Source organism: Capnocytophaga sp. H4358, from assembly GCF_002302515.1.
GTDB classification, from domain to species: Bacteria; Bacteroidota; Bacteroidia; order Flavobacteriales; family Flavobacteriaceae; genus Capnocytophaga; species Capnocytophaga canis.
This window is the reverse complement of record NZ_CP022380.1, coordinates 770,172-826,469: the sequence shown is the minus strand read 5'-3', so window position 1 is coordinate 826,469 and position 56,298 is coordinate 770,172. Positions and strand designations below refer to the sequence as shown.

Here is a 56,298-nt window from a genome sequence, read left to right as displayed (position 1 = left end):
AAAATACAAGATGTTAATTTTTTTATAATTAACACTTTTCATTCCCTTTGAAACATAAACATTGTTATTAACTATTTTTAACTAATTTATCTCTGTACTAAGGTTAATCGGAACAAATTAATGGATAATTTCATTTTAAACATTAACAATTCAACTTTGTTAAAATTAAAACAATTCTTGAATAGAAGAGGCTTCATAGACTTTATATATTGTCTAAAATAAAAAAAAGAAATAAATTTGCACCTAGTAAAGAGATGATATATTATGCCGTTATTTGAAACTATTAATGTAAATGAGAAAACTCAGCTCTATATCTGGAAAGTTTCCGAAACATTAGAAGACCTAACTCAGGGAGTTGTTCTCAATGGAGAACATCAATCTAAGTTTGACTCATTGAAAGTTGAATCCGCAAAAAAGAATTTTATTGCCGTTCGCCGAATTCTAAAAGATTTAGGGTATTCTTCTGATGATTTGTTTTATAACCATGAAGGGAAACCATACCTAAGAGATGGGAAAACAATTTCCATAAGTCATTCGTTTGACATGGTGTGCTTGATTGTTGGAGAAAAGCCTGTGGGTGTGGACATCGAAAAAAAGCGACGAAAAATCATTGATATTTCCGAAAAATTCACACAATGGGATTATCGAAGTACTTCTTTCTCGCAGAAAAATGTTTTACAAAAACTCACGATGATTTGGTCTGCAAAAGAGGCAGGATATAAAGCCCACGGGAAGTCTGGAATTACAGCAGAACATATTTTGGTGAAAGATTTTTTCCCGAATGATTCTGAAACCAAAATCAAAATTGAAAAAACGTTCTATGATGTTTCTTTCATAAATGTTGAAGATTATGTTCTGGCATACTGCCTGTAAACAATCAATTAGAAATAAAAATCACGAATTGTTAACAATTTACAATTCGTGATTTTTCTATTTATTAGGCAGAAATAATGTCTTTTTTCATAGCACTTTTAAATTCCCCAATCGGCTTTATATTTTTGATAATTTTCGGGATTTATTGAGCGTATACCATTGTCCAACAAACGCACTTTGTAACCCAATGAAAGTGCGTCATTCACGCTATATGCCACACAAAAATCACCTGCCAACCCACAGAACGTTAGCTCCGTAATGCTTTTATCTTTCAAAAAACCGTGAAGCCCTGTATTATTACGTTTATTGTTATCAAAGAAAGCACTGTAACTATCCACCTCAGGATTCATTCCCTTACGGAAAATAGCGGCTATGCGATGTGTGTCCAAATCCTGATGTAAACTGGCTCCAAAAGTATCCTGTACGCAATGGTCTGTCCACAGTACTTGATCAATTCCATGTAAGTTAATCACTTCAAAAGGTTTTCTACCTTCATGATTGGAAGCAAAACTTTGATGGTTTTGCGGATGCCAATCTTGAGTGGCTACCACTAAATCATAGCCTTTATAAATTTCTTGATTTATGAACGGAACGATTTGATCTCCCTCTGCAACAGGCAACGTTCCTGAGGGCATAAAATCATTTTGTACATCAATGATAATAAGAGCTTTCATCTGTATAAAAAATTATCAATTAGAAAAACGAAAAATTTAATCAATGCTTATTTCGTCAACAAACAAAAATGCTAATTTACCTTTTGCTTGTTGGTGCCATTCAGGAATACTTCGTTCCGAAGTGATTTTTACTTTCACATAGCGTGTTTTTAAAGGTTCAAAACCTAAACTGTGCGTACGTATTTCTTGAATGTGTTTCGATTCTTGTGAATATTGTTCTGATGCAATTTCTTTAAAATTAACACCATCATCAGAGACTGCTACCGAACAGCTACGTGCATCATATATCCAATCGCCTGTAATGACATTCGTATTGAACGATACTTTGGAAATTTCCTTAGCTTCACCCAAATCAATTACTGCCTCTAAATCATCACCTGAAAAACCTATCCAGCGTCCTGTTCGGAAGTTATTTGTTCCTACGTTACCATCGACCAATACGGAAGCTCCTTTGTATTTGTAGGATGGATAGATGTTTGTCAACATTTTGATGGGACGTGCCGTTGCTTTATTGAATTTGAAATCCTCGGAGAAAACACGGGTTTTTCCATTTTTACGAATTCCTACCGCGCGTACTTTAGCATCTTGATTGATTTTAATAGGTTCAGTGTACTTTGTTGATTTCTCAGAAGGTTCGGAACCGTCCAAAGTATAGTAAACTGTCGCATTATCCAAAGTTGTAAAAGCTACTTGTATCGCTCCTTCACTTTCTAAAGTTGTTATATCTACCTTCAAATCAAAAATATGTGTCGCATAGTTATAGCCTTGTGCATCATAAATTTTGATAATAGAAGGTATGCGTTGTAGAAAATCGTCATAATTTTTATTTTCAGGTTGTGTCCATTGAACTTCTGCAAGTGCTGCAAAACGTGGCAAGGTCATGTACTGAACGTGTTTAAACGTTTTTATATACTCTGTCCAGGTATTAGCCTGTACTCCAAGTATTCTCTTTTGTTGCTCAGGAGTAAGTCCCTCTGGAATTGGCTCAAAACTATATACTCTTTCCACTGGCACATAACCTCCTATAGCAAGTGGTTCTTGATCAATATCTTGTGATTGATAGTAATCAAAATACATAAACGACATTGGACTCATAATTGCATCATGTCCTGTTTTCGCTGCAAATGTACCACCTTCGATACCTCTCCATGACATTACCGTAGCGTTCGGAGCAATTCCTCCTTCCAAAATCTCATCCCAACCGATAATTTTTCTACCCTTACTGGCTAAAACTCTTTCAGCAAAGGAAATTACATGACTTTGCAGATATTCCTCAGCTGTATGCTTATCATCGCCTTTTATTCCTAATTCTTTGATTTTTAACTGACAATCTTTATTCGTTTTCCACTGTACTTTTGGACATTCATCACCACCAATGTGGATATACTCCGAAGGAAAAATCTCTGTAACTTCCTCTAAAATAGTTTGGATAAATTCATATGTTTCTGGCTTCCCTACATTCAAAACATCGTCTGAAACTCCCCATTGCCCCCATACACTGTAAGGGCCTTCGTGGCAACCCAATTCTGGATATGAAGCTATCGCAGCCAACATGTGTCCTGGTAAATCAATTTCAGGAATAATAGTAATATGACGATCTTGGGCATATGCTACCAATTCTTTCAATTCATCTTGAGTATAAAATCCTCCGTGTGGAATACCATCATATTTACCTGAATTTCTACCAATTACAGTTTGTGAACGCGTAGAACCTACAACCGTAAGATTTGGATATTTTTTTGATTCCACACGCCAACCTTGGTCATCTGTTAAATGCCAATGGAACGTATTGATATTGTGCAATGCAAGCATGTCAATAAAAATTCGGATGGAATCGGTTGTGAAAAAATGACGAGCAGAATCCAGGTGGGCTCCACGATATGCAAATCGAGGTGCATCGTTGATTACCACCGCATCAAAAACTACTTTTTGTGTTTTCTCCACTGGAATTGACTTGCGAAGTGTTTGCATTCCGTAGAAAATACCCGCTGAAGAAGCTCCTTGAATGGTAATTGATTTCTGATTTACGGTGAGTTGATATGCCTCTTTATTATCAGAAGCTAAGCCTTTTGACAGTTTTATTACGTTGTCAATTTCTGCAGTTTCTTCTACTACAGAGAGAGACATTCCTGTCTGTTCCTTAACATACTCTGCTAAAAAATCGGCATTTCTCTTCAAGGCTTCATCTCCCTTAGGATAGGTGATTTTTGTTGAAGAATTGAGCAAAAAAGGTTGCTCATTAGTAGTCTTTTGAATCGAATTTGGCAGAGGAATTACATGATAATCTGCCGAAACACTTGATTCTTTGCCCATATCACAGGACACAAACATCGCTGTGATAGCTAAACTTGTAAGTACACTTTTTATTTTCATATTGGTTATAACTTTTTATACTGTTATTCCTTTAAAATATTTATTGGTTTCACAGAAATTTGAGTCAAGACAACGACACGAGTTTTTGATTTCACGGAAACCTGTTTTATAGCGTACACCCAAAACTTTGTCAAAATCAAAAAAAATTTGACAAAGTTTGATATGCTGTTGCTGTTAAATCTATTTCACGCCGTGCATCCAGCGGGTGATGAATGGTCCCATTAAAAATAGTAATACACCACAACCGATGGCAATAAAGCCTAACATGGTGAATACAGAAAGTCCTTTGTTGAGTGACTCGCTTTTAATAACGTTAGTTACTGAAATACTCGCCGACTTTTCAAATAGTTTTTCATAATCAGCCAAAGTTGCTACCTCTGTATTTACTTCGCTTCCTTTGAAGGATAAAAACTCTTGTGAGGCAGATTTAATCATTTTCTGTCTTTTCATTCCACTGTAGTTTTCAGCATCTTGCAATACTTCTTTTACAACTACGATCGATTTTGCATATTGTTTCTGCGGATTAACCTCATTCATCCGTGCAATGAAATCATTTGAAACTAATAGTTTTTCAATAGGAATAGCGTGTGTTTTCTTTTCCTCATTGTCAGCTAATCTATCTTTGAATTCATTCTCAGACAAAACAGCCTTAATATCCTTATCAATATCAGAATTTTGGAAAGCACTACTTTCAACTATTGTTTTTTCGTTTACTGTAGTAAGTTTAGAGATGTGTTTTCCTCCTTGATGTGCAATGGATGAAGACAAAAACCAAATTCCCATCATAAAAGCCACCATATGCTTAGGTGAAAGTTTCGTTACTAATGACAAACCTACTGGTGAAAGTGTTAGTTCCCCAAGTGTATGTAATAAGTATAAGAAAACCATAAATATAGCAGGTACCATTCCTAATTTAGCGTAGCTACCACCGAATTTAAGCACTAAGAAACCAAGCCCAAGCAATAGCAATCCTGTTCCAAATTTGTATGGAGCTGCTGGCTCTTTATTCAAATTAGATAGTTTTATCCATATCCAAGAGAAAACAGGAGCAAAAAGCATTATAAACAATGGATTGAATGATTGGAAGAAAGTTGTTTTAATTTCTGTACCAAAAATTTCTTTATGTACGTTACGTGCTGTAAATAAGTTAAGTGCTGAACCCGCCAACTCGAAGAATGTCCAAAATATAGTCGTAAATAAAAGTAATAAAACCACAACCCAAATACGTTGTTTGGCAACCACTTCCATTTTACTTGCTTGATATAACAAATACCCAATGATAATAGCAGCTAAACTCGCTAATAAAACATCTACAACATCGTTATATTGAATTAAAATCCACGAAATTATAATTAGAACTACAATAGTAGCATAAGGAAGCACACTATTGGGGACGAAACTTACAACATTTTTAGTTGGTTTTTCATCAGGAGCTAATCCTACTTGCTGGAAAACACTCGTTCTACTGGCGAAGAAGAATATAATGTATCCCAATAACATTCCGATACCGGCTGTTAAGAATCCATATTGCCAACCTTCATTCTCCCCAATAGCACCACAAGTTAAAGGAGCTAAGAATGCACCCATATTGATTCCCATATAAAATAAAGTGAAGGCTCCGTCACGTCTTTTGTCTCCGTCAGCATAAAAACGACCAATCATTGAAGAGATATTCGGTTTGAAGAAACCATTTCCTACCACAAGTAAAGCTAACCCGATGAAGAAAGTAGTTTGATTATTCATAAACAAAGTAAATTGTCCCGCTGCCATTAACAAAGCCCCGATAACAATTGCTTTGCGAAAACCAATAAGTTTATCAGCGAAGTATCCACCAAGTATTGGCGTGAGGTAAACTAATGCCCCATAAGCTCCGTAAATTCCGAAAGCTTTTGCATCATCAAACTGGAACCCGCCATCAATTAAGTTCGCAGTCATATAAAGGATAAGGAGTGCCCGCATACCATAGTAGCTGAAGCGTTCCCATAGTTCCACCATAAAAAGGGTAAAAAGGGCTTTAGGGTGAATTTTTCGATTCGAGAAAATAACAAACCCTACCCACAGCGCAACTCCAAGCCACGCTATTAACATCAATTGATAATCTGGATTTAACATAGTATATTTATTATTTATTATATTAATTTATTCTACCATCAAGTTCTTCTTTTGTTGCAATATTTTTTTTATTTCGGAGGTTTTGAGCACTACTATTTTGTCATCTCGCATTACTACAAGTTCTCCTTTATTTTTTATTTTCTCTTTTAACAAGCGTACATAAGAGCGTTTCAATCCCTCTTGAATTTTAATTTTCATATCCTGAAAATATGTTTCCTGTTTATTCATCGCTATACAGTTTTAAGTTGTTAAATTTAGGATAGTCTATTATTTTTAACTGTTTTTCATTACTCTCTGCAATAAGGTGAGGCTCATCATCTGAATTATCAAAAATTAATGCACTGTTTACTATAGGTAAGTAAATCTTAAAGAGATTTTGTATTCCTTTTGTGTATCTTCTTTCAATTACATGACTATCAATATAATGTCCTCCTTCCTTTACACGAGATAGTACCCTTTTCTTTGCCATAGTTACATCTTTTAACCAAAAGAAGAGCAAAGTCACGTGATAATTTTTCTTTTGAGCTGATAAAACGGTATTTCTATATGAACGAGTCGCTAATGTAGTCTCGAAAGCAAAGTTGATACCTTCATTTAGTAATTCCTTGATACGATTTAGCATTAATCTACCCGCTTGAACAGCTACTTTTTCGGGCTGAAAGGGAGAAAGACCTTTAGCTATTTCATCAGCATTTACAAACTCTTTACAATTTAGTATCTCGGGCAAAATAGTAAATGAAGCTGTTGTTTTCCCAGCTCCATTACATCCTGCTATGATATAAATTTGTTTAAGCATAAGTTATTTATCAACTTTTGTACAGTTCAAAACAAAAAAATCCATATTTTTCAATTATCAGATACCCTTGTAAAACACAGTCCTCTTTGCTTTTACAGCGTGACTGAACTTGATTCTACAAAGATTCCTTCTAATTAACTCCTTTTTCTTTTAAAGCTCGATTGAGAGACTTCAATATAGAAAGACCTATCAGCGTGGCTATTAATAATAAACCGAAGTTTACCCAAAAGAATGTAGATTTGTGTTCGTATCCGTACCACATTCCGGCAAGTACGCCCGAAAGTTTATTTCCAATGGCTGTCGACAAGAAAAATCCTCCCATCATAAGAGCAGTAATACGAGGCGGAGAAAGTTTTGACACTAATGAAAGCCCCATAGGTGAGAGGCAAAGTTCTCCCAAAGTAATAACACCATAGGCAACAACTAACCATAATGCTGAAGCTTTTACCATTCCGTTGTTAGAGGCATATACGGCAGCTACCATCACAAGGCAACTCAATGCAGAAATGAACATTCCTAATACAATTTTTGCAGGAGTAGTTGGTTCGCTTCCTCTTTTACGTAAAAACATAAATAAACCTACTACCAAAGGTGTGAAAACAATTACCCAAAATGGATTAATTGACTGAAACAACTCCGGATTATATAAAAATACTTTCTGATTAGGGTTCTCAGTTAGTTTAGCTTTTTGTTCCTCTGGAATATTTCGGAAATAGATGTCTTTTCCTATTTCTTTCTTAGGCTTATCGTTTTCATCTTTCACAATTCTATATTCCGAATCGTACATAGTTATTTCCTTGTCTTGAAAATCTTTCACTTCAACAAGATAAATACTTTCCATAGGCTTCTCTATAGAGGTTGGCACACTTCGGTCAGTATAATACTTCGCCCACGTGGTAAGTACAGTTCCATTTTGTTTGAAAACCGCCCAAAACATTAAACTTACTGCAAAGATTGCTAATAAAGCACCAATAGGTTTTTTATCGCTCTGACTGGCACGTGCATATAATGAGAAATAAAAGAAAATTACTGGAATACAAGCAAAAATGAAAGCATCTGTACTATCGCTTCCCAATATGTTTCCTGGAATTACCCAACCAATCACACCCGTTATAATAGCTGGTAAAAATACCTTTACAAGAACTGAAGTAATGGTTGTATCGCCTTCCTGTACTGGTTTTAAAACGTTTGCGTGAATGATGTGTTTTCTTCCTAAGGTAAAGATAATCAATCCTAAGAACATTCCAACACCTGCAGTTATGAATGCTTCACTCCACCCAAATTTGTTACGCATAAAGGCAGCAATGATATTACAAATAAATGCACCAATATTAATTCCCATATAGAATATATTGTATCCTGCATCTTTGTTTTCTCGGTATGGCTCTTCGGAATAAAGATTTCCTAAGAGTGTAGAAATACTTGGCTTGAAGAATCCATTACCTACGATGATTAATCCCATTGAGGTATAAAACATTGCAAGGTCTTGGAAGAGTCCTAAACCTATGTATCCCAATCCCATTAAACTTCCTCCAATGTAAATAGCTTTTACATATCCTAAAATTCTATCAGCTAAAAATCCTCCTAAAAAGGGAGTAAGATACGTAAGTGCAATGAATGTTCCAAAAATATCATAGGCATTTTTATCATCTATGGCAAGACCTCCTGTATTTTTAGGGTCAATCATATATAAAACAAAAATTCCGAGCATTAAATAATACCCAAAACGTTCCCACATTTCTGTGAAAAATAAATAAAATAGTCCCTTAGGGTGTTTTCTGTTATTCGTCATAATTCGATTTATATGTTATAATTTCTCTAAGATATAATCTGTCATCTTTTTGTAAAGTTGCAAACGGGTGTATCCGCCATAAATGCCGTGGTCTTTATCAGGATAGATCAACCAATCAAAATCTTTATTAAGATGAACTAATTGGTTAATCAGTACCATTGCATTCTGCACGTGTACGTTATCATCGGCTGTTCCATGGATGAGCAAATAGTTTCCTTTTAGTTTTTGAGCGTGTGTAATAGGGGAATTTTGGTCGTACCCTGAGGGATTTTCTTGTGGCGTTTGCATGAAACGTTCGGTATAAATGGTGTCGTAAAAACGCCATGAAGTTACAGGAGCTACTGCAATGGCTGTTTTAAAAACATCGGCTCCTTGAAAAAGGCAATTACTTGACATAAATCCCCCAAAACTCCACCCCCAAATCCCGATACGAGTTTTATCGATATAGGGTTGTTCAGCAAAAAAACGAGCTACAAAAATTTGATCTTCCACTTCGTATTTTCCAAGTTCTTTATACGTACATTTCTTAAAATCAGCACCTTTGTAACCAGTCCCACGACCATCTACGCAGACAATAATATAACCCTTTTGTGCTAATAAATAATGCCAATAATCATTAGACGAATGCCAAACGTTATTTACCTGTTGGGAACCTGGCCCTGAATACTGATACATCAAAAGCGGATATTTTTTATTAGGGTCGAAATCAGCAGGTTTTATTATCCATGCATTGAGTTTATCGCCTTTTTCGTTCGTTATTTCAGTAAACTCTTTATCAGAGAAACCAAATTGTTTGATATTGTTTTTCAGAGATTTATTGTTTAGAATTTCTTTTACTTGCTTCCCTTTTTGGCTATCGTTTAGCGTGTAAATGGGTGGCTCAGTGGCACTGGAAAATTGATTGATATACAACGAAAAATCAGGGCTAAACGTAGCCTTATTCATACCTCTTTCGGCAGAAAGCGCTTTTTTGTTTTTTCCACCTAAATCAATGCTATACACGCCTCTGTTTATCGAACCGTTTTCCGTAGATTGGTAAAAAATACGTCTACTTCGTGGGTCATAACCATAGTATTCTGTAACTTCCCAATTGCCTTTGGTAATTTGTTTTTTAAGATTACCGTTTTTATCATAATGATAAATATGGTTGAAACCGTCTTTTTCCGAAGTCCAAACAAAACTATTATCATACAAAAACGTCAAATTATCAGTAATGTCGATATAAGCCTTATCTTTTTCCTCCAGAATAGTTTTTATCAATTGATTCGAAGCGTTTATAAATTGTAATTTCAGATGATTTTGATGTCTATTCATCGTCTGAACACTCAAAATATCATTCTCTTGCGTCCATTGAATGCGTGGGATGTAATAAGCGTCCAGCGGAATTTCGACTGTATTTTTTGTTTTTACGTGGTAGATGTGTAGAGAAACTTTTGAATTATTTTCTCCTGCTTTAGGATACTTAAATACCTGTTGCTGAGGATATAATTCATTTCCATAAACATCCATTGAAAATTCAGGTACTTCCCTTTCATCAAAACGAATATACGCCAAATAATCCCCATTTTTACTCACATCGAAAGCTCGTACAAAAGAAAACTCTTCCTCATAAACCCAATCGGTAATTCCATTGATGATTTTATTTTTTGCTCCATCCAAAGTTATAGCTGTTTCACTTTTGGACTGTAAATCAAAATGATATATGTTATTTTCAGCTATAAAGAACACCGATTTTCCATCTGGAGAAAAAACAGGTTCTTGGATTTTTTTATCGCTTACTCTCTGAAGAGTTTGATTTTTAATATCATACACATAAAAGTCAGCTATGAACGAGTGTCGGTAAATGCTTTGAGTATTGGTTGCTATGAGTATTTTTGATTCACTCTTATCAAACGAATAATCGCTGATAGACTTTATCTCCAGTTGAAAATTTTTCGTATCGAAAATCGTTTTTACTTTTTTAAGAGTCGCAAAATCATACAAATCAATCTGTTGGGAGTTTGATTGGCGGTCGTAATTAAGTACCGTGTATTGATTCGTATTCTTCATCGCAGAAAGGTGAGCCATTCGCTGTGGATAAAGTACACCTTTTGCCCAAATGTCTTCCAAAGTAATGGAAGTTTGAGCGAACAGCCCAGCAAAAGATATTCCTAAAATAAATGAGGTAAGAAGAGTTTTGAGTTTCATTTACTTACGTTTTACTAAATTTGAATGGTCAATAATACTACTTTTTTTTCGTCTATTATAATTTTTTTAGTGATATTTGTAACATATAATCATTTATATTGATACAAAACATTGATTTTAAAGAATATATCTTTGTTAATAAAAAGTAAATCTTTTCACGTTTTTCGTCTATCATTAGTTTTGTTTGGAAAATATTCTCTGTTTTTCTCATAGGATTAACCTATGAAGTAGATACTCCACATCGGAAAATAATTATAAAATGGGCATACAGCTATCATATCATAGAGAACTATGCTTTCTATCAAACACCAAAGATCCAAGATTTCTACAACCTAACTTTGACCACCACAGGAAAATGATCAGATGGATACAACCCCTCCAAACGAGTTTCTAATATCTTAAAGTCAATGAGTTTCACCTTTTGTAAAAACACATAATCAATATTTTGCACTACAGGTGTTGATAAATTAAAATCATTGTAAGTCCCCAGCATAGGTGTCATATTTTTTTCAGAAGTTTGGGTATTGTATAGTTTTTGTGAGATTTTAGCAATGGCTGGATTGTTAGGGGTCATATTGAAATCTCCCATCAGTATCACTTTATTTTTTCCTGCTATCTCGCTGATTTTATGCAGTATGAGTTTGGCACTTTCTTGCTGAGCAACTTTTCCTTCATGATCAAAATGAGTGTTGAATACAAAGAATATTTTATTTTTATACTGCAATTTTACCCATGTACAAATTCTATTACAACAAGTAGCATCCCAACCTTTTGAGGGTATCATAGGCGTTTGAGAGAGCCAAAAATGACCTGTATCCAAAAGCTTGTACAGATCTTTCCTAAAAAATATAGCTGCATACTCTCCCGCTCTGTCGCCATCATCACGCCCTACACCTACTCGATGATAATCCGTGAAATGCGATTCGATAAATTCCAATTGATGATGCAATACTTCTTGCAATCCAAAAACATCAGGTTGTTGTTCTTGAATCATTTTTAATACCTTTTCCTTCCTATTTCCGTCTGTCCATGAATTAATACCATCGTGGGAATTATCATAACGAATGTTGTAGGTCATGACTTTGATTTCTTGTGCTGACGCCAACAGGGTAAAACCATAAAGCAATACTAAAAATATCTTTTTCATTGCAAAAAAACTTAAAATTTTCCCAACAAAAGTACGAGTTTTTATTCTTATATGCAAAGAAGAAATGAAGTTTTCTTGATCGGCAAATTCAACCCCAAAGTGCAACTTTTTATGCCACGAATTTATAAAATATATGAGGAACACAATAATTTTTATTGAATTTCTTTAATCTTTTTTTTGCTAATTTTCTCAAAATAAGTATCTTAGGAATATATTGTCGTATAAGTTAGTTGGTGTTTTCACTCAATCCTCGCTCCCAATAACAATACAGATTGGCAAAATAAAAATCACAACTTAATTCCTTACTAATATACTGATGTTCAGAAAATTATTTACTGTTTTTTTTAAGTGTTCACGAATACTTTGTATTTCAAATTCATTATCACTCGTAATGGGTTTTACAAAATCTTTATAAGAAAGCAAAATGTCTATCATTACTTTTGCTGAACTTTTTGTATCCTTAGTACTTAACGTCTTCATTATTAGAAATTTTGTTTTTCTTTCTATAGTAGTTAAAATTGCTCATTTATGTTCTGCTCCCAAAATTAAATCTACCTCAAAATGTTCAAAGACCTAAAAAATAAGTAATTATTTTGTCAATTAAGAACTAATATTTATATTTGTAACCTATAACTAAAAAACAGAAATAATGGCAAAAGTAAAATACACCCGATTGCAAACAAGTCTACATCCCGAAGTGATTGAGATGCTCAACAAACAAGTGAGCATGGAAGCTGAAGCGAGTTCAATTTATTTGGCGATGGCATCTTGGTGTGAGGTAAACGGATTTCCTCGAAGTGCTGAGTTTTTCTATGGACATGCCGTGGAAGAAAGAGATCATATGATGAAAATTTTCCGTTTCTTGAACGAAAATGGAGCAAGAGCATATGCTCCCGAAGTTGGAAAAGTAAAGCAAGATTTCGCTTCATTGCAGGAAGTTTACGAGAAAACGTTGGAACATGAAATTGAAGTTACGAAAGCGATTTTTGCAATTTTCAAAAAAGCACGTCAAGAAAGTGACTATGCCAGTGAAAATTTCTTGCAATGGTTCGTAGAAGAACAATTGGAAGAAGAACGCTTGGTTCACAGTATTTTGGATTTGTTTGAGTTTACAAACGAAAAAGACAGTCCATTGGCTCTTAAACTAATTGACGAACGCATTCCTTTAGGAGAGTAATGATTTTAGTAACGGGAGGAACGGGGCTCATCGGTAGCCGATTGTTATTTCATTTAACTAAAAATGAAAAATATAAAGTACGTTCTATCTATCGTTCTGAGGATTCTCTTAAAAAAAATAAAAGGATTTTTAAAAACCTGTCCGATGAAGGGGAAAAGCAATTTTCTCGTATTGAATGGGTTAAAGCAGATATAAACAACATCCCTGAATTAGAAAAGGCTTTTCAGGGTGTTGTTTTCGTATTCCACGTTGCTGGATTTATTTCATTCAAGCCTACAGATTTCGACAAACTTATCAAAATCAATGTAGAAGGTACCGCTAATATAGTAAATCTATGTATTGATTTTAAAATTAAGAAACTATGCCATGTGAGTTCCATTGCAACGATTACTTCGGTGGATGGAAAAATACTTGATGAGAACAGCGAGTGGAATCCAGAGGCGAGTAATAATGATTATGCCATCAGCAAACATGGTGGCGAAATGGAAGTTTGGAGAGGTTCACAAGAAGGTCTTAAGGTGTTGATTGTCAACCCTTCCGTAGTATTGGGAGCTTATTTTTGGGATTCAGGTTCTGGAACGTTATTTAAGCGTGTAGCTAATCGTTTCCCTTTTTTCCCCACTGGGGGTACGGGTTTCGTAGATGTAGATGATGTTGTTCGAGCGATGATAGCACTTCAGTTTTCAGAAGTTGAAAATCAACGTTTTATATTAAACGGAAGTAACCAAACCTATCAGCATGTAATGAAAACGATTGCAACACACTTAGGAGTTCTCCCACCACATAAGAAAGTAAGTCACAACGTACTTCGATTACTTGCTAGAATTGACGGATTACTCAGTTTCCTACAACTTAAGAAAAGAACACTCACTCTTCGAAATGCCGATTCTGTGAGTTTAGTTTCTTCTTATGATGGAAGTAAAGTTTCGCAATTCATAGACTTTCATTACACTGATTTTGAAGAATCTATAAAAAACATTTGTAAACAATATCCATTAATTCATAGATAATTTCTTAAAACCCTCTGTTTCAAAGGTTTTTATCTCATTATTTTCGTTGTTATAAACCAATAAAACATGCAAATTTGTGTGTTTTTCTAAGAATTTTTTGCTTTCTTCCAAACCTAATACCATAAACATTGTAGCATAACCATCGGCGTACATTGATGAGTCAGTTATCACTGTAGCACTCAACAAATTACTTTGTTTGGCAAGTCCTGTTTTCGGATTGATTGAATGCACAAATTTTTCCCCAGTAAGCGCATCTGTCCGAATTTTTCGATAGTTCCCTGAGGTTGCCAAACCTTGATTCGAAAATTGCACTGTAGCAATCAATTGATTTTCATCCGCTAAGGTAGGATTCTCAATTCCTATCGTCCATTTTTTATTTTCTACGGTGTTTTGTCCACTTAAAAACAGTTCACCGCCCACCTCAATTATGAAATTTTCAATTCTCTTTGATTTTAAAAAATCAGCAATGACATCTACCGTATAACCTTGTGCTATGGCATTAAAATCAAAAAAAATGGCAGAATGTTGCTTTTCGATGTATTTCCCATCCGTCAAACGTATTTTTTCAAATCCTACGAATTGTTTTAGACTATCTATTTGATTTTCAGTAAGATTTCTCGAATGTTTTTCTTTACCAAACCCCCAAGCATTTACCAACACACCCACCGTTGGATCGAAAGCTCCTTCACTTTGTTGCCAAATGATTTGTGAAGCTAAGAATACTTTTTCAAAATGTGGGTCAATAGTAATTCTCTCTCCTCTATTTATTTTTGATATGAGAGATTCAGGTCGGTATGTAGACATCGACAGATCAATGACCTCTAAGATAGAATCAATAGCAGGTTTTAGTGCTTCATCGCTGTGCGAAACATATTTAATAGCGTACGTACTGCCTTGTGCCTCACCTCGCACCAAATGTATTTTATCCTTTGGAGTACAGGAAAATAAAAGAAATACACAAATAGAAATAATACTGATAAAAGGTTTCATTTTGAAATAATTTTGTAAAGTGGATTCATGTAAAGCTTTTGAATGAATTTTGCACAAGTTGGTACCGAGTCGTTACACAATTTCCAGCAACCCCTTGAAATTGACTTGATAAGGCTGATTTTTATAAATAGGAAGTGTTGTATTTTCAACATTGATTAGTCCCACTCCTGCAAAATAGGTTTTTGCGTTATGTTTTTCGGCATGTTGTCGGACAATTTCCATAAAAACAGCATCATAGGCATCAGGGTTTTCACCGTAAAGGACTGCACGTACAATGATAAAATAACGTTGCTTGTTTTTATCAATACAAACAAACTGAGGGTCTTTTTTCAACTTACTATTAACCAGCAAAAATTCCCATTTTAATTCATCGCGTAGAGCTGCTCCCACGATATTCATCGCTAAATTATGTAATTCTTGCTCTGTTAGCGGAGTGGACTGCATACTTAAACGTTTTTGGCTATTTGGTTCAATCCGAAATGAATCAATTTTTCAACTGCTTTTTGAGTATCTTCAACAAATGTTTGTGTAGCTCGGTTAGCAATAATAACATTCAGTGAAACGGCTTGATGCCCTAACAACTTTGACAGTCCGTAGATGGCTGATGTTTCCATTTCTAAATTAGTCATTCGATGCCCGTTGTGGTTAAAACTGTGCAATTTATCATTCAATTGAGCATCTTGTACTTGCAATCGCAACACGCGTCCTTGTGGACCATAAAACCCAGGAGCCGTTCCTGTGATACCTTCAAAAATTTCGGAAGTTAATAATTTGTTTTTCAGCTCCTGACCACAACCTACAATATATGGACGACCTTTATTTTCACTCCATTGTGTATGCTTGATAAAAGCGTTTTCCATCTCACTTTCAGCCACTTTGTCTAAATCTCGATAGCTGTGCATCATATTATCCATTCCCAACCCGTAGGAGGATAGCACAATACTTTCCACTGGGATGTCAGCCTGTAAAGAGCCCGAAGTACCAAAACGAATGAAGTTTAATTGTGTATGCTTCTCCTTGATTTGGCGTGTCTGCAAATCAATATTGAAAAGAGCGTCCAATTCATTGATTACAATGTCGATGTTGTCAGGCCCTATTCCTGTGGAAATCACAGACAAACGTTTTCCTTTATAAGTTCCTGTATGTGTACAAAATTCTCTTTTCTGTACCTTATGTTCAATGGTATCGAAATGAGCCGAAATACGTGCCACTCGGTTTTGATCACCAACCAAAATAATGGTGGTAGCAACCTGTTCAGGGGTCAAATCAATGTGATAAATACTCCCCTTTGGAGTTAAAATAAGTTCAGATTCTTTTATCATTTTTATTCCGTTTTTTTATAGGGTTTTACTTTATTGAAAGGTTTTCCCAAAAATTAAAAACTCTCCTTTTTGTTCATCAGACGAAGATACGATATTTTTTTTAGAGTATAAAATTAACTCTCAAAAAAAATTATGCGTATTGCCCGAGTTTAGGAGATGTAATAGCAAAAAAAATCTCACACCGATTTGATTTATATTCTTTAAAATCAGTGTGAGATAATTAAAAAATGTCCGAAAAACTAATGTTGAGCAAAAACTTGATCTAAAATTTGTGTTATTCAGCAGATTAACAGCTATGTAACATCACTAAACATGGTTTTTCAGACAATTTTATATGTTGTTAGAATGGTAAATCGTCGTCTATAGCCTCTTGTTGATTCACATTGGTTTGTGCAGGTGGCACTTGCTGAGGTGCTTGTGCGTATGGTTGCCCTCCATAAGGCTGTTGGTAAGGCTCTTGCTGGTAAGGTTGTCCTTGTGGCGGATACTGCTGTGCCATTTCCATATTTTCAATACGCCAACCTTGCAATGAATTGAAATATTTTGCTTCTCCTTGTGGATTTATCCACTCCCGTCCACGTACATTGAAACTGATTCGCACCAACTGTCCCGGTTGAAATGCATCTAGTAAGCTACACTTGTCTTGGGTAAATTCAAAAACTACATGCTGAGGGTATTGTTCTTCGGTGGTGATAACGATCTCCCTCTTTTGGAATCCATTTGTTCCAAATTGTTGTATTGGTGATATTAATTTTATACGTCCTTGCAAATCCATAGTATGATATTTTTACGTTCTTAATTTTACAAAAGTAGGGAATTTATATTACAAAAATACAAAGATGCTGAGTGTTTTTTTCTAAATCTGTATGTTTTACAGATTTAAAGGTTCAGCATATAGGTCATAATCAGCTGAATCTATGATTTTTACATCGATAAATTCACCTAATTTCACATAGAATTTTTTAGCGTCAATCAGCACTTCGTTATCCACATCGGGGGAATCGTGTTCGGTACGACCTACAAAGTAATTCCCTTCCTTCCGGTCGATAAGACAACGGAATGTTTTTCCGATTTTTTCTTGATTAAGTTCCCACGAAATTTGTGATTGTAGTTCCATTATATCGTTGGCACGTTGCAATTTAACTTCCTCAGGAACATCATCTTCCAAACTATAAGCATGAGTATTTTCTTCGTGGCTATAGGTGAAACATCCTAAACGATCGAAACGCATTTCTTTTACAAATTCTTTAAGGGTTTCGAAATCCTCTTGCGTTTCTCCAGGGTATCCTACAATCAACGTTGTGCGGATAGCCATTTCTGGAAGTTTTTGTTTAAACTCTTTTAGTAACTTGGTCGTTTTTTCTTTGGTGGTGCCTCTTCGCATACTTTTGAGGATGTTATCTGAAATGTGTTGTAGCGGAATATCCAAATAATTACAAATCTTCGGTTCTTCTTTCATCACATCAATGACATCCATCGGGAAACCTGTCGGAAAGGCATAATGCAAACGAATCCACTCAATACCCTCTACTTTAACTAAGGCACGAAGTAAATCGGCTAATTTTCGTTTCTTGTAAAGGTCTAATCCGTAATAAGTTAGGTCTTGTGCAATCAGAATCAGCTCCTTCACACCTTTGGTTGCGAGTTTTTCGGCTTCCTGAACCAAATCTTCAATGGGAGTGCTACGATGGCTTCCACGCATTAGCGGAATAGCACAAAAACTACATGGGCGGTCGCAGCCTTCAGCTATTTTAAGGTAGGCATAATTCTTTGGTGTTGTAGTAAGTCGCTCACCGATAAGCTCGTGTTTGTAGTCTGCCCCCAGTACTTTCAACAAAGCAGGTAAGTCGCTAGTACCAAAATACTGATCAACATCAGGGATTTCTTTTTCCAAATCAGGTTTGTAACGTTCGCTTAAACATCCCATCACATAAACCTTGTCCACTAAACCTTCCTCTTTACGTTGCACATAATCTAAAATAGTGTTTACGCTCTCTTCTTTGGCATTATTGATGAATCCGCATGTATTGATAACCACAATATTACCTTCTTTTTCGTGTACAACTTCCTTTCCACCCGCTTTGAGTTGTCCCATCAAAACCTCACTGTCATAAACGTTTTTGGAACATCCTAATGTAACTACGTTTATGACATTTTTCTTTATTGATTTGGTTCTCATTTTTTTGATTTCCCTGTTTTATTTCGGGTGCAAAGGTATTTATTTTTTGTATTTCAATGAAAGGTTTTAATTTAGAAGGAATATAAATTATAAAAAGAAAAGATAATATTATAACTCCTTTAGAGAAAATATTATCAATTGATAAACCAGATATGGAATGAGGAATTCATTTTTTTTCTGTGAATCTTATTTTTTAAGACTTCCCACAACCAAATATTTTTTCTACTTTTGTAATTCACTAAATCACAATAAAGGTAAAAGATGAAGATCGGAATCATAGGAGCTATGGAGCTTGAAGTGAGCACATTACGAGCTAAATTAAACAATGTAAAAACAACTAAAATTGGGCGTTTTGAATTTTATGAAGGTGAACTTTACGGACTTTCGGTAGTTGTGTTGCTTTCGGGTATTGGTAAGGTAAGTGCTGCAGTGGGAACAACTTTACTCATAGAACACTTTGAACCTCAATTGATTATAAACACAGGAACAGCAGGAGGATTGGGCGACACTGTTGTTTATGACATTATCTTAGCTGCCGAAGTTCGCCATCACGATGTAGATGTAACGGCTTTTGGTTATGAAATAGGACAACAAGCACAAATGCCTCCAGCTTTTTTACCTGACAAAAAATGGTTTGATTTGGCGAAAAAAGTAGCCGAAAAACACAGTAATCAATTGCATGTGGGAATGGTCGTTAGTGGTGATTCATTCATTTCTGAACCTCAGCGACTAAAAATAATTGAAACGAATTTCCCGAAGGCAAAAGCTGTTGAAATGGAAGCTGCGGCTATTGCTCAAACCTGTTATATGATGAACATACCTTTCATTATGCTTAGAGCTATTTCGGACAAAGCGGGAGAAGGAAATGCGGTTTCCTACGAAACTTTTGTTCACGAGGCGGGAAAACTCTCGGCTGAAATCAATATTGACCTATTAAAATACTTTTCAGAGCTGCAAAATTAAATGGAAACCGTAAAAACATATACCGTTGAGGAAGCTAAGCGAAGAATGGAGCTTTTTTGTGCCTATCAGGAGCGTTATCAAGCAGAGGTAGTCGAGAAACTACGTCAGATGCGGATGATTCCATTGGCAATTGACGAAATTATGGTGTACTTGATTCAAAATAATTTTCTCAATGAAGAACGTTTTGCTAAAAGTTTTGTTCGTGGAAAATTACGTTATAAAAAATGGGGAAAGATTCGTATCAAGCGGGAATTGAAATTCAGAGGATTATCAACTTACATCATCAATTCAGCAATGGAAGAAATTGACGATGAGGAATATGAAGAAATTTTTGATTCTTTAGCCGAGAAAAAACAAGCCGAAATTAAAGAAAAAAGCGTGTACAAAGCCAAAAGAAAATTAGCTGATTATTTGCTTTATCGAGGATGGGAATCGGAATTGGTTTACAACAAGGTTCATGAACTTTATGAAGATTAAAAAGTACTTAAAAATAGGATAAACAATGGAAAGATTAGTATTTTATCGCAAAGAATCCGTGGCATTTTTTGAATCGTACGGGCTTGAAAATCATTGGGCTGTGTTTGTACAATCCATCGTAATTTTGGTATTAATTTTCACCTTAGCTTATTTGGTTGATAGGGTTTTAACTTTTGTAATGCGTAGGGTGATTCCGAAAATTGTAGGATACACGGCCAATCAATGGGATGATATTTTTATGGAAAATCGCGTATTCTCCAATTTTGCTCATTTCTTCCCAGGTATTTTAATGCAAAATTTACAAGACTTAATATCTTCATCATCAGTTCGTTGGTTTGTATCAACTTTTATTGGTGTCTATTTCATTGTGGTTACTGTTTTGTTTTTAAATGCATTGCTCAATGCCATTCAACAGCTTTTCATTCATTTAAAAGGAGTGAGTGCAATTGTCAAAATATATATCCAATTAGGAAAAGTAGTGTTATATTCTTTAGCGGGGGTTGCCATCATATCCATTTTTGCAAATAAAAATTTTATGGATATTTTAGCAGGATTGGGAGCTATGATTACCATTCTTTTAATCGTTTATAAAGATATGATTATGGGTTTTGTTGCTGGTATTCAGCTTTCGGCAAACAAGATGGTGTACGTAGGTGATTGGGTAGAACTTCCTAAAGATGGTGCAGATGGTATCGTGATAGATATAGGCTTAACTACTGTTAAAGTACAAAATTGGGATAGAACTATCACTACCATACCAACATATAAACTAACATCTGAATCCTTCACTAACTGGCGAGGAATGCAGGAATCGGATGGACGACGCATCAAACGTCATGTCAATATAGACATGGAATCTATCCATTTTCTGTCGGAAGAAGAGATAAATACTTTCCGAAAGATACGTCTTATATCTGAGTATATTGAGGATAAAATTAAAATCATCAATCAAGTAAACGCTAATGAACCAGAGCAATTTAACCAACGGCGATTGACAAATATTGGTACGTTCCGAAAGTACGTAGAGAATTATTTGCGTGAATCAGGGTATGTGAATTTAGACATGATGTTCTTAGTCAGACAGTTACAAGCTACAGAAAAGGGAGTCCCTATTGAGATTTATATGTTCTCAAAAATTAAAGAATTTATCATTTACGAAGGAATACAATCGGACATTTTTGATCATATTATAGCCATCGTGCCAACGTTTAATCTGCGATTATTTCAAGAACCAACAGGGCATAACTTCTCTGCAATAAGAGAGATTAAAAATCAAACAGCCGAATAAAATACTGCCAAATCCAAAAAAAAACTTTATTTTTCTTGCATTGTGTTTAGAAAATTTTGTACCTTTATGGGGTATTTTTAACATAGGTTCTATGCTAAGTATAGAATCTGAACTTAATATAAAAAAATATTCAAAATGAGTTACAACACAAATAATATTCGGAATGCGGTTCTTTTAGGACACGCCGGAAGCGGAAAAACATCATTGGTAGAAACAATGTTATTTGAATCGGGAGCTACCACCCGAATTGGAAATGTCGAGGAAGGAAATACGGTTTCGGATTTCCATGATATGGAAAAAGATAAAAAACACAGTATTTTCAGTTCACTGATGCATGTGCAATGGGGCGACGTAAAAATAAACTTGATTGACACCCCAGGGTTTGATGATTTTATTGGTGAAGCCATTTCAGGATTAAAAGTTGCTGACACTGCCGTAGTAGTCATCAATGCTAAAGAAGGAATTGAAGTACAAAATGAACTTCATAAAGACTATATTGATGAATTCGGAACGCCCACTCTATTTGTTATCAATCAATTAGATCATGAAAAGGCGAATTTCGACAAATCGCTTCAAGATATCAAAACTACTTTTGGTGATAAAGTCATTGAGATTCAGTTTCCTTACAATATAGATAAAGGCTTTCATAAAATAGTCGATGCCCTACGAATGGTAATGTACACTTTCGATGCCAACGGAGGGAAACCTAAAAAAGAGTCCATCCCTGCTGACGTACTCGACCGAGCAAAAGAACTTCATAATAAATTGGTTGAAGTTGCTGCCGAAGAAGAAGAAGGTCTGATGGAAAAATATTTTGATCAAGGAACTCTCAGCGAAGAAGATCTTACCAAAGGATTACAATTAGCCATGGGTAAACAAAACTTCTTCCCCGTCTTTTGTGTTTCATCTAAAGAAAATAAGGGAACAGGACGCGTGATGGGGTTCATTCGAGATATTTGTCCGTCACCTCTGCAACGTCCCGCCAGAATACTACAAAATGGCGATACTCTTGCCCCAAAAGCTGATTTACCGACTTCTATTTTCATCTACAAAACACTGAACGAAGCCCAAATCGGAGAATTGAGCTACTTTAAAGTGTACAGTGGAACACTTAAAACAGGTGACACACTCACAAACCAAATGAATGGCGAAGATGAGCGTATCAATAAAATTTTCGTCGTAAATGGAAAAAACCGCGAAGCTGTCGAGGAATTGGTTGCGGGAGATTTGGGAGTTACCATAAAACTAAAAAATTCACATACTAATAATACACTCAATTCCCAAGGACATGAAGGAGTACAAATCCGAAAAATTAAATTCCCTCAGATGAAAATACGTATGGCTGTGGTACCGCCATCAAAATCTGATTTTGAAAAACTGACCAATGCGTTACACGTTATTCAGGAGGAAGACCCTACCTTTACATTGCAATATTCACCTGAGTTGAAACAAACCATCATTCACGGACAAGGGCAAATGCATTTTGATGTGGTGAAACAACGTATAAAATCATTGTACAATATTGACATGGAGCTAATTAGACCAAAAATTCCATATCGTGAAACTATTTCAAAAACAGCAGAAGCTCAATATCGACACAAAAAACAATCAGGAGGAGCTGGACAATTCGCTGAAGTCCATTTACGTATAGAACCTTACGAAGCAGACCGACCGCTCCCTACCGATTTGAATATCAGAAAAGAAGAACTTATCGAATTGCCATGGGGCGGACACCTGCATTTTCTATGGTGCATCGTTGGAGGAAGTATAGACACTCGCTTCATTGGTGCTATCAAAAAAGGAATCATGGCAAAAATGGAAGAAGGGCCTCTCACAGGCTCATATTGCCAAAACATTCGGGTAAGCATTTTCGATGGAAAAATGCACCCAGTGGATTCCAATGACATCGCATTCCAATTGGCAGCATCAGCAGGATTTGCTGAAGCGTTCAAAAATGCTTCACCAAAAATTATGGAGCCTATTTACGAACTCGAAGTACTTTGTGACACTGTAGCTATGGGCGATGTGATGACCGATTTACAAAGTCGCAGAGCTGTAATCACAGGGATTGATAGCGTACGGCAGTATCAGCAAATCAAAGCCTTAGTACCCATTGCCGAAATGTACGGTTACTCCACTTCGTTGCGTTCCATCACTCAAGGAAAATCGAAATTCAACCGACATCTATGGGGGTATCAAGTGATGAGCCACGAAGTGCAGGAGAAATTGCTGTTATCAGGAATTAAGGAATAATTATAAAGGATTGATAAAGTAAAGTGTTTTTCGCAGGAAATAAGAGAATTACATTTACTTTTTATCTAAACTTTGTCGTACATTTGTATTCATTGAAAAAGAATATGAACATACGACAAAGTTTTTAACTTTTATGTTTTACATTGTTATTCATTTTTTATAACAAAATATTTTGTAATAATCTGAATTGAATATGAAAAAAATAATTTTAGGAATGTTGTTATTTCCTCTATGGGGAATCGCACAAGAGGTTGTTTTCACCACCCAAATAGCCGAGAAGTTAGCAAGTTTGCCTCTACATTGCATTGAAGAAGAATATCCAAACAAAACCGGACATGGCATCAATGCGGAAAAAGACGCTCGACTAACTCCCCGCGAGTTACATCCTGTTTTTTACGGTTGCTACGATTGGCATAGCTCTGTCCATGGTCATTGGATGTTGGTTAGAATTTTAGAGACAATGCCCGAAATAGCTAATCGAGAAATCATCGAAACGGTATTGGATAAATCATTTAATAAGAAAAAAATGGAAGCCGAAGCTGCTTATTTCACTACATACAAAGGAGCTACTACATTTGAACGTACCTATGGCTGGGCATGGATTCTAAAATTGGACGAGGAGTTAGCCAAAGCAAAACACCCTAAGGCAAAACAATGGCATGATAATTTGAGTCCCTTAACTCAAAAAATAAAACAACTTTGGTTAGATTTTCTTCCCAAACAAACTTATCCTAATCGTACGGGTGTACATCCTAATTCAGCATTTGCGATGGGATTTGCCATTGATTGGGCAAGAACGGTTGGCGATAAAAATTTTGAAAATCAACTTATTGAAAAGTCGAAAGCTTTTTACTTAAAAGATAAAAATATCCCTGCCTATTTAGAACCTAATGGCAGTGATTTCTTTTCACCAAGTTTGGAAACTGCCAATTTGATGCGACGTATACTACCTAAAAAAGAGTTTACAAAATGGTTAAATCAGTTTTATGACAAGCGTAGCTTAAACAACATCAAAGAATTACCAATTATCAGTGATTTGAACGATTATCAAATTGTGCATTTGGTGGGATTGTCCTTTTCGAGAGCATGGTGTATGAAAGCTATTGCTAAAGAGCTACCTCGGAATCATCGCTTGAAAAAGGAATTTGATTTATCTTCTAAAAAACTATTAAACAATGCTTTACCATTAGTTTTCCAAGGTAATTACGGAGGAAGTCATTGGTTAGCGAGTTTTGCAGTGTACGCATTGAGCGAGTTCTAAGTATAAAAAAACAGTCCCAAAAAAATTAGTAAAAACTCTTGGGACTGCTAACTCCCTTGAAAAATTACTTTTTACCTAAAAAAAGGCGTTCCAATTCATCCAACTGCTGGTCGTTCATTCCTTGTGGTTCAAAACCTGCAGCCCACGCCATCAACAGCATTTTAGCTCCTTTATTTGCAACATCCAAGTAGTCAAAGGCTCGTACCACATCTTCACCGGTAGCTAACACACCGTGTTTTTCCCAGAGAATAACATCATGGGTTTTGAGTCCTTCGATAGTAATATCGGCTAAACTCTCTGTACCAGAAAGTGCATACGGACAGCAATGTACTCCATTTGGAACGAACACCCTAATTTCAGGGCATAATTTCCACAATGAATGATTTAACTTGGCTTCATTGTAAAACAAGTCATGGTGGCTCAGTACAATAAGTTCGATAGCATGGGTATGTAACACTGTTTTATGTGTAGGTTTGTACTTTTGATTGAAACAGTGAATTTTAACATGTGAAATCAGTTCACTCGTAGGTGCAAAAGCTTCACCCTTTCCTCCCCAAATTATTGCATACGAATCAGCAGTTTCGTTAATATGCAAAATACAAGCCGTTTTGTTAATATCGTGGATTAATGATCGTAAATAACGTCCTGTTCCCGTTACAAAAATGACTTTTCCCGCCGATTCTTTGGGAAGTTGCACACATGGCACATACTTTTTCGGCGTGGAATTAATCAACTCTTCGGTGAAGTGATCTGTCAAATCTATCGAAATGTTTCCTGCATTGCGCTCTGCCCACTCACGTTGCCATAGATAACTCGCTACTTCGCTTACTTTTTTAATTTCTTTTCTAACTGACTTTGGTAACTCCTTAGTTTTCATGTATTTTATGTGTTTTTTAAAAATTATTATACATAAGTTCAACCCCACAAAGTTACAAAATATCTTTTGAATTAAAAATGATCAAGATCATAATTTTAAGCGTTGATATTTTAGAGTAAGAAGCAGTGTTCACTAATTTGTAATATCTCAACCGTTTCACGAATTAAGAGGAAACCATAAAATCATCGCTCTAAGATATTCTTTTTTACGTTTAATTCCTAACTATATACATGATAAAATGTTAGTTATGTGGTTACAAGGGAGCAGCCCTATTAAAGCATTGGCAAACCAAACATTTTATCCATATACGGATATGCTTTTGCACGATATGGGTGAAGATTTAGCAGATGGTCGTCCGGACTTTTTAGCCGATGGCAATGAATGGAAAACACGTCCGCTTTGGGGTATTGGATTACAATTTCTAGTAAATGGACATACTGAATTTCTTCACGATGGACGTGCTAAAAACGTGACTGAAGCCATTTTATGGCACGGAGGAGAAGCTAAAGATACCAAAGAAAAATTCAAACAACTCTCAAAAAAAGACCGAGAAGATTTATTGGAGTTTATAAATTCAATATAAAAACTGTTTAAAGACACCTCCTACTTTATTCTCAAATACAGTATTACCTGTTAAGTTGTGTTTACTGTTTTTGGGAATGTTTATTATAAATTTTTCTCTATATATTCCTTAAATAGTGTTCACTAACTGATTTTTCGAGATGAGTATGAAATCACAAACAAGTGCAGAGTATTAAAACACTGCACTTGTTATTTTTTGTCTGAAGCTGATTGAGACCTTTGTAAGAACCATTTTCTGGGCCAATTTAATCAAAATTATTTCTGTTTTTTTTTGCTTTTTCAATTTTGAGGTTTTGTTCTAAATAGAATAAAGTTTTTTAAGATATATTTTGTGTGTAAAAAAGTCTTTTCGAGAGCATCTTTGTATGTACTAAAAAGACAAGAGCAGTAATAGGTAGGGTTGAGAATCGCGTTTCAGAACAAAATACAGAATAATTAATAATCAATCATTTATTATCTTTATTTCTTATTTTTTATCTTGTAAAGGGAGCTCATTTAGGTAATTTGTCCCCAATACTTAGTATTCCTTTTTGAATGAGTTGTAATTGTTCCTTCTGAACCAGTTTAATTGAATTGCACATAATCAAATGTTTTTATATTTTGTAAATTATATTTTGTTGTTTGATTTTTTAAATAAGTCAAGAAAGCATCTGTTCTTGATGTTTTAACATTACTTTTTTGAGTAAAACTAAGGTAGTTTAGAACAGATTTTCTTAATTCTTTTTGAATACTCTCTTTTTCATAATTCTTTTCATAAAGATGTAAAAGAAAATATATAGCCTTTTGCAGTATCTCTTCGGCTCTGTTCAAGTCCTTAACTTCTTGATAACAATTTGCCAAATTGTAACACGAAATAGTATACACTTGTACGAAAGGCACTTTCATACGAATACAGTCTTGCAAATTATTGCTGAGTACTTCGGCTCTGTACAAGGCATTGAGATAGCTATCCAAAGCCAGTTCGTACTTTTCTTGATTGAAAAAATTATTAGCCTCTTCGGTTAGTAACTTCCAATAATTTTCTATGTGATTTATACAAATATCGCTCATATTATTTCAGATTTTGGTTAGCAAAATTCCAGTTCACTAATTCCCAGAAACCTTCCACGAATTTAGGTCTTGCATTTCGGTAATCAATATAGTAAGCGTGTTCCCATACATCAATGGTGAGAATAGGCGTTTTGTTTTCCGTAAGCGGAGTATAGGCATCTTTCATTGGCAGAATTTCTAGTTTTCCTTCTTGATTTTGAGCCAGCCAAGCCCAACCTGCACCGAATAATTTTACAGCAATGGTAGAGAATTGTTCTTTAAAATTTTCAAAACTTCCGAAATCGCGGTGGATGAGTTCGGCTATTTTTCCCGTAGGATTTTTTCCGCCATCGGGCGACAGGCAATTCCAAAAAAAGGAGTGATTCCAATGTTGAGCTGCATTGTTAAAGATGGCTACATTGTTTTCGGCGTGGCTTTTTCGGATGATGTCCACGATGTCTTTTTCCTCCCATTCGGTATCTTTTACCAATCCTGCAAGGTTGTTTACATAGGCAGCGTGATGCTTCCCGTAGTGATAGTCAAAAGTTTCTTCGGTAATAATCGGGTTTAGAGCGTTTTTATCATACGGAAGCTCTGGAAGTGTGTGATTAATTTTCATTTTACTTACAATTAAATTAGTTAGTTTATTGGTTTTTAGTTTTTTAATATTATCAGTCTCTTATTTTTTTAGATTAGCAAAAATAATAATTTAGACTTATCTAAAAAATAAAAATAGTAATTTTTTTATTTATTTTCATAATATAGTTTTTAATAAATTGTAAACCAAATATATAGAATAATTTTTAGTGAATAAAACAGCTTTACTTATTAATTTGTATTAAGTTTTTTTGTTTTATTTTTAATGGCATTTCCATGCATTCGTTATTTTCTAAATCACATTCTCAATATTCCTTTTATGTTACAGCATACCCTTCATATGTTCAAAAAATATTCCTTTGAAAAACAAATATTTACTACGGAAATAACTACTTTGTGGAAAAAAAACAGAGGAATTAATCGTTTTTTTTGGGAAAAAATTAGTACTTTTACCGAAACTAATTGTTCATAAACAATATATGTATAGTACTTATGGAAAAATATCTATTTGACCGTTTAACCTCTCCGATTTATAAATTCACAAAACAGGCGAAATCGGGAGGTATTGTTTTGGGAATCAACGTAATTCTCGCTTTATTTTTAGCAAACTCTCCATGGTCTGATTCCTATTTTCATTTTTTTGAGCATCATTTCGGATTTGTTTTTGATGGGGAACCCTACTTAAATTTTACGGTTCATCATTGGATAAACGACGGATTGATGTCTTTGTTTTTCTTTGTTGTTGGTTTGGAACTGAAACGAGAAATTGTAGCAGGTGAGTTGTCAAATCCTCGTGAAGCGATGCTACCGATTGCGGCAGCTCTGGGAGGAATGATTGTACCCGCTATCATTTATTTAGCTTTAAATCCTTCAGGAGAAGCCCATAGTGGATGGGGAATCCCGATGGCAACGGATATAGCTTTCTCATTAGCAGTGCTTTATCTTTTGGGAGATAAAATTCCATTATCATTGAAGGTGTTTTTGACAGCCTTGGCTATAGTTGATGATTTGGGAGCCGTATTGGTAATTGCATTTTTCTATACATCTGAAATATCATTCGCTAACTTAGGTTTAGGTTTTGCATTGTTATTCTTACTTTATTTAGGAAAACGCATAGGCATACGTCATGTGTTGTTCTACGCTTTGATCGGAATTGTCGTTTGGATTGCTTTCTTGCTTTCAGGTGTACACGCTACCATATCGGCTGTTTTAGTTGCTTTTATGATTCCAACCGATGTGCAGATGAAGGAAAGCGAATTTGTTCATAACATTCAAAGTTATTTAAAAAGATTCAAGCGTTTAGACCCTAATAACACGCGTCCAACATTGACAGAAAAGCAACTACATCTTTTAGAAAAAGTGAGTATTGACACCCGCAGATCAATACCTCCACTACAACGACTTGAACACGCTATGCACCCATTCGTAACCTTTGTCGTGATTCCGATTTTCGCTTTGGCAAATGCAGGAGTTTCTTTGGATATTGAGTTAAGCACACTTTTTGAAACTAATGTGGCTCTTGGTGTTGCTTTGGGCTTATTTTTCGGAAAAGTGATTGGTGTTGTAAGTTTTACCTTATTGATGGTAAAATTAGGGCTGGGAACTTTCCCTCGAGGAATGAATTTACGTAATTTGTTTGGTTTGGGACTTTTAGCTGCTATTGGGTTTACTATGTCGTTATTTGTTACCACTTTGGCATTTAAGAATCCTATGCTCATTGATCAAGCTAAAATCGGAATTTTTGCAGCATCACTGTTTGGTGGTATATGTGGATACTTAGTGTTAAATAAGAAAGAAAAAGATAAGATAGAAGTTGAAGAAGTGTAGAATAAGTCCATAATTTTTCGTTTTTATCATAAAGAAAAGGCCATCTTATAATTTAGATAGCCTTTCTTGTTTTTTACTAATTTAAAAAGGATAAACTCTCGTCTACATCTATATAGACGATAAAAAAAGTCAAATGTTACAAAAAAAATGATTTTTTTTTTGAATATTTTTTATGCTCTCATTCATTGATAAGGAGAGTAAAGAATTACGGAGTTCAAATTGTGTAAACTTTTTACCAAAAAGTTTAAAACTCCACAAATGGAAATCGTTTTTTCAGTAGAGTTATTTTTTTATGCAGTTGTTCTTGAAAAGAGATGAAAGACTTACTGTTGCTGTTAAATGGACGGTGTTGTAATCCTTTTTGGATAGCGTCAACTTCTTTCAATATAGATAGACAATCTGGAGAGAAGTAGCTTTCAGTAAAACGTTTCCAAATGTAGTCAATAGCTACATCAGATGGGTGTAACATATCATCGGCATAAAAACGATAATCCCGAAGTTCATCCATCATAATTTCGTAGGCCGGGAAATAGGAAGTATGACTACTTTTTTTGATAACAGAATGTAGAGAGCTTATTAATAGAGATTTACTAATATTATTCTCAGTGAATCCGTCTTTTAAGTGTCGCACGGGCGAAATGGTACAGATACAATGAATTTTTGGATTTATAATATTAACTAATTGAAATATAGATTGTAAGCTATTCTCTATTTCTGAGAAAGAAAGCAATCGTTTTGAAAAATGTTGTTGTGGAACCTTGTGGCAATTAGCAACTACTTTTCCCGTTTCATGCGTGTAAACCCAAGCAGTTCCGAGCGTAATAAAAATAAAATCAGATGATTGTAAAGCCTTTTGTGAGATTATTAACTGCTGGTTGGCTCGTTCCACAGCAGAATCTAATGTTGGTTGGCTCAATTCGGAATGTAGGTCAAAGCAGAGCCATTTATCATCATGAAAAAAGAAATCTTTTTCTGTAAATAATTCATTTTTAACAGATTTACGAATAACCTTTTCAATGGCCAACGGATGAAATAAAATCCCAAACGGATTAGAAACTGTTCGCATTTTGTGATAGCCTAATTTCTTAGCCATATTTAATGAAAAGCAAGAACCAAAACTGACAATTTTAGATTCAAATTGGATTTGAGCTTTATTAGGGTGGATGGGAACGATGGTTCTGAACATTCTTTTTTTGGGCAAAGATACGTTTTTTTCAAAAATAGATGATAACGAGATAAATAAACAAAAAAAAGTACGTACTTTTGCCAACCGTTTTCAGAAAAAAAATAAATATATAAGAGATGGATTTAATAGATCAATTGATGTCAGCCGTATTGATGCTGGTAACCTTTGCGATTGGTAGTTCCTTAAAATTCAAGGATTTTGAAAACATATTTACTCATGCAAAGGCTTTTACAGTAGGGTTGACTGCACAGATGGTTTTTCTACCTCTGTTAGCATTTGCAATAGCCTACTTTTCGGATTTACCTCCAGCATTAAAAGTAGGATTAATCATTGTAGCCATATGCCCTGGAGGAACTACCTCTAATTTTGTTTCCTATTTAGTTAATGCTGATACAGCTTTGGCGGTAGCTTTAACTTCAATCAACAGTTTGTTGATGTTTTTCACCATACCAACTCTTACCAACCTTGGTATTTCGATTTTTATGCACAGTTCATCTGAGTTTTCTCTATCAATGACCGAAACCTTTTGGGAAGTAAGCAAAGTCATCATCATACCCGCATTTTTAGGACTGTTGTTCAATCGCTATTATCCGAATTTAGCTCTAAAAATAAAAATCCCCTTAAAGATTATCAATACGATTTTGTTAGGATTGGTATTTATTATTAAATTTTTCGCTGATCAGGAATCAGGAGGAACAGGTATTGTGTTTGAGGAAATTCTAAGCATATTGCCCTATGCCTTAGCAATACATTTGCTTTCCATGGTACTCAGCTACATCATATCAAAAAAGACTTTTGGTATATCGAACGTACAAGCAACTACCATAGGTATTGAGGTAGGATTACAAAACACTGTACTTGCCATATATATCGCTGGATTGGTACAAAGCGTAGAAATGGCAAAACCAGCGTTAGTTTATGCCATGTTCTCCTTTTTCACAACATTAGCCTTCGCTTTCATAGTGATGGGACGAAGATATAATCAATGATAAACAACCAGATGTGTAAGGTTGTATATTTTACGTTACTTTTTAAAGATTTATTTAACCACAGTCAATCAAAAGGAGAAAGAATAATCGTTTAAAGGTTATTTTCGTACCTCAAAGATTAACTGTAATAAACAAGAAGCAGAAAAACTGACTAAAAATTGAAAAAAGTTACAAAAACAACTTTTTTTATTTTTTTAACAAAACAACTTTTTTTAATATGCTGTTTATTAAGTTCTTATGCTTTTTTGTTTATAAACAAGTTCTGTTTTTTTATTACAGAAATAAGATGAAAGAGGGTAGGGGGTTAGATGTTGTACATAAATTAAAGTATTGATTTCTTGGTGTTTTAAAAATAAAACAATACTTTTGCACCCTCAATTAACGGGAGAATTAATTAAATTATTTTATAAATTAAATTATGCCAACAATTTCACAGTTAGTACGAAAAGGAAGAACCAGAATTACCAAGAAGAGTAAATCGGTTGCTTTGGATTCGTGTCCTCAACGTAGAGGAGTGTGTACGCGTGTTTACACCACAACACCTAAAAAACCAAACTCAGCGATGCGTAAAGTTGCTCGTGTACGTTTGACAAATGGTAATGAGGTGAACGCTTACATTCCAGGAGAAGGACATAACCTCCAAGAGCACTCGATAGTATTGGTACGAGGCGGAAGGGTTAAAGATTTGCCTGGTGTTCGATACCACATCGTTCGTGGTGCGTTAGACACAGCGGGAGTAGCAGGAAGAACGCAACGTCGTTCTAAATATGGGGCTAAACGTCCAAAACCAGGACAAGCAGCAGCAGCTCCAGCAAAAGGTAAGAAAAAGTAATTAAAAATCTTTTAACTAAGAAAAAATGAGAAAAAGACAGGCTAAGAAAAGACCTCTTTTACCAGATCCGAAATTTAATGACCAATTAGTTACGCGTTTTGTAAACAATTTAATGTGGGATGGTAAAAAGTCAGTGGCTTTTAAAGTGTTCTATGATGCTCTTGATATCGTAGATCAGAAGAAAAACAACGAAGAAAAAACAGCTTTGGAAGTGTGGAAAGACGCTCTAACGAACGTAATGCCTCACGTTGAGGTACGTTCTCGCCGTGTAGGAGGGGCAACATTCCAAATTCCTATGCAAATCAGACCTGATAGAAAAGTGTCAATGGCTATGAAATGGTTGATTGGTTATGCTCGTAAAAGAAATGAGAAATCAATGGCACAAAAATTAGCTGGAGAAATTTTGTCAGCAGCAAAAGAAGAAGGTGCGGCTGTTAAGAAAAGAATGGATACGCACAAAATGGCAGAAGCAAACAAAGCATTCTCACACTTTAGATTTTAGTATATAATATGGCAAGAGATTTACAATATACAAGAAACATTGGAATTGCGGCTCACATTGACGCAGGAAAAACTACGACAACGGAGCGTATCCTATTCTATACAGGAAAGACACATAAATTAGGAGAAGTTCACGATGGAGCTTCAACAATGGACTGGATGGAGCAAGAGGCTGAGCGTGGAATCACTATCCAATCAGCTGCAACCACTTGTACGTGGAACTTCCCAACAGAAAACGGAAAACCAACAGCAGATGCCAAAGAATATCACTTCAATATCATTGATACCCCAGGTCACGTGGATTTTACCGTTGAGGTAAACCGCTCATTGCGTGTATTGGATGGTTTGGTGTTTTTGTTTAGTGCTGTTGATGGTGTTGAACCTCAATCAGAAACTAACTGGCGTTTGGCAGATAACTACAAAGTGCCACGTATTGGTTTCGTAAACAAAATGGACAGACAAGGAGCTAACTTCTTGAACGTTTGTAACCAAGTGAAAGAAATGTTAAAATCAAACGCTGTGCCTATTGTATTGCCTATAGGAGATGAGGTTGATTTTAAAGGAGTAGTTGACTTGGTAAAAAATCGTGCTATTGTTTGGCATGAGGACACACAGGGAGCTACATTTGATGTAGTAGAAATCCCTGAGGAGATGAAAGACGAAGTGCATCAATATCGCTCTCAATTGATTGAAGAGGTTGCTGCTTATGATGAAGGTCTTCTAGAAAAATATATGGAAGATGAAAATTCTATCACAGAAGAAGAAGTACATAAAGCGTTAAGAGCTGCTGTGATGGATATGGCAATCATCCCGATGGTGTGTGGTTCTTCTTTCAAAAATAAAGGTGTTCAGTTTATGTTGGATGCGGTATGTCGTTACTTACCTTCTCCTTTAGACAAAGAAGCTATTGAGGGAACGCACCCTGATACAGGAGTTGTAGCTTTAAGAAAACCATCAGTAGAAGCACCTTTTGCGGCATTAGCATTTAAGATTGCTACAGACCCTTATGTTGGTCGTTTGGCGTTCTTCCGTGCTTATTCTGGACATTTGGATGCAGGTACCTACGTATTGAACGCTCGTTCAGGAAATAAAGAACGTATTTCTCGTATCTACCAAATGCACGCTAACAAACAAAATCCAATTGAATTTATTGAAGCTGGAGATATTGGGGCAGCGGTAGGTTTTAAAGATATCAAAACAGGAGATACTCTTTGTGATGAAAAACACCCAATCGTATTAGAGTCTATGGTATTCCCAGATCCAGTGATAGGTATTGCTATTGAGCCTAAAACAAAAGCAGATGTTGATAAAATGGGTATGGCATTAGCTAAATTAGCTGAGGAGGATCCAACATTCCAAGTAAAAACTGATCAGGCTTCTGGGCAAACTATCATCTCAGGTATGGGAGAGCTTCACTTAGATATTATCGTTGACCGTTTGAAACGTGAGTTTAAAGTTGAAGTTAACCAAGGACAACCACAAGTAGAGTACAAAGAAGCTCTTACAGCGGTAGCTAACCATCGTGAGGTTTACAAAAAACAATCAGGTGGACGTGGTAAGTTTGCAGATATTGTCTTCCGCATGGAACCAGCAGATGAAGGTAAAGTAGGCTTAGAGTTTATCAACGAAATTAAAGGAGGAAATATTCCAAAAGAGTATATCCCATCTGTTGAGAAAGGATTCAAAGAGGCTATGAAAAATGGACCTTTGGCTGGATTTGAAATGGATGCAATGAAAATTACTTTGGTGGATGGTTCGTTCCACGCAGTCGATTCAGATTCATTGTCATTCGAGTTGGCAGCTAAATTAGGTTACAAAGAAGCTGCTCGAGCTGCAAAAGCGGTGTTGATGGAGCCTATTATGAAACTAGAAGTTATCACTCCAGAAGAAAATATGGGTGATATCGTAGGAGACTTGAACCGTCGTCGTGGACAAGTAAACAACATGGATGATAGAAATGGAGCAAAAGTTATCAAAGCAAGCGTTCCATTATCAGAAATGTTTGGTTACGTAACTTCATTGCGTACATTATCATCAGGTCGTGCAACATCAACAATGGAGTTTTCTCACTACGCTGAAACTCCGTCGAATATTGCAGAAGAAGTTATTAAAAAAGCAAAAGGTAACTAATTTTTAAGGAAATGAGCAGTCAAAAAATCAGAATAAAATTGAAATCTTACGATCATAGCTTAGTTGACAAATCAGCTGAGAAGATTGTAAAAACAGTAAAAGCAACAGGAGCGGTAGTAACAGGGCCAATTCCATTACCAACGCACAAAAAAATATTTACTGTATTGCGTTCTCCCCACGTGAATAAGAAATCACGTGAGCAGTTTCAGTTGAGCTCTCACAAACGTCTTTTAGACATCTATAGCTCTTCATCAAAAACTATTGACGCTTTGATGAAATTGGAATTGCCAAGTGGAGTAGAAGTTGAAATCAAAGTTTGATAACTTCTAACAAGAGCGTAATTCGAAGTTAAATAACTTCATAACTTGTCCTGAAACAGTTTGTTAGGGAAAAACGGAAAAAAATGATTCAGGGTTGAAAAGCCAAGGCATTTTTTGACCCTGAATTTTATGAATAATAGTAATTAATATTTTAAATTAAATTTATGTCTGGGTTAATTGGAAAAAAAGTAGGTATGACCAGTCTATTTGATGAGAACGGGAAAAATGTTCCTTGTACAATCATTGAGGCAGGGCCATGCGTAGTTACCCAAGTCAGAACCGTAGAGGTTGACGGGTATGAGGCTCTTCAACTTGGTTTCGATGACAAAGCAGAACATCGTGCTAACAAAGCAGAGTTAGGACATTTCAAAAAAGCAGGAGCTTCTGTTAAGAAGAAAGTTATCGAATTTCAAGGATTTGAAGGAGTGTACAAATTAGGTGACACTATCACTGTGGATCTTTTTGAAGAAGGAGAATTTGTTGACGTGACAGGTATTTCCAAAGGAAAAGGGTTCCAAGGGGTTGTTAGAAGACACGGTTTTGGAGGTGTTGGTCAATCAACACACGGTCAGCACAACCGTTTAAGAGCACCGGGTTCTATCGGAGCATCATCCTACCCGTCGCGCGTTTTCAAAGGAATGCGTATGGCAGGAAGAATGGGGGCAGAAAAAGTAACAGTACAAAACTTGAAAGTGTTGAAAGTGGTTGCTGAGAAAAATCTTTTAGTTGTTAAGGGATGTATTCCAGGTCACAAAAATGCTTACGTAACTATTCACAAATAATGGAAGTAGCAGTATTAAATAGTCAAGGAAAAGAAACAGGCAGAAAAGCGGTGCTTTCTGATTCTGTATTCGGAATAGAGCCTAATAATCATGTGATTTACTTGGATGTTAAACGCTATTTGGCAAATCAACGTCAAGGTACTCATAAGGCAAAAGAAAGAAATGAAGTAGCAGGGAGTACTCGTAAAATTAAAAAACAAAAAGGTACAGGTACGGCTCGTGCAGGAAGTGTAAAATCTCCAGTGTTTGTAGGTGGAGGACGTATTTTTGGTCCAAGACCTAAAGATTACACACAAAAATTAACCAAAAATGTAAAGCGTTTGGCTCGTCGTTCAGCTCTAAGTGCAAAGGCACAAGCTCAAGCTGTTTTGGTTCTTGAAGATTTGAATTTTGATACTCCAAAAACGAAAGAATTTACTAATATTCTGAAATCTTTGGGGTTAGAGAATAAAAAATCACTTTTTGTGTTGCCAGATACAAATAATAACGTATATTTGTCATCTCGAAATTTAAAAACATCGAGCGTTGTAACAGCTTCTGAATTAAATACTTACGATGTGGTTAATGCTGCAAACGTGGTGTTATTAGAAAGTTCTGTTGAAGTTTTAGAATCAATTTTAACAAAATAAGAAGAAATGAGCGTATTAATTAAGCCAGTAATTTCGGAAAAAGCAACAGCAAACAGCGAGTTAAAAAACTGTTACACTTTTGAAGTTTCCAAAGATGCGAATAAAATTCAAATTAAAGAAGCTATTGAGTCTGCTTATGGAGTTGAGGTTGCATCGGTTCGAACATTGAATTACGGTCCTAAGCGTAAAGTTCGCTACACAAAAACAGGTTTGCAAGTAGGAAAAACAAACACTGTTAAAAAAGCGGTAGTGCAAGTGGCAGAAGGAGGGACTATAGATTTTTATAGTAATATATAATAGTGTTTAATAAATAGACAAAAAATGTCAGTTAGAAAATTAAAACCGATTACCCCTGGGCAGCGTTTTAGAGTAGTAAACGAATTTGACACCATTACTACTGATAAGCCGGAGAAAAGCCTTTTGGTTCCGTTGAAAAAGTCCGGAGGTAGAAACAATCAAGGGAAAATGACCATGCGTTACATTGGTGGTGGTCACAAGAAAAAGTATCGTTTAGTCGATTTCAAACGTAACAAGTTTGATGTAGAAGCTAAAGTAGTTTCAATCGAATACGATCCAAACAGAACAGCGTTCATTGCGTTGGTTCAATACACCGATGATGAAAAACGTTACATCATTGCACCAGCAGGTTTAAAAGTAGACCAAACCATTGTTGCAGGTATGAGTAATGTTGCTCCAGAAATTGGAAATGCAATGCCGTTATCTCAAATTCCGTTAGGAACTGTAATCTCTTGTATAGAGTTACGTCCAGGACAAGGAGCAAACATCGCACGTTCTGCGGGAACTTTTGCTCAGTTGATGGCAAAAGATGGAAGATATGCAACTGTTAAATTGCCTTCAGGTGAAACTCGTATGATTTTGTTGACTTGTTTAGCAACAATCGGAGCTGTTTCTAACTCAGATCACCAGTTGATTGTTTCTGGTAAGGCAGGTCGCTCACGTTGGTTAGGAAGAAGACCAAGAACGAGACCAGTTGTAATGAACCCAGTTGATCACCCAATGGGTGGTGGTGAAGGTAGAGCTACCGGAGGACACCCAAGATCAAGAAAAGGTATCCCAGCTAAAGGTTACAGAACTCGTTCTAAAACCAAAGCAAGTAATAAGTATATTGTAGAACGTAGAAAAAAATAAAACACTAAGAAATGGCACGTTCATTAAAGAAAGGACCTTATGTTCACTATAGTTTGGAGAAAAAAATCCAACAGAACATTGAGTCAGGAAAAAAGACTGTTATTAAAACTTGGTCAAGAGCGTCTATGATAACTCCTGATTTTGTTGGTCAAACAATAGCAGTTCACAATGGTCGTCAGTTTGTTCCAGTTTATGTAACTGAGAATATGGTAGGACATAAGTTAGGCGAATTTTCACCAACTCGTTCGTTTAGAGGACATGCTGGTGCAAAAAATAAAGGTAAAAAATAATAGAAGGCTATGGGAGTTCGTAAAAGAGAAAAAGCAATACAAATTAAAGAAGCTAAAAAGAGCTTGGCTTTTGCAAAGTTGAATAACTGCCCTACTTCGCCACGAAAAATGCGTTTAGTAGCGGATATTATTCGTGGTCAACAAGTAGATAAAGCCCTTGCTATTTTGAAATTTAACCAAAAAGAGGCTGCCTCTCGTTTAGAGAAATTGCTTTTGTCAGCGATAGCTAACTGGCAAGCTAAAAACGAGGATGCTGATTTGGAAGATGCAGGATTATTCGTTCAAGAAGTTCGTGTGGATGGTGGTACAATGCTCAAAAGATTGAGAACAGCTCCACAGGGAAGAGCAAACAGAATTAGAAAGCGCTCAAATCACGTGACTATCGTGTTAGGAGCTAAAAATTATAACACAGAAAGCTAAGATAAACTATGGGACAAAAGACAAATCCAATCGGAAATCGCCTTGGAATTATCAGAGGATGGGAGTCTAACTGGTACGGAGGTAATGACTACGGAGACAAACTTGCTGAAGATGACAAAATCAGAAAGTATGTACAGACTCGTTTATCGAAGGCTAGTGTTTCGCGTGTAATTATTGAGAGAACCTTGAAACTTGTAACCGTTACTATCACTACGGCTCGTCCAGGAATTATCATTGGAAAGGGCGGTCAAGAGGTAGACAAGTTGAAAGAAGAATTGAAAAAAATTACGGGTGGTAAAGACATTCAGATTAACATTTTTGAAATCAAAAGACCAGAATTAGACGCTAATTTGGTTGCTGCAGGTATCGCTCGTCAAATTGAAGGGCGTGTTTCATACCGTAGAGCTATTAAAATGGCGATTGCGGCTGCAATGCGTATGAATGCCGAAGGAATTAAAGTGATGATTTCAGGTCGTTTGAATGGTGCAGAGATGGCACGTTCTGAAAGTTATAAAGAAGGAAGAATTCCGTTATCGACCTTCAGAGCTGACATAGATTACGCTCTTGATGAGGCTCACACAACCTATGGACGTATGGGAATTAAAGTGTGGATCATGAAAGGTGAAGTTTATGGAAAAAGAGAGCTTTCTCCTTTAGTGGGAATGACTAAGAAAACTACAGGAGGAACTGGAAAATCTACGACAGAAAAGCCTTCAGGGGCTCCAAAAAAAGCTCGTCGTAAAAAGTAATTTTTTAAAGAAGTAAAGAAATGTTACAGCCAAAAAGAACGAAATATCGTAGAGTACAAAAAGGCAGAATGAAAGGAGTTTCACATCGTGGAACTTTACTTTCAAACGGTACGTTTGGGATTAAATCATTAGACTCAGCTTTCATCACTTCACGCCAAATTGAGTCAGCTCGTATTGCAGCAACTCGTTTTATGAAACGTGAAGGTCAGTTATGGATTAAAATTTTCCCAGATAAACCAATCACTAAGAAGCCTTTAGAGGTACGTATGGGTAAAGGTAAAGGTGCCGTAGAATATTGGGCAGCTGTTGTGAAACCGGGAAGAATTATGTTTGAAGTAGGTGGTGTGCCTTTGTCAGTAGCCAAGGAAGCCTTGCGTCTGGCTGCACAAAAATTGCCTGTAAGAACAAAATTTGTTGTAGCAAGAGATTATCAAGATTAATTAAAGAGCAATGAAACAGTCTGAAATTAAAAAATTGACAATAGCTGAGCTACAAGAGAAGCTTGGTGAATATAAAAAATCGTATGCAGATTTGAAAATGGCTCACGCCATTCAACCAATTGAGAAACCAATTCAATTACGTCAAGTAAGAAGAACCGTTGCTCGTTTAGCGTGTGAGCTTACAAAAAGAGAATTACAATAATTCTATGCTGCCTTATGGAGAAAAGAAATTTAAGAAAAGAAAGAATAGGGGTTGTTAGTAGCAACAAAATGGAGAAAACCATCGTAGTTTCCGAAGTGAAGCGAGTGAAGCACCCTATGTATGGTAAGTTCGTGTTGCGTACAAAAAAATATGTAGCACACGATGAGAAAAATGAGTGCAACATTGGTGATACAGTGAAGATCATGGAAACACGTCCACTAAGTAAAACTAAATGTTGGAGATTAGTAGAAATCATTGAAAGAGCGAAGTAATTATGGTACAGCAAGAATCGAGATTAAAAGTAGCCGACAATACAGGAGCGAAAGAAGTGTTGACTATCCGTGTTTTAGGAGGAACGAAACGTCGCTATGCTTCAGTAGGTGATAAGATTGTGGTTACCGTTAAAGAGGCAACTCCAAACGGAAACGTAAAAAAAGGGCAAGTTTCAACTGCAGTTGTGGTAAGAACTAAAAAGGAAGTACGTCGTGCTGATGGCTCTTACATACGTTTTGACGAAAACGCTTGTGTTCTTTTGAACGCAGCGGGTGAGATGAGAGGGACGCGTGTTTTCGGTCCTGTTGCGAGAGAGCTTCGTGATAAACAATTCATGAAAATTGTGTCATTAGCACCTGAAGTGCTTTAATTTTTAATAAAATAAGTGATGAAACTAAAAATTAAAACAGGAGACACAGTACGAGTAATGGCTGGTGACCATAAAGGGTCAGAAGGCAAAGTGCTACGTGTTGATCGCGAGAAAAATAAAGCGATTGTTGAGGGAGTAAATTTAGTGTCTAAACACACAAAACCGAATGCTCAAAATCCTCAAGGAGGAATCGTTAAAAAAGAGGCTTTTATTCACATTTCAAACTTGGCTCTAATTGATGCTAAAACGAAACAACCAACACGCGTTGGATTTGAGGTTAGAGACGGTAAAAAAGTGCGAATTTCTAAAAAATCTAATGAAGTAATATAGTTATGGCGTACGTACCTAGACTAAAACAAGAATATAAAGAGCGCATTATCGCGGCTCTTAAAGAAGAATTTGGCTATAAGAATGTAATGCAGGTTCCTAAACTTGAAAAAATAGTTGTGAGCCGTGGAGTTGGTTCAGCTGTTGCCGATAAAAAACAAATCGATTATGCAGTAGACGAATTGACAAAAATTACAGGTCAAAAGGCAGTTGCAACCTATTCTAAAAAGGACGTAGCTTCTTTCAAACTTCGTAAAGGAATGGCAATCGGTGCTAGAGTAACTTTAAGAGGTGAGAGAATGTATGAGTTTTTGGATAGATTAATCACAGCGGCTTTGCCACGAGTGAGAGATTTCCAAGGAATCAGTGCGACTGGATTTGATGGTAGAGGAAATTACAACTTGGGTGTTACTGAGCAAATTATTTTCCCTGAAATTGATATCGATAAGATTAATAAAATTGCAGGTATGGATATCACCTTCGTAACTTCTGCTAACACGGATAAGGAAGCAAAATCATTATTAAGCGAATTAGGATTACCTTTTAAAAAGAACTAGTATATGGCTAAAGAATCAATGAAAGCCCGTGAGGTTAAGAGACAAAAATTGGTAGCTAAATATGCAGCAAAACGTCAGGCTTTGAAAGAAGCAGGTGATTACGATGCGTTACAAAAGCTACCTAAAAACGCTTCTCCTGTACGTTTGCACAATCGTTGTAAATTAACAGGAAGACCGAAAGGTTATATGCGTACGTTTGGTATTTCGCGTGTATTGTTCCGTGAGATGGCTAATAAAGGATTAATTCCGGGCGTTAAAAAAGCAAGTTGGTAATAATTAAAAGGACAAAGAATATGTATACAGATCCTATTGCAGATTATTTAACAAGAATTAGAAATGCGAATAATGCAAGGCATAGAGTCGTTGAAATCCCTGCTTCTAATTTGAAAAAAGAGATTACCAAAATCTTATTTGATCAGGGGTATATTTTAAGTTATAAGTTTGAAGATGATACTGTTCAAGGTACTATCAAAATAGCTTTAAAATATGACAAAGTAACGAAAGAGCCTGTCATTAAGCACATTGAAAGAGCAAGTAGACCAGGATTGAGAAAATATGCTGGAGCTGATAATCTTCCTCGCGTGTTAAACGGTTTGGGGATTGCTGTTATCTCAACCTCACAAGGGGTGATGACAGGTAAAAAAGCCAAAGAACTGAACATCGGCGGAGAAGTAATTTGTTATGTTTACTAATAAATAAAAGACAAAAAAATGTCAAGAATAGGTAAAGCACCCATCAAAATTCCTGCGGGAGTTACAGTAACTATCAACGGAGCTGTTGTTACCGTAAAAGGAAAGTTAGGCGAATTGACCCAAGAGGTTAAAGACATTGCTGTTAAGCAAGAAGATGGACAATTAGTGTTAGAAAAAACAGCTGAAACTAAAGACCAAAATGCAAAACATGGTTTGTACAGAGCTTTGTTAAACAATATGGTTGTTGGTGTTTCAGAAGGGTTCACTAAAGAATTAGAATTAGTAGGAGTTGGATACCGTGCTTCAAACCAAGGTCAAAAATTGGATTTAGCATTAGGTTTTTCTCATAACATTATTTTAGAGTTACCGCAAGAGGTAAAACTTGAGACTGTGAATGAGAAAGGTAAAAATCCAATCATTAAATTAACTTCTCATGACAAACAATTGGTGGGACAAGTAGCGGCTAAAATCCGCAGTTTCCGTAAACCTGAACCTTACAAAGGAAAAGGTGTTAAGTTTGTTGGTGAAGTGTTGAGAAGAAAAGCAGGTAAATCAGCTTAATAGTTAGAACAATGGCATTATCAAAATTAGAAAGAAGACAACGTATTAAAAGCAGAATCAGAAAAGTTGTTAGTGGTACTGCAGAGCAACCTCGTTTGGCTGTTTTCAGAAGTAACAATGAAATTTATGCTCAAATAGTGGACGATACCAAAGGGACTACTTTAGTGGCTGCATCTTCAAGAGATAAAGAAATTAGTGCTGCAAAAGCAACTAAAACTGAAAAAGCAGCATTGGTTGGAAAGGCTATTGCGGAAAAAGCTTTGAAACAAGGTATTGAGAAAATCGCTTTCGACAGAGGAGGTTATCTTTACCACGGGCGAGTGAAATCATTAGCTGAAGGAGCAAGAGAAGGCGGACTTAAATTCTAAAAACTATGTATCAGAAATATAAAAATGTAGAATATGTAAAACCAAGTGGTCTTGAATTAAAAGACCATTTGGTAGGAGTTCAACGTGTTACTAAAGTAACAAAAGGAGGACGTGCATTCGGTTTCTCTGCTATCGTTGTAGTAGGTGATGAAAATGGAGTTGTTGGTCACGGATTAGGAAAATCAAAAGAAGTTGCTGAAGCAATTGCTAAAGCAGTTGAAGATGCAAAAAAGAATTTGGTTCGTATTCCTTTGAACGGAACAACATTGCCTCATGAGCAAAAAGGTAAGTACGGAGGAGCTCGTGTTTATTTGCAACCTGCAACTGAAGGTACTGGAGTAATTGCTGGGGGAGCTGTACGTGCCGTTTTGGAGGCAGTTGGAGTTCACAACGTACTTTCAAAATCACAAGGTTCATCGAACCCTCACAACGTGGTGAAGGCTACTTTTGACGCACTATTGCAGTTGCGTTCAGCAAAAACAATTGCTGCTCAACGTGGAATTTCTTTAGAAAAATTGTTTAAAGGTTAATATTGGAACAATGGCAAAAGTTATAGTAACACAAGTAAAAAGTAGTATCAAGCGTCCAAAAGACCAAAAATTAACTTTGGAGGCTCTTGGTTTAGGTAAGATAGGAAAAGCGGTTGAGCATGAAGCTACACCAAGTATCCTTGGTATGATTAATAAAGTAAAACACTTAATTTCTGTTGAAGAAGTTAAATAATATTTTTATACAAAGTTATGAACTTGAGTAATTTACAACCTGCAGAAGGTTCAATTCACAGAGAAGGGAAGCGCGTTGGTCGTGGGCAAGGTTCCGGTAAAGGAGGTACTGCTACACGTGGACACAAAGGAGCGAAATCTCGTTCAGGCTATTCTAAAAAGATTGGTTTCGAAGGAGGGCAAATGCCTTTGCAAAGACGCGTACCAAAATTCGGTTTCAAAAATATTAACCGTAAAGAGTATGTAGGAATTAACTTAGGACAATTGCAAGACTTGGTTGATTCAGGAAAAATTACTGATACAGTTAATATGGAAACCTTAGTTCAACTCCACATAGTTAAGAAATCGGATTTAGTTAAAATCTTGGGTGGAGGAGAATTAAAAGCAAAATTAAAAATATCTGTTCATAAGTTTACAGCAAGTGCCAAATCAGCAGTTGAGGCTGTTGGAGGTGAGGCTGTAACCTTGTAATGTATCGAATTATTATGAAGTTTATCGAGAACCTAACCAATATTTGGAAAATAGAAGAGTTAAAAAATCGAATTATCTTAACTCTTGGAATTTTGTTAGTTTATCGTTTCGGAGCACATATCGTTCTTCCGGGGGTTGATTCCGCTCAATTACATGAGTTGGCAACGCGTACCTCGGGAGGCGGCTTGCTTGATATCTTAAATGCGTTTACTGGGGGAGCTTTTGCTAACGCCTCAGTTTTTGCGTTAGGTATTATGCCATATATCTCGGCTTCGATTGTTGTTCAATTGATGGGGATCGCAATTCCATACCTTCAAAAACTGCAAAAGGAGGGGGAAAGTGGTAGAAGAAAGATAAACCAAATCACTCGATGGCTTACCATTGCAATATGTGTTGTTCAAGCTCCTGTTTATCTTTATGGTATTGGACAATTGGGCGTTCCTGACAGTGCTTTTATTCTAGGAAAAGGTCTTGATTTTATGATTCCAGCGGTGCTAATATTAGTAACAGGAACTGTTTTTGCGATGTGGTTAGGGGAGAAAATCACTGACAAGGGAATTGGCAACGGTATTTCGTTGCTCATCATGGTCGGGATTATTGCACGTCTTCCACAGGCATTTGCTGCTGAGTTTGATGCTCGTGTGGCCCAATCAAATGGAGGCTTGATGATGATTTTGATTGAAATCATTATTTGGTTTGTCATTATCTTGCTTTGTATTTATTTGATTAAAGCAACTCGTCAAATTCCAGTTCAATACGCAAGAAGAACTGCTGATGGAGGAACTGTAGCTGAGAAAAACATATTTGGTGCACGTCAGTATATTCCTTTGAAGTTGAATGCTTCAGGGGTAATGCCAATCATCTTTGCTCAAGCGTTGATGTTTATTCCAGCTGCTGTTGCAGGTTTGTCTAAATCAGAAACTGCATTAAGCGTTCAACAGGCATTCAGTAATATGTTTGGCTTCTGGTATAATTTGTTGTTTGCAACAATGATTATATTGTTCACCTATTTTTATACTGCCATTACGGTGCCAACCAATAAAATGGCTGATGATTTGAAACGTAGTGGAGGCTTTATTCCTGGTATTCGTCCCGGAAAAGAGACAGGAGATTATCTTGACAAAATCATGTCATTGATTACATTGCCTGGTTCCATTTTCTTAGCCTTAATAGCGATTTTCCCAGCTTTATTGAAGGTTATTGGAATGCAAGATTCTTGGGCGTTGTTTTACGGAGGTACATCGTTACTGATTTTGGTAGGGGTTGCCATTGATACGGTACAACAAGTAAATTCATATTTGTTGAATCGTCACTACGATGGTTTGATGAAAACAGGTAAAAATAGAAAGGCTTAATTTTGATATATGGCTAAACAGGCAGCAATTGAACAAGATGGAACTATTGTTGAGGCGTTGTCCAATGCAATGTTCCGAGTAGAATTAGACAACGGACACGTAGTGATTGCTCATATCTCGGGAAAGATGCGTATGCATTACATCAAATTGCTTCCAGGGGATAAGGTGAAACTTGAAATGAGTCCGTATGACCTAACAAAAGCTCGAATCACATATCGCTATTAAGAGGGATTATCTGGTAATAAATTCCATATTTTATAGAAAAATAAAAAACTTTGACAAAGTTTCAAGGCTTTGTCAAAGTTTTGTAAAGAAGTAAGGTGTTGAAAATCAAATGTTAATTGGTTTTTAAGCTTTGTCTGTTTTGATTTTATAAAAATAAAAGTGGTATTTATATAAAAAAACACATATAAATTCAAAATATTTTGTAGTTTTGCAAACTCTATGATATAAACAAAAGGAAATGAAAGTTAGAGCATCAATTAAAAAAAGAAGTCCCGAGTGCATCATTGTGCGTCGTAAAGGGAGATTGTACGTAATTAACAAAAAGAATCCTAAATTTAAACAAAGACAAGGATAATTATGGCAAGAATTGCAGGTATTGATTTACCAAAAAACAAACGTGGGGTTATTGGACTAACCTATATTTTTGGTATCGGAAAAAGTAGAGCTAAAGAAATTTTAGAAAAGGCTCAAGTAAATGAAGACAAAAAAGTAAACGAATGGAATGATGATGAAATCAGTAACATTCGTGAGGTCGTAGCTTCTTATAAAATTGAAGGAGAGTTGCGTTCAGAGATTCAGTTGAACATCAAACGTTTGATGGATATTGGATGCTATCGTGGAATCCGTCACAGAATAGGGTTGCCTTTGCGTGGTCAAAAAACGAAGAACAACTCTCGTACAAGAAAAGGTAAAAGAAAAACTGTTGCGAATAAGAAAAAAGCAACTAAATAATAAGTAGTTAGTATGGCAAAATCAAATGCAAAAAACGCAAAAGTTTCTAAGAAGAGAAAGGTTGTTGTAGAATCGGTTGGTGAAGCACACGTTTCCGCAACTTTCAACAATGTGATAATTTCTCTTACGAATAAAAAAGGAGACGTAATTGCTTGGTCATCAGCAGGTAAGATGGGCTTTAGAGGGTCTAAAAAGAATACGCCTTACGCAGCGCAAGTGGCAGCAGAGGATGCTTCGAAAGTGGCTTTTGATGCAGGTTTGAAGAAAGTAAAGGTATATGTAAAAGGACCAGGAAATGGTAGAGAATCCGCTATCAGAACTATCCACAATGCTGGAATTGAAGTAACTGAAATTATTGATGTTACTCCATTACCTCACAATGGTTGTCGTCCACCAAAGAGACGTAGAGTTTAATTAATTTATTATTAAATAACGAAGGGTTTTTTGATTATCGAAGGAATGCCTTAATTCATAATCCCCTTTTATTAGAAATAAGAAAAAATGGCAAGATATACAGGACCAAAAACAAAAATAGCTCGTAAATTTGGTGAAGCCATCTTTGGCGATGATAAATCTTTTGAGAAAAAGAACTATCCACCAGGGCAACACGGGATTGCTCGTCGTAGAGCAAAACGCTCTGAATATGCTATTCAGTTGCAAGAAAAACAAAAAGCTAAATATACGTACGGTATTTTAGAGAAACAATTCCGTAATTTGTATGAAAAAGCAAAAAGAAGTAAGCACGTCACAGGTGAGGTGCTGTTGCAGTTGTGTGAATCACGTTTGGATAACGTAGTTTATCGTATGGGAATTGCCCCTACACGCAGTGCTGCACGTCAGTTGGTTTCGCATCGTCATATCACGGTAAACGGAGATATTGTTAATATTCCGTCTTATTCTTTAAAACCAGGTGATGTGGTTGGTGTTCGTGAGAAATCAAAATCTTTGAGCGTTATTGAAAACTCATTATCAGCAAGTAGGGCTGTTTATGAGTGGATAACTTGGAACACTGAAAAATTAGAGGGTACATTTGTTGCCGTGCCTCAACGTATTCAGATTCCTGAAAATATTAAAGAACAGTTAATCGTAGAGTTGTACTCTAAATAATAAATAAGACAGCAGTCAAATTATGGCATTATTCAACTTTCAAAAACCCGATAAAGTTATAATGATTGAATCATCTGATTTCGAAGGACGATTTGAATTTCGTCCTTTGGAACCAGGATATGGTTTAACAATAGGTAACGCATTGCGGAGAGTTATGTATTCTTCATTAGAAGGTTTCGCAATTACTTCTGTAAAATTTGATAAAGTAGGACATGAATTTTCTACGATTTCAGGTGTAGTGGAAGATGTAACCGAAATCATCTTAAATTTGAAACAGGTACGTTTCAAGAGACAAATTGAAGATATAGAAAACGAAACGGTAACTATTGCCGTTTCAGGTAAGAAACAGTTGACTGCGGGTGATTTTCAAAAATATCTTTCTGGATTTCAAGTACTAAACACGGATTTAGTAATTTGTAATATGGAGTCTTCTGTAACTTTCAATATGGAAATTACTATTGAAAAGGGTAGAGGATACGTTCCAGCTGAGGAGCATCTAAATCAGAACACAGCTGTTGGAGTTATCATGACCGATGCTATTTTTACTCCAATCAAAAATGTGAAATATTCGGTTGAAAACTATCGTGTAGAGCAAAAAACTGACTACGAAAAGTTGGTTTTCGAAATCAAAACAGATGGGTCGATTCATCCTAAACAAGCCTTGACGGAAGCTGCTAAAACGTTGATTCACCACTTCATGTTATTCTCTGATGAGAGAATTACTTTGGAGTCAGATGAAATAGCTCAAACAGAATCATACGATGAGGAGTCATTGCATATGCGTCAGTTATTGAAAACCAAATTGGTTGATATGGACTTGTCGGTACGTGCGTTGAATTGTTTGAAAGCGGCAGAAGTTGAAACTTTGGGTGATTTGGTTTCATTCAACAAAGTTGATTTGATGAAATTTAGAAACTTTGGTAAAAAATCACTTACAGAACTTGATGAATTAGTTGCCAATAAGAATTTAACTTTCGGTATGGATTTGTCAAAATATAAATTAGATAAAGATTAACCCGCTTTTGCGTATTTAATTAAGGAAAAATGAGACACGGAAATAAAATTAATCATTTAGGAAGAAAAACTGCTCATAGAGAGGCTATGTTGGCAAATATGGCTTGTTCGTTGATTGAGCATAAGAGAATAAACACTACTTTGGCAAAGGCAAAAGCTTTGAAATTATTTGTTGAGCCATTAGTTACAAAATCAAAAGAAGATACAACGCATAATCGTCGTATTGCTTTTAGTAGATTGAGAAATAAATATGCTGTTACTGAGTTATTTAAAGAGGTTTCAGTAAAGGTGGGCGATAGACCAGGAGGATATACTCGTATTATCAAGTTGGGAAATCGTTTGGGAGATAATGCTGAAATGGCATTGATTGAGTTCGTTGATTATAACACTACGTACAACGTAGAAAAATCAGCAGCTAAAAAGAAATCTACGCGTCGTAGTAGAAAAAAAGCTGAGACAACTTCAGCTTCTGAGACTGAAACTACTGCAACTGAAGAGTAGTTAAAAGTGTAAAGAAAAAACAAGCCATCTAATTTTTTAGATGGCTTGTTTCGTATTTGAATGTTTTAAGCGTTTTGGATATGATAAGATACAGGGCTTAAATTCGTTCTTTTACTTTGTAGCGTTTTTCTTTGCGTTTGTTACGTAGGATAATTTCGCCTAAAAATCCTGCAACAAAGAATTGGGTTCCAATAATCATTGTTGTTAATGCCATGTAAAATTCAGGTCTGTTAGCAATGAGTCGGTTGCTAGGGTTTATGAACAGTTTGTCTACTCCTAGGTAGAAAGCAAATAAAAAACCAATAAAGAACATTAAAACTCCTAAAGCACCAAAAAAGTGCATTGGTCTCTTACCAAAGTGGGAAATAAAACTGATAGTAATTAAATCCAGAAATCCGTTGATGAATCGGTTCATTCCGAATTTTGTTTGCCCGTATTTTCTTGCTTGATGGATAACAACTTTTTCAGTTATTTTTTTGAATCCAGCATTTTTTGCTAGTACAGGAATATAGCGGTGCATTTCGCCGTTTACATCAATATTTTTAACTACTTCATTTCGGTAGGCTTTCAGTCCGCAATTGAAATCGTGGAGCTTTAGCCCTGATGTTTTTCGTGCTGCCCAATTGAATAATTTAGAAGGTAGATTTTTAGTTAATTTTGAGTCATATCGTTTTTTCTTCCAACCTGAAACTAAATCAAATCCATCGACTTTAATCATTTGATATAATTCGGGAATTTCATCGGGGCTGTCTTGTAAGTCAGCGTCCATTGTTATGACTACATCGCCTTTTGCTTTTTTGAATCCGATGTTCAAAGCCTGTGATTTTCCGTAATTTTTGAGGAAACGAATACCAACAACACAAGGGTCTTGGGATTTTATGTCTTTGATGATCTGCCACGAGTGGTCGGTACTCCCATCATCTATAAAAAGAATTTCGTAAGAAAATTCGTAAGAAATCATTGTCCGACGAATCCATTGATGTAATTCAGGCAATGATTCTTGTTCATTTAAGAGGGGAATAACAATTGATATGTTTGGAGTTTGATTCATACAGACACAGATTACTTAAACACGAATTCCTACGGAAAGCATTCCTTGATATTCTTTGTTTTTTCTGAAAAAGGAAACCGCTTTTGAGCAAGTTGGAACTACTTTTAATCGGCGTTCGGCTATGTTTTCGAGTACTTTTTTCATGAAGTCATCAAAAAAAGTGGCTTCAGCATTTTCAGGAATATATATTCTTGTTAAAAAAATCTTGATGTCTTGCACCGAGTATTCAATGAAGGCGGTTTCATTGTTAACTTTTGTTTGAAACTGGCGAGAAAATTCGCTGTCAATAATTTCAATCATATTTATTTTAATTCGTATGATTAGTGATTAATGAAGTGTCAATGTTGTTTTTGATTTTGGTAAAAAAAAATAGTATTTTTACGTCCTGAAAAAAAAACAAAAAGCCAACTTCGGCACAAAGTTACAAAATAAAATTTAATTTAGAATGGAAAAAAACAAAAAGCATATTTATCTAATGCCAGGAATGGCAGCAAGTCCTAAAATTTTTGAATTTCTTGAATTTCCATCGAATTATGAAACTCATTTATTGGACTGGATTTTACCGATTGAGGAGGAATCTCTTTCGGAATATGCTTTTCGTTTGGCTCAGCAAATTACACATCCGAAACCTACTTTATTGGGGGTTTCGTTCGGAGGAATTATTGTACAGGAAATCGCTAAAATTATTGATTATGAAAAAATTATCGTAGTTTCAAGTGTAAAAACTAAATATGAACTGCCTAAAAAAATGCTATTGGCACGTTATACAAATTTGCATAAATTGTTGCCCGTTGGTTTAGTTAATTCATTGGAATATTGGAAGCAATTTTCTTTTATTGATTCCATTACAAAGCGTATAGAACTTTATGAAAAGTACATTGGGATGCGATCAATCTCTTATTTGGACTGGAGCATTGATAAAATTGTAAATTGGGAGCAAACAGAGCCTTTACCGAACACAATTCATATCCACGGAGATAAAGATGCAGTTTTTCCAATGAAATATATTTCTGATGCTATTGTAGTAAAAAATGGCACACATATTATGGTTATTAATCGTTACAAATGGTTTAATGAGAATTTTTCGAATCTGTTGTAATAATTTCCGTATACCATTTCTACTTCAATTTTGCTGAGATAAAAGGAATAGTAAACGCTTTGTTTTAGGATGTTTATTATTATGGAAGAATATTTTTTGTAGGGAAGTTTTGTATATTTTGTTTCATAGTATCAACGGTATTTCACAGTTGGTTTGTGTTTAGAAATATTCTATTATTCTGCTGTAGTTTTAAAAATCTGTGAAAATAACCCTTTTTTTCTTGCAAATCTTCAAAAAAAATAGTAAACTTGCACAATGTTTCGAGATTAGAAAAACTCGAATTTAATTCATTAATCAAAAAAACTTCTTATATTTTGAATGAACTTGTTTTAGAACTAACCGATATTCATCCACAGCAGTTCTTCGGCGAAGATGAGGTAAATATTAAAAAGATAAAATCTTGTTTTCCGAAATTGAAGATTGTAGCCAGAGGTAATAAAATTTTAGCTTTTGGAGAGGAAAACTTGTTAAAAGATTTTGCCAAAAAAATAGAATTATTGCAGGCGTATTTCAGTAAATACAACCGATTGGATGAACGTAGCATTGATAGTATTTGCAATGCTGATGATACTGAGCCTATAGAAACAATAAATCAGAAGGAAACCGACGTGATTGTCCATGGAGTGGGAGGGAAGGTTATTCGTCCGCAGACCAAAAATCAATTCAAGTTGGTAGAGTTGATGAAAAAGAATGATATGGTTTTCGCTGTGGGCCCCGCAGGAACAGGAAAGACCTATGTAGGTGTAGCACTTGCAGTTAAAGCACTGAAAGAAAAGCAAGTAAAACGAATTATTCTTACCCGACCTGCAGTGGAAGCAGGGGAAAATTTAGGGTTTCTTCCAGGGGATTTGAAAGAGAAGCTTGATCCGTATATGCAACCTCTTTATGATGCTTTGCGTGATATGATTCCTTATGAAAAACTTAGTGGTTTTATTGAATCAGGGGTAATAGAAATTGCTCCCTTGGCGTTTATGCGTGGGCGTACGCTTGATAACGCTTTTGTGATTTTGGATGAGGCTCAGAATACTACCCATGCTCAAATGAAAATGTTCCTCACACGTATGGGGCGTAATGCTAAGTTTATGATTACGGGTGACCCGGGTCAAATTGATCTACCTCGAAAGGTATCTTCAGGGCTGAAAGAGGCTTTGTTGATTCTGAAAAATGTCAAGGGGATTGGTATGTTACATTTGGATGATAAAGACGTGGTTCGACATCCGTTAGTACGAAATATTATTGAGGCGTACAAAAGTATTGAAAATATAGAATAAACGTAAGTGCGATTCAGTAAATGACATCAGAACATTTAGATATTAAAATTCAGAATGTTATTTCACAACGTGTAACATAAATTTTTCTGCACCTTAAGAGCTAAATAATTGAAAAATAATATAAAACATAAATATATTACATAAAAATATGAATACAACATTAGTAATTTTAGCGGCAGGTTTGGGGAGTCGCTTTGGTTCCGACAAACAATTAGAGGAAATTCATAACGGAAATGCTTTGTTTGATTATGGGATTTATGATGCGATTGAAGCGGGGTTTTCGGACGTAGTTTTGATTATTAGAACCCAGATTGAAGAGCTTACTAAAAAACATTTAGAAAATCGTTTCAAAGGGTTGCCTGTTTCCTTCGTATATCAAGATTTACAAAATCCAGAAGGCATTGTGCGTCAAAAACCTTGGGGTACAGGACATGCAATGCTCTGCGTAAAAGACGTGGTTAAGAATCCGTTTTTGATTATGAATGCTGATGATTATTACGGAAAAGATGCGTTTTCATACATGGTAAAAGCCTTAAAATCAGGTAAAGAAAAAACTTTTTATTCAGCAGGTTATTTGTTGAAAAACACATTGAGCGAAAATGGGACAGTTTCAAGAGGAGTTTGTAATGTGAATGAAAATAATCATCTGCAATCGATAGTTGAGGCTACGAAACTCAGAAAAATTGACGAAAATATGGCTATTGATGAAGAAACAGGCGAAAAATATCCTTTAGGAACGTTCGTTTCAATGAATTTTTGGGGATTCACACCAGAAATTTTTCCAATGGCACAGAAATTATTTGCTGAATTTGTAGAAGCTAATAAAGAAAATCCAAAAGCAGAGTTTTTCATTCCGTTAGTGGTACAACATGCTATTGAAAAAGAAGGGTATACTTTGGAAGTATTGCCTAATAACGATGCTTGGTTTGGAATGACCTACCGCGAAGATTTATTGAAAGTACGAGAAGAAATTAAAAATTTGACTGTAGCAGGAGGATATCCAGAGAATTTCTAATTAAGGAATCAAATTTCTTATTTGCTCAACTGTGAAGGTTTCACGAGATTTTGACTTATTGAGATAAGGAGTTTATTCCATTTTGCTAAAATTAGAGATTTTTTTTAACTCTCAACTAGTGTTACAATCTCTGAATGTCGAATTTACATAGATTTTTTTGTTATACGCAAAAATCTTCATATACATTTGATTTACCAATTAAAAATATAAAATAAAATGAAAAATACAGCTGAAAGAATTGCTCCTTTGTTTGATTTTAAAGGAGATATCGTTTCCGTTGAGCCTTTTGGAAATGGGCACATCAATTATACTTTTTTAGTGAAAACTACTGAACAAGAGTATGTACTTCAGGGAATTAATACCAATGTATTCAAAAAACCACATGCAATCATCAAAAATATTGAATTGCTTTGGGAAACTGTTGCTGATAACACTATTATTTTGAATATGTTACCAGTCAAAACGGGAGGTTTTTCGGTAGAAGCAGACAATGCTTTGTGGCGTGCGGTTCCGTTTGCGAAGAATTATGTGGCATACGAATTTGTTAAAGAAGCATGGCAGGCTGAGAAAGCTGCATCGGCTTATGCAACGTTTATCAAAACATTTGAAAAGATAGATACTTCAAGATTGGAGGATACTATTCCTGATTTTCATAACGGGATGAAGCGTTTTCAACAATTAGAAGATGCTTTTGCACAGGCGAAGTCCGAACGCATCGAAAAGGCACAACATCTCTATGATTTTGCAAAGTCGCACAAGGTAATATTTGATGAAGTACAGAAAGCTGTGGATGAAAAACGCATCCCTATTCGTGTTACTCATAACGATACAAAAATAAATAATGTATTGATTCACAAGGATAATCCGAACGATTTCAAAGTTATTGACTTGGATACAGTAATGCAAGGAATTTTATTGTATGACTTTGGAGATATGGTGCGTACCTCTGTGAGTCCTACTAATGAAAATGAACCTGATGATTCAAAAATTGTGTTCAATGAAACTTTCTTTGAAGCCATTTGTAAAGGATTTTCAGTGATGAAAGACGTAATGACAGAGACCGAAAAACGTATGGTTTTGGATGGTGCTAAATATATGATTTTTATTATCGGAGTACGTTTCCTTACGGATTATTTTAATAATGACATTTATTTCAAAACTTCATTCCCCGAAGAAAATTTTGTTAGAGCAAGAAACCAATTTGTTCTATTACAACGTTTAGAAGATAAAGAACCTGCATTGAGAGCAGTTGTTGATAAATGGTTTAAATAAAATAAACAATAAAAGGTAAAAACTGTCTGAAAAAAGTGTACATTTGCAACTTGGTTCAGACAGTTTTTTTTATGATAAGAAATATTTTTGTACTCCTATTAACCATTCTTCCCATTTATATTTATTCCCAAACTCAAGTTTCAGGTAAAGTTATTGATGATCAAGGAAAACCACTTCCTTTTGCGAATATCATTTTTGTGAATTCTACGAAAGGAGTAGTGTCGGATGCTTCAGGAAAATTCTCCTTATACTCAGAGAAAAACCATAATTATATTGAAGTTTCTTCCTTAGGGTTCACATCTAAAAAAATACGATTACAACATAAAATCACAAAAAATCTTATTATAGAACTTACTGAAGGAGAAGAGCTTGAAGAGGTTGTTGTAGTAGGAAAACCAACGAAGTCACTTTCGAAAAAAGAAAATCCAGCCTACACAGTTCTACAAGGTATTTGGAAAAATAAGAGTAAAAAAGGACTTAAAAATTCACAGGCATATGAGTATAAGAAACATAGTGTCTCAGAGTTGGGTATCAATCAATTAGATACGATTTTCCTAAAAAAGGTTTTAGGAAATGATTATGCTGAGTTTGAACAAACTCTTATGGAACGAAAAAACAGGGGCTTTTTTTCAATGCCGATTTATATTAAAGAAAACGTACAAAAGGTCTACGGTAACAACCAAATCAATAAACAACGAGTTGATACAGAAGCAGAACGCTCACAAGGAGTAGCTCAAAATGGTTATGGTTTAGAGCGAATCACCAAGGCATTTGATGAATTTGATATCTACGAAAATTCATATTTGATTTTAAATCGCCCATTTGTAAGCCCTCTCTCGGAATATGGCTACGGGACGTATCACTATGTTTTAAAAGATACTTTAGTAGAAGAGAATCGAAATTTCTATCG

General features: G+C 35.6%; 67 protein-coding genes (1 of these 67 cut by a window edge). 48 read left to right on the top strand and 19 right to left on the bottom strand.

Annotated features, from left to right (window positions below):
* Positions 1–264: 264 nt before the first annotated feature.
* Positions 265–873, top strand: a complete 609-nt coding sequence (locus CGC49_RS03565; protein WP_042344499.1) for a 4'-phosphopantetheinyl transferase superfamily protein — start codon at positions 265–267, stop codon at positions 871–873.
* Positions 874–971: 98 nt separating this feature from the next.
* On the opposite strand, the gene pncA is transcribed toward CGC49_RS03565, so the two are convergent.
* The 8 genes from pncA to CGC49_RS03525 form a co-directional block, all read right to left on the bottom strand.
* Positions 972–1,547 carry a bifunctional nicotinamidase/pyrazinamidase gene (gene pncA / locus CGC49_RS03560; RefSeq protein WP_095911853.1) on the bottom strand — a complete coding sequence of 192 codons (576 nt, stop codon included), beginning with the start codon at positions 1,545–1,547 and terminating at the stop codon, positions 972–974.
* Positions 1,548–1,583: 36 nt separating this feature from the next.
* Positions 1,584–3,920 carry a family 20 glycosylhydrolase gene (locus CGC49_RS03555; protein WP_095911852.1) on the bottom strand — a complete coding sequence of 779 codons (2,337 nt, stop codon included), beginning with the start codon at positions 3,918–3,920 and terminating at the stop codon, positions 1,584–1,586.
* A gap of 180 nt (positions 3,921–4,100) precedes the next feature.
* The gene (locus tag CGC49_RS03550; RefSeq protein ID WP_095911851.1) at positions 4,101–6,032 is read right to left on the bottom strand and encodes a peptide MFS transporter; all 1,932 of its coding nucleotides are present in this window, start codon (positions 6,030–6,032) and stop codon (positions 4,101–4,103) included.
* Positions 6,033–6,059: 27 nt separating this feature from the next.
* Positions 6,060–6,260, bottom strand: coding sequence for a hypothetical protein (locus tag CGC49_RS03545; RefSeq protein WP_042009383.1), 201 nt, complete (start codon positions 6,258–6,260; stop codon positions 6,060–6,062).
* A complete protein-coding gene (locus CGC49_RS03540) occupies positions 6,253–6,828 on the bottom strand; it encodes a zeta toxin family protein (RefSeq protein WP_042009382.1) in 576 nt (191 codons plus the stop codon). The genes CGC49_RS03545 and CGC49_RS03540 overlap by 8 nt, the downstream gene beginning before the upstream one ends.
* Before the next feature lie 130 nt (positions 6,829–6,958).
* Positions 6,959–8,620 (bottom strand): peptide MFS transporter, encoded by a 1,662-nt coding sequence (locus CGC49_RS03535; RefSeq protein ID WP_198540637.1) that lies wholly within the window; start codon positions 8,618–8,620, stop codon positions 6,959–6,961.
* Between the two features lie 15 nt (positions 8,621–8,635).
* Positions 8,636–10,807 carry a S9 family peptidase gene (locus CGC49_RS03530; protein ID WP_095911849.1) on the bottom strand — a complete coding sequence of 724 codons (2,172 nt, stop codon included), beginning with the start codon at positions 10,805–10,807 and terminating at the stop codon, positions 8,636–8,638.
* 325 nt (positions 10,808–11,132) lie between these two features.
* A complete protein-coding gene (locus CGC49_RS03525; RefSeq protein ID WP_042009401.1) occupies positions 11,133–11,954 on the bottom strand; it encodes an endonuclease/exonuclease/phosphatase family protein in 822 nt (273 codons plus the stop codon).
* A gap of 649 nt (positions 11,955–12,603) precedes the next feature.
* Between CGC49_RS03525 and CGC49_RS03515 the strand changes: the two genes are divergently transcribed.
* Both CGC49_RS03515 and CGC49_RS03510 read left to right on the top strand, forming a co-directional pair.
* The gene (locus tag CGC49_RS03515; protein WP_042009378.1) at positions 12,604–13,131 is read left to right on the top strand and encodes a ferritin; all 528 of its coding nucleotides are present in this window, start codon (positions 12,604–12,606) and stop codon (positions 13,129–13,131) included.
* Positions 13,131–14,141 (top strand): NAD-dependent epimerase/dehydratase family protein, encoded by a 1,011-nt coding sequence (locus tag CGC49_RS03510; protein WP_095911847.1) that lies wholly within the window; start codon positions 13,131–13,133, stop codon positions 14,139–14,141. Before CGC49_RS03515 ends, CGC49_RS03510 begins: the two co-directional genes overlap by 1 nt.
* Here CGC49_RS03510 and CGC49_RS03505 read toward each other — a convergent pair.
* The 5 genes from CGC49_RS03505 to rimO all read right to left on the bottom strand — a co-directional run bounded on the left by CGC49_RS03505 (position 14,127) and on the right by rimO (position 18,632).
* Positions 14,127–15,131, bottom strand: coding sequence for an FAD:protein FMN transferase (locus tag CGC49_RS03505; protein WP_095911846.1), 1,005 nt, complete (start codon positions 15,129–15,131; stop codon positions 14,127–14,129). The genes CGC49_RS03510 and CGC49_RS03505 overlap by 15 nt on opposite strands.
* A 72-nt stretch (positions 15,132–15,203) precedes the next feature.
* Entirely contained in the window at positions 15,204–15,575 is a 372-nt protein-coding gene (locus CGC49_RS03500; protein ID WP_042344510.1) for a hypothetical protein, read from the bottom strand.
* Positions 15,576–15,577: 2 nt separating this feature from the next.
* Positions 15,578–16,453, bottom strand: a complete 876-nt coding sequence (locus tag CGC49_RS03495; RefSeq protein ID WP_042009374.1) for a nucleoside phosphorylase — start codon at positions 16,451–16,453, stop codon at positions 15,578–15,580.
* 340 nt (positions 16,454–16,793) lie between these two features.
* The gene (locus CGC49_RS03490; RefSeq protein ID WP_042009373.1) at positions 16,794–17,228 is read right to left on the bottom strand and encodes a DUF3127 domain-containing protein; all 435 of its coding nucleotides are present in this window, start codon (positions 17,226–17,228) and stop codon (positions 16,794–16,796) included.
* Positions 17,229–17,324: 96 nt separating this feature from the next.
* Positions 17,325–18,632 (bottom strand): 30S ribosomal protein S12 methylthiotransferase RimO, encoded by a 1,308-nt coding sequence (rimO, locus tag CGC49_RS03485; protein ID WP_095911845.1) that lies wholly within the window; start codon positions 18,630–18,632, stop codon positions 17,325–17,327.
* Between the two features lie 261 nt (positions 18,633–18,893).
* On the opposite strand from rimO, the gene CGC49_RS03480 reads away from it, so the two are divergent.
* From CGC49_RS03480 to CGC49_RS03460, 5 genes are all read left to right on the top strand, one after another.
* On the top strand, positions 18,894–19,595 hold the full coding sequence (locus CGC49_RS03480; RefSeq protein WP_042009371.1) for a 5'-methylthioadenosine/adenosylhomocysteine nucleosidase: 702 nt from the start codon (positions 18,894–18,896) through the stop codon (positions 19,593–19,595).
* Complete coding sequence (locus CGC49_RS03475; protein ID WP_095893415.1) at positions 19,596–20,072, top strand: regulatory protein RecX; 477 nt, start codon at positions 19,596–19,598, stop codon at positions 20,070–20,072. It abuts the gene before it with no gap.
* A gap of 25 nt (positions 20,073–20,097) precedes the next feature.
* Entirely contained in the window at positions 20,098–21,360 is a 1,263-nt protein-coding gene (locus tag CGC49_RS03470) for a mechanosensitive ion channel family protein (RefSeq protein ID WP_042009369.1), read from the top strand.
* Positions 21,361–21,495: 135 nt separating this feature from the next.
* Positions 21,496–23,613, top strand: a complete 2,118-nt coding sequence (locus tag CGC49_RS03465) for a translation factor GTPase family protein (RefSeq protein WP_095911844.1) — start codon at positions 21,496–21,498, stop codon at positions 23,611–23,613.
* A gap of 193 nt (positions 23,614–23,806) precedes the next feature.
* Positions 23,807–24,874 carry a DUF2891 domain-containing protein gene (locus CGC49_RS03460; RefSeq protein ID WP_095893413.1) on the top strand — a complete coding sequence of 356 codons (1,068 nt, stop codon included), beginning with the start codon at positions 23,807–23,809 and terminating at the stop codon, positions 24,872–24,874.
* A 64-nt stretch (positions 24,875–24,938) separates the two neighbouring features.
* Here the strand turns inward: CGC49_RS03460 and rhaD are convergent, their stop codons facing one another.
* A complete protein-coding gene (gene rhaD / locus CGC49_RS03455) occupies positions 24,939–25,751 on the bottom strand; it encodes a rhamnulose-1-phosphate aldolase (RefSeq protein ID WP_042346709.1) in 813 nt (270 codons plus the stop codon).
* A gap of 142 nt (positions 25,752–25,893) precedes the next feature.
* Between rhaD and CGC49_RS03450 the strand changes: the two genes are divergently transcribed.
* Entirely contained in the window at positions 25,894–26,334 is a 441-nt protein-coding gene (locus tag CGC49_RS03450; protein ID WP_369801115.1) for a di-heme oxidoredictase family protein, read from the top strand.
* A gap of 563 nt (positions 26,335–26,897) precedes the next feature.
* Here CGC49_RS03450 and CGC49_RS03440 read toward each other — a convergent pair.
* Positions 26,898–27,383 (bottom strand): tetratricopeptide repeat protein, encoded by a 486-nt coding sequence (locus CGC49_RS03440; protein WP_042009362.1) that lies wholly within the window; start codon positions 27,381–27,383, stop codon positions 26,898–26,900.
* 1 nt (position 27,384) lies between these two features.
* Positions 27,385–27,981, bottom strand: coding sequence for a superoxide dismutase (locus tag CGC49_RS03435; RefSeq protein ID WP_042009361.1), 597 nt, complete (start codon positions 27,979–27,981; stop codon positions 27,385–27,387).
* 470 nt (positions 27,982–28,451) lie between these two features.
* Between CGC49_RS03435 and nhaA the strand changes: the two genes are divergently transcribed.
* On the top strand, positions 28,452–29,786 hold the full coding sequence (gene nhaA / locus CGC49_RS03425) for a Na+/H+ antiporter NhaA (RefSeq protein ID WP_042009358.1): 1,335 nt from the start codon (positions 28,452–28,454) through the stop codon (positions 29,784–29,786).
* A gap of 244 nt (positions 29,787–30,030) precedes the next feature.
* Here the strand turns inward: nhaA and CGC49_RS03420 are convergent, their stop codons facing one another.
* Complete coding sequence (locus CGC49_RS03420) at positions 30,031–30,972, bottom strand: GSCFA domain-containing protein (RefSeq protein WP_095912672.1); 942 nt, start codon at positions 30,970–30,972, stop codon at positions 30,031–30,033.
* Positions 30,973–31,088: 116 nt separating this feature from the next.
* Between CGC49_RS03420 and CGC49_RS03415 the strand changes: the two genes are divergently transcribed.
* The 33 genes from CGC49_RS03415 to rplQ all read left to right on the top strand — a co-directional run bounded on the left by CGC49_RS03415 (position 31,089) and on the right by rplQ (position 49,680).
* A complete protein-coding gene (locus CGC49_RS03415; RefSeq protein ID WP_095911842.1) occupies positions 31,089–31,961 on the top strand; it encodes a bile acid:sodium symporter family protein in 873 nt (290 codons plus the stop codon).
* Between the two features lie 418 nt (positions 31,962–32,379).
* Positions 32,380–32,793 carry a 30S ribosomal protein S12 gene (rpsL, locus tag CGC49_RS03410; protein WP_002679283.1) on the top strand — a complete coding sequence of 138 codons (414 nt, stop codon included), beginning with the start codon at positions 32,380–32,382 and terminating at the stop codon, positions 32,791–32,793.
* 25 nt (positions 32,794–32,818) lie between these two features.
* A complete protein-coding gene (rpsG, locus tag CGC49_RS03405; protein WP_042009352.1) occupies positions 32,819–33,295 on the top strand; it encodes a 30S ribosomal protein S7 in 477 nt (158 codons plus the stop codon).
* Between the two features lie 8 nt (positions 33,296–33,303).
* Positions 33,304–35,424 carry an elongation factor G gene (fusA, locus tag CGC49_RS03400; protein WP_095911841.1) on the top strand — a complete coding sequence of 707 codons (2,121 nt, stop codon included), beginning with the start codon at positions 33,304–33,306 and terminating at the stop codon, positions 35,422–35,424.
* 11 nt (positions 35,425–35,435) lie between these two features.
* Entirely contained in the window at positions 35,436–35,744 is a 309-nt protein-coding gene (rpsJ, locus tag CGC49_RS03395) for a 30S ribosomal protein S10 (RefSeq protein ID WP_042009348.1), read from the top strand.
* A 164-nt stretch (positions 35,745–35,908) separates the two neighbouring features.
* Entirely contained in the window at positions 35,909–36,526 is a 618-nt protein-coding gene (gene rplC / locus CGC49_RS03390) for a 50S ribosomal protein L3 (RefSeq protein ID WP_042009346.1), read from the top strand.
* Positions 36,526–37,155: a 50S ribosomal protein L4 gene (gene rplD, locus CGC49_RS03385; RefSeq protein ID WP_095911840.1), complete on the top strand. Its 630-nt coding sequence runs from the start codon at positions 36,526–36,528 to the stop codon at positions 37,153–37,155. The genes rplC and rplD overlap by 1 nt, the downstream gene beginning before the upstream one ends.
* Positions 37,156–37,161: 6 nt before the next feature.
* Positions 37,162–37,452 (top strand): 50S ribosomal protein L23, encoded by a 291-nt coding sequence (gene rplW / locus CGC49_RS03380; protein ID WP_042009341.1) that lies wholly within the window; start codon positions 37,162–37,164, stop codon positions 37,450–37,452.
* 24 nt (positions 37,453–37,476) lie between these two features.
* On the top strand, positions 37,477–38,304 hold the full coding sequence (gene rplB, locus CGC49_RS03375; protein ID WP_095911839.1) for a 50S ribosomal protein L2: 828 nt from the start codon (positions 37,477–37,479) through the stop codon (positions 38,302–38,304).
* Positions 38,305–38,315: 11 nt separating this feature from the next.
* Positions 38,316–38,594, top strand: a complete 279-nt coding sequence (gene rpsS, locus CGC49_RS03370) for a 30S ribosomal protein S19 (RefSeq protein WP_042009337.1) — start codon at positions 38,316–38,318, stop codon at positions 38,592–38,594.
* Between the two features lie 9 nt (positions 38,595–38,603).
* Positions 38,604–39,014 carry a 50S ribosomal protein L22 gene (gene rplV, locus CGC49_RS03365; RefSeq protein ID WP_042009335.1) on the top strand — a complete coding sequence of 137 codons (411 nt, stop codon included), beginning with the start codon at positions 38,604–38,606 and terminating at the stop codon, positions 39,012–39,014.
* A gap of 8 nt (positions 39,015–39,022) precedes the next feature.
* The gene (gene rpsC / locus CGC49_RS03360; RefSeq protein WP_042009332.1) at positions 39,023–39,763 is read left to right on the top strand and encodes a 30S ribosomal protein S3; all 741 of its coding nucleotides are present in this window, start codon (positions 39,023–39,025) and stop codon (positions 39,761–39,763) included.
* 20 nt (positions 39,764–39,783) lie between these two features.
* Positions 39,784–40,203 carry a 50S ribosomal protein L16 gene (gene rplP / locus CGC49_RS03355; RefSeq protein ID WP_042009330.1) on the top strand — a complete coding sequence of 140 codons (420 nt, stop codon included), beginning with the start codon at positions 39,784–39,786 and terminating at the stop codon, positions 40,201–40,203.
* A gap of 10 nt (positions 40,204–40,213) precedes the next feature.
* Entirely contained in the window at positions 40,214–40,405 is a 192-nt protein-coding gene (gene rpmC / locus CGC49_RS03350) for a 50S ribosomal protein L29 (RefSeq protein WP_042009328.1), read from the top strand.
* Between the two features lie 14 nt (positions 40,406–40,419).
* Positions 40,420–40,677: a 30S ribosomal protein S17 gene (rpsQ, locus tag CGC49_RS03345; protein WP_042009326.1), complete on the top strand. Its 258-nt coding sequence runs from the start codon at positions 40,420–40,422 to the stop codon at positions 40,675–40,677.
* A gap of 2 nt (positions 40,678–40,679) precedes the next feature.
* Positions 40,680–41,048, top strand: coding sequence for a 50S ribosomal protein L14 (gene rplN, locus CGC49_RS03340; protein ID WP_002675043.1), 369 nt, complete (start codon positions 40,680–40,682; stop codon positions 41,046–41,048).
* 18 nt (positions 41,049–41,066) lie between these two features.
* Positions 41,067–41,378: a 50S ribosomal protein L24 gene (gene rplX / locus CGC49_RS03335; RefSeq protein ID WP_042009325.1), complete on the top strand. Its 312-nt coding sequence runs from the start codon at positions 41,067–41,069 to the stop codon at positions 41,376–41,378.
* Positions 41,379–41,380: 2 nt separating this feature from the next.
* Positions 41,381–41,932, top strand: coding sequence for a 50S ribosomal protein L5 (gene rplE / locus CGC49_RS03330; RefSeq protein ID WP_042009323.1), 552 nt, complete (start codon positions 41,381–41,383; stop codon positions 41,930–41,932).
* A gap of 3 nt (positions 41,933–41,935) precedes the next feature.
* Entirely contained in the window at positions 41,936–42,205 is a 270-nt protein-coding gene (gene rpsN / locus CGC49_RS03325; protein WP_042009322.1) for a 30S ribosomal protein S14, read from the top strand.
* Positions 42,206–42,225: 20 nt separating this feature from the next.
* Positions 42,226–42,624, top strand: a complete 399-nt coding sequence (rpsH, locus tag CGC49_RS03320) for a 30S ribosomal protein S8 (RefSeq protein ID WP_042009321.1) — start codon at positions 42,226–42,228, stop codon at positions 42,622–42,624.
* An 18-nt stretch (positions 42,625–42,642) separates the two neighbouring features.
* Positions 42,643–43,185: a 50S ribosomal protein L6 gene (gene rplF, locus CGC49_RS03315; RefSeq protein ID WP_042009320.1), complete on the top strand. Its 543-nt coding sequence runs from the start codon at positions 42,643–42,645 to the stop codon at positions 43,183–43,185.
* An 11-nt stretch (positions 43,186–43,196) separates the two neighbouring features.
* Positions 43,197–43,553: a 50S ribosomal protein L18 gene (gene rplR, locus CGC49_RS03310; protein ID WP_042009319.1), complete on the top strand. Its 357-nt coding sequence runs from the start codon at positions 43,197–43,199 to the stop codon at positions 43,551–43,553.
* 5 nt (positions 43,554–43,558) lie between these two features.
* Complete coding sequence (rpsE, locus tag CGC49_RS03305) at positions 43,559–44,083, top strand: 30S ribosomal protein S5 (RefSeq protein ID WP_042344528.1); 525 nt, start codon at positions 43,559–43,561, stop codon at positions 44,081–44,083.
* A 10-nt stretch (positions 44,084–44,093) separates the two neighbouring features.
* A complete protein-coding gene (rpmD, locus tag CGC49_RS03300; RefSeq protein ID WP_042009314.1) occupies positions 44,094–44,276 on the top strand; it encodes a 50S ribosomal protein L30 in 183 nt (60 codons plus the stop codon).
* Positions 44,277–44,293: 17 nt separating this feature from the next.
* A complete protein-coding gene (rplO, locus tag CGC49_RS03295) occupies positions 44,294–44,746 on the top strand; it encodes a 50S ribosomal protein L15 (RefSeq protein ID WP_042009312.1) in 453 nt (150 codons plus the stop codon).
* A gap of 11 nt (positions 44,747–44,757) precedes the next feature.
* Positions 44,758–46,101: a preprotein translocase subunit SecY gene (gene secY / locus CGC49_RS03290; RefSeq protein ID WP_082021483.1), complete on the top strand. Its 1,344-nt coding sequence runs from the start codon at positions 44,758–44,760 to the stop codon at positions 46,099–46,101.
* Between the two features lie 9 nt (positions 46,102–46,110).
* Positions 46,111–46,326 carry a translation initiation factor IF-1 gene (gene infA, locus CGC49_RS03285; RefSeq protein WP_041987579.1) on the top strand — a complete coding sequence of 72 codons (216 nt, stop codon included), beginning with the start codon at positions 46,111–46,113 and terminating at the stop codon, positions 46,324–46,326.
* 238 nt (positions 46,327–46,564) lie between these two features.
* Positions 46,565–46,681: a type B 50S ribosomal protein L36 gene (ykgO, locus tag CGC49_RS03275; RefSeq protein ID WP_041913510.1), complete on the top strand. Its 117-nt coding sequence runs from the start codon at positions 46,565–46,567 to the stop codon at positions 46,679–46,681.
* A 2-nt stretch (positions 46,682–46,683) separates the two neighbouring features.
* Positions 46,684–47,058 carry a 30S ribosomal protein S13 gene (rpsM, locus tag CGC49_RS03270; protein WP_042009307.1) on the top strand — a complete coding sequence of 125 codons (375 nt, stop codon included), beginning with the start codon at positions 46,684–46,686 and terminating at the stop codon, positions 47,056–47,058.
* A 12-nt stretch (positions 47,059–47,070) separates the two neighbouring features.
* A complete protein-coding gene (gene rpsK, locus CGC49_RS03265) occupies positions 47,071–47,472 on the top strand; it encodes a 30S ribosomal protein S11 (RefSeq protein ID WP_042009305.1) in 402 nt (133 codons plus the stop codon).
* 87 nt (positions 47,473–47,559) lie between these two features.
* Positions 47,560–48,165, top strand: a complete 606-nt coding sequence (rpsD, locus tag CGC49_RS03260) for a 30S ribosomal protein S4 (protein ID WP_095911837.1) — start codon at positions 47,560–47,562, stop codon at positions 48,163–48,165.
* 22 nt (positions 48,166–48,187) lie between these two features.
* Positions 48,188–49,180 (top strand): DNA-directed RNA polymerase subunit alpha, encoded by a 993-nt coding sequence (locus CGC49_RS03255; RefSeq protein WP_042009301.1) that lies wholly within the window; start codon positions 48,188–48,190, stop codon positions 49,178–49,180.
* A gap of 29 nt (positions 49,181–49,209) precedes the next feature.
* Entirely contained in the window at positions 49,210–49,680 is a 471-nt protein-coding gene (gene rplQ / locus CGC49_RS03250) for a 50S ribosomal protein L17 (protein WP_042009299.1), read from the top strand.
* Positions 49,681–49,777: 97 nt separating this feature from the next.
* On the opposite strand, the gene CGC49_RS03245 is transcribed toward rplQ, so the two are convergent.
* Positions 49,778–50,731 carry a glycosyltransferase family 2 protein gene (locus tag CGC49_RS03245; RefSeq protein WP_042344532.1) on the bottom strand — a complete coding sequence of 318 codons (954 nt, stop codon included), beginning with the start codon at positions 50,729–50,731 and terminating at the stop codon, positions 49,778–49,780.
* 15 nt (positions 50,732–50,746) lie between these two features.
* On the bottom strand, positions 50,747–51,031 hold the full coding sequence (locus tag CGC49_RS03240; protein ID WP_052458372.1) for a GNAT family N-acetyltransferase: 285 nt from the start codon (positions 51,029–51,031) through the stop codon (positions 50,747–50,749).
* Positions 51,032–51,176: 145 nt separating this feature from the next.
* Between CGC49_RS03240 and CGC49_RS03235 the strand changes: the two genes are divergently transcribed.
* The 5 genes from CGC49_RS03235 to CGC49_RS03215 form a co-directional block, all read left to right on the top strand.
* Positions 51,177–51,830 carry an alpha/beta hydrolase gene (locus CGC49_RS03235; protein ID WP_095911836.1) on the top strand — a complete coding sequence of 218 codons (654 nt, stop codon included), beginning with the start codon at positions 51,177–51,179 and terminating at the stop codon, positions 51,828–51,830.
* Positions 51,831–52,144: 314 nt separating this feature from the next.
* Positions 52,145–53,101, top strand: coding sequence for a PhoH family protein (locus tag CGC49_RS03230; protein WP_042009394.1), 957 nt, complete (start codon positions 52,145–52,147; stop codon positions 53,099–53,101).
* A 148-nt stretch (positions 53,102–53,249) separates the two neighbouring features.
* The gene (locus CGC49_RS03225) at positions 53,250–54,116 is read left to right on the top strand and encodes a sugar phosphate nucleotidyltransferase (RefSeq protein ID WP_042009295.1); all 867 of its coding nucleotides are present in this window, start codon (positions 53,250–53,252) and stop codon (positions 54,114–54,116) included.
* A 216-nt stretch (positions 54,117–54,332) separates the two neighbouring features.
* A complete protein-coding gene (locus CGC49_RS03220; RefSeq protein WP_042344534.1) occupies positions 54,333–55,388 on the top strand; it encodes an aminoglycoside phosphotransferase family protein in 1,056 nt (351 codons plus the stop codon).
* A gap of 71 nt (positions 55,389–55,459) precedes the next feature.
* Positions 55,460–56,298: the 5' end (the start) of a DUF5686 family protein gene (locus CGC49_RS03215; protein ID WP_095911835.1), read on the top strand. The gene runs 1,684 nt beyond the window's last position; only the first 839 of its 2,523 coding nucleotides appear in the window; it begins with the start codon at positions 55,460–55,462; its stop codon lies beyond the right edge, outside the window.

Coding starts and splice junctions, on each gene's coding strand:
- CGC49_RS03565 (WP_042344499.1), top strand. CDS start 265: ATGCCGTTATTTGAAACTATTAATGTAAATGAGAAAACTCAGCTCTAT.
- pncA (WP_095911853.1), bottom strand. CDS start 1,547: ATGAAAGCTCTTATTATCATTGATGTACAAAATGATTTTATGCCCTCA.
- CGC49_RS03555 (WP_095911852.1), bottom strand. CDS start 3,920: ATGAAAATAAAAAGTGTACTTACAAGTTTAGCTATCACAGCGATGTTT.
- CGC49_RS03550 (WP_095911851.1), bottom strand. CDS start 6,032: ATGTTAAATCCAGATTATCAATTGATGTTAATAGCGTGGCTTGGAGTT.
- CGC49_RS03545 (WP_042009383.1), bottom strand. CDS start 6,260: ATGAATAAACAGGAAACATATTTTCAGGATATGAAAATTAAAATTCAA.
- CGC49_RS03540 (WP_042009382.1), bottom strand. CDS start 6,828: ATGCTTAAACAAATTTATATCATAGCAGGATGTAATGGAGCTGGGAAA.
- CGC49_RS03535 (WP_198540637.1), bottom strand. CDS start 8,620: ATGACGAATAACAGAAAACACCCTAAGGGACTATTTTATTTATTTTTC.
- CGC49_RS03530 (WP_095911849.1), bottom strand. CDS start 10,807: ATGAAACTCAAAACTCTTCTTACCTCATTTATTTTAGGAATATCTTTT.
- CGC49_RS03525 (WP_042009401.1), bottom strand. CDS start 11,954: ATGAAAAAGATATTTTTAGTATTGCTTTATGGTTTTACCCTGTTGGCG.
- CGC49_RS03515 (WP_042009378.1), top strand. CDS start 12,604: ATGGCAAAAGTAAAATACACCCGATTGCAAACAAGTCTACATCCCGAA.
- CGC49_RS03510 (WP_095911847.1), top strand. CDS start 13,131: ATGATTTTAGTAACGGGAGGAACGGGGCTCATCGGTAGCCGATTGTTA.
- CGC49_RS03505 (WP_095911846.1), bottom strand. CDS start 15,131: ATGAAACCTTTTATCAGTATTATTTCTATTTGTGTATTTCTTTTATTT.
- CGC49_RS03500 (WP_042344510.1), bottom strand. CDS start 15,575: ATGCAGTCCACTCCGCTAACAGAGCAAGAATTACATAATTTAGCGATG.
- CGC49_RS03495 (WP_042009374.1), bottom strand. CDS start 16,453: ATGATAAAAGAATCTGAACTTATTTTAACTCCAAAGGGGAGTATTTAT.
- CGC49_RS03490 (WP_042009373.1), bottom strand. CDS start 17,228: ATGGATTTGCAAGGACGTATAAAATTAATATCACCAATACAACAATTT.
- rimO (WP_095911845.1), bottom strand. CDS start 18,632: ATGAGAACCAAATCAATAAAGAAAAATGTCATAAACGTAGTTACATTA.
- CGC49_RS03480 (WP_042009371.1), top strand. CDS start 18,894: ATGAAGATCGGAATCATAGGAGCTATGGAGCTTGAAGTGAGCACATTA.
- CGC49_RS03475 (WP_095893415.1), top strand. CDS start 19,596: ATGGAAACCGTAAAAACATATACCGTTGAGGAAGCTAAGCGAAGAATG.
- CGC49_RS03470 (WP_042009369.1), top strand. CDS start 20,098: ATGGAAAGATTAGTATTTTATCGCAAAGAATCCGTGGCATTTTTTGAA.
- CGC49_RS03465 (WP_095911844.1), top strand. CDS start 21,496: ATGAGTTACAACACAAATAATATTCGGAATGCGGTTCTTTTAGGACAC.
- CGC49_RS03460 (WP_095893413.1), top strand. CDS start 23,807: ATGAAAAAAATAATTTTAGGAATGTTGTTATTTCCTCTATGGGGAATC.
- rhaD (WP_042346709.1), bottom strand. CDS start 25,751: ATGAAAACTAAGGAGTTACCAAAGTCAGTTAGAAAAGAAATTAAAAAA.
- CGC49_RS03440 (WP_042009362.1), bottom strand. CDS start 27,383: ATGAGCGATATTTGTATAAATCACATAGAAAATTATTGGAAGTTACTA.
- CGC49_RS03435 (WP_042009361.1), bottom strand. CDS start 27,981: ATGAAAATTAATCACACACTTCCAGAGCTTCCGTATGATAAAAACGCT.
- nhaA (WP_042009358.1), top strand. CDS start 28,452: ATGGAAAAATATCTATTTGACCGTTTAACCTCTCCGATTTATAAATTC.
- CGC49_RS03420 (WP_095912672.1), bottom strand. CDS start 30,972: ATGTTCAGAACCATCGTTCCCATCCACCCTAATAAAGCTCAAATCCAA.
- CGC49_RS03415 (WP_095911842.1), top strand. CDS start 31,089: ATGGATTTAATAGATCAATTGATGTCAGCCGTATTGATGCTGGTAACC.
- rpsL (WP_002679283.1), top strand. CDS start 32,380: ATGCCAACAATTTCACAGTTAGTACGAAAAGGAAGAACCAGAATTACC.
- rpsG (WP_042009352.1), top strand. CDS start 32,819: ATGAGAAAAAGACAGGCTAAGAAAAGACCTCTTTTACCAGATCCGAAA.
- fusA (WP_095911841.1), top strand. CDS start 33,304: ATGGCAAGAGATTTACAATATACAAGAAACATTGGAATTGCGGCTCAC.
- rpsJ (WP_042009348.1), top strand. CDS start 35,436: ATGAGCAGTCAAAAAATCAGAATAAAATTGAAATCTTACGATCATAGC.
- rplC (WP_042009346.1), top strand. CDS start 35,909: ATGTCTGGGTTAATTGGAAAAAAAGTAGGTATGACCAGTCTATTTGAT.
- rplD (WP_095911840.1), top strand. CDS start 36,526: ATGGAAGTAGCAGTATTAAATAGTCAAGGAAAAGAAACAGGCAGAAAA.
- rplW (WP_042009341.1), top strand. CDS start 37,162: ATGAGCGTATTAATTAAGCCAGTAATTTCGGAAAAAGCAACAGCAAAC.
- rplB (WP_095911839.1), top strand. CDS start 37,477: ATGTCAGTTAGAAAATTAAAACCGATTACCCCTGGGCAGCGTTTTAGA.
- rpsS (WP_042009337.1), top strand. CDS start 38,316: ATGGCACGTTCATTAAAGAAAGGACCTTATGTTCACTATAGTTTGGAG.
- rplV (WP_042009335.1), top strand. CDS start 38,604: ATGGGAGTTCGTAAAAGAGAAAAAGCAATACAAATTAAAGAAGCTAAA.
- rpsC (WP_042009332.1), top strand. CDS start 39,023: ATGGGACAAAAGACAAATCCAATCGGAAATCGCCTTGGAATTATCAGA.
- rplP (WP_042009330.1), top strand. CDS start 39,784: ATGTTACAGCCAAAAAGAACGAAATATCGTAGAGTACAAAAAGGCAGA.
- rpmC (WP_042009328.1), top strand. CDS start 40,214: ATGAAACAGTCTGAAATTAAAAAATTGACAATAGCTGAGCTACAAGAG.
- rpsQ (WP_042009326.1), top strand. CDS start 40,420: ATGGAGAAAAGAAATTTAAGAAAAGAAAGAATAGGGGTTGTTAGTAGC.
- rplN (WP_002675043.1), top strand. CDS start 40,680: ATGGTACAGCAAGAATCGAGATTAAAAGTAGCCGACAATACAGGAGCG.
- rplX (WP_042009325.1), top strand. CDS start 41,067: ATGAAACTAAAAATTAAAACAGGAGACACAGTACGAGTAATGGCTGGT.
- rplE (WP_042009323.1), top strand. CDS start 41,381: ATGGCGTACGTACCTAGACTAAAACAAGAATATAAAGAGCGCATTATC.
- rpsN (WP_042009322.1), top strand. CDS start 41,936: ATGGCTAAAGAATCAATGAAAGCCCGTGAGGTTAAGAGACAAAAATTG.
- rpsH (WP_042009321.1), top strand. CDS start 42,226: ATGTATACAGATCCTATTGCAGATTATTTAACAAGAATTAGAAATGCG.
- rplF (WP_042009320.1), top strand. CDS start 42,643: ATGTCAAGAATAGGTAAAGCACCCATCAAAATTCCTGCGGGAGTTACA.
- rplR (WP_042009319.1), top strand. CDS start 43,197: ATGGCATTATCAAAATTAGAAAGAAGACAACGTATTAAAAGCAGAATC.
- rpsE (WP_042344528.1), top strand. CDS start 43,559: ATGTATCAGAAATATAAAAATGTAGAATATGTAAAACCAAGTGGTCTT.
- rpmD (WP_042009314.1), top strand. CDS start 44,094: ATGGCAAAAGTTATAGTAACACAAGTAAAAAGTAGTATCAAGCGTCCA.
- rplO (WP_042009312.1), top strand. CDS start 44,294: ATGAACTTGAGTAATTTACAACCTGCAGAAGGTTCAATTCACAGAGAA.
- infA (WP_041987579.1), top strand. CDS start 46,111: ATGGCTAAACAGGCAGCAATTGAACAAGATGGAACTATTGTTGAGGCG.
- ykgO (WP_041913510.1), top strand. CDS start 46,565: ATGAAAGTTAGAGCATCAATTAAAAAAAGAAGTCCCGAGTGCATCATT.
- rpsM (WP_042009307.1), top strand. CDS start 46,684: ATGGCAAGAATTGCAGGTATTGATTTACCAAAAAACAAACGTGGGGTT.
- rpsK (WP_042009305.1), top strand. CDS start 47,071: ATGGCAAAATCAAATGCAAAAAACGCAAAAGTTTCTAAGAAGAGAAAG.
- rpsD (WP_095911837.1), top strand. CDS start 47,560: ATGGCAAGATATACAGGACCAAAAACAAAAATAGCTCGTAAATTTGGT.
- CGC49_RS03255 (WP_042009301.1), top strand. CDS start 48,188: ATGGCATTATTCAACTTTCAAAAACCCGATAAAGTTATAATGATTGAA.
- rplQ (WP_042009299.1), top strand. CDS start 49,210: ATGAGACACGGAAATAAAATTAATCATTTAGGAAGAAAAACTGCTCAT.
- CGC49_RS03245 (WP_042344532.1), bottom strand. CDS start 50,731: ATGAATCAAACTCCAAACATATCAATTGTTATTCCCCTCTTAAATGAA.
- CGC49_RS03240 (WP_052458372.1), bottom strand. CDS start 51,031: ATGATTGAAATTATTGACAGCGAATTTTCTCGCCAGTTTCAAACAAAA.
- CGC49_RS03235 (WP_095911836.1), top strand. CDS start 51,177: ATGGAAAAAAACAAAAAGCATATTTATCTAATGCCAGGAATGGCAGCA.
- CGC49_RS03225 (WP_042009295.1), top strand. CDS start 53,250: ATGAATACAACATTAGTAATTTTAGCGGCAGGTTTGGGGAGTCGCTTT.
- CGC49_RS03220 (WP_042344534.1), top strand. CDS start 54,333: ATGAAAAATACAGCTGAAAGAATTGCTCCTTTGTTTGATTTTAAAGGA.